The sequence below is a fragment of the Bradyrhizobium sp. S3.12.5 genome, from assembly GCF_040548225.1.
In the GTDB taxonomy this organism is placed as follows: domain Bacteria; phylum Pseudomonadota; class Alphaproteobacteria; order Rhizobiales; family Xanthobacteraceae; genus Bradyrhizobium; species Bradyrhizobium cytisi.
In genome coordinates, this window is the sequence record NZ_JBEPRF010000015.1 from 1 (window position 1) to 57,671 (window position 57,671).

General features: G+C 62.5%; 43 protein-coding genes and 5 pseudogenes (1 of these 48 running past the window's edge). 19 read left to right on the forward strand and 29 right to left on the reverse strand.

Translation table 11 applies throughout. From position 1 onward, the window contains the following. Together tnpC and ABIC09_RS22535 are read left to right on the forward strand one after the other, a co-directional pair. On the forward strand, positions 1–933 hold a 933-nt coding region (gene tnpC / locus ABIC09_RS22530), incomplete at its 5' end, for an IS66 family transposase (RefSeq protein WP_354110582.1). Positions 934–940: 7 nt separating this feature from the next. Continuing rightward, positions 941–1,606: pseudogene (locus ABIC09_RS22535) on the forward strand (transposase family protein); the annotation flags it as partial. Positions 1,607–1,663: 57 nt separating this feature from the next. Here the strand turns inward: ABIC09_RS22535 and ABIC09_RS22540 are convergent. The 7 genes and pseudogenes from ABIC09_RS22540 to ABIC09_RS22570 form a co-directional block, all read right to left on the reverse strand. Then, complete coding sequence (locus tag ABIC09_RS22540; RefSeq protein ID WP_354110583.1) at positions 1,664–3,610, reverse strand: glycosyltransferase; 1,947 nt, start codon at positions 3,608–3,610, stop codon at positions 1,664–1,666. Further along, positions 3,610–5,397, reverse strand: a complete 1,788-nt coding sequence (locus ABIC09_RS22545) for a glycosyltransferase family 2 protein (RefSeq protein WP_354110584.1) — start codon at positions 5,395–5,397, stop codon at positions 3,610–3,612. Before ABIC09_RS22545 ends, ABIC09_RS22540 begins: the two co-directional genes overlap by 1 nt. Positions 5,398–5,898: 501 nt before the next feature. Then, a pseudogene (locus tag ABIC09_RS22550) lies at positions 5,899–6,071 on the reverse strand (transposase); the annotation flags it as partial. A gap of 182 nt (positions 6,072–6,253) precedes the next feature. Beyond that, entirely contained in the window at positions 6,254–7,333 is a 1,080-nt protein-coding gene (locus ABIC09_RS22555) for a class I SAM-dependent methyltransferase (RefSeq protein ID WP_354110585.1), read from the reverse strand. A gap of 236 nt (positions 7,334–7,569) precedes the next feature. Continuing rightward, positions 7,570–8,940, reverse strand: a complete 1,371-nt coding sequence (locus ABIC09_RS22560) for an ABC transporter ATP-binding protein (protein WP_354110586.1) — start codon at positions 8,938–8,940, stop codon at positions 7,570–7,572. Beyond that, a complete protein-coding gene (locus ABIC09_RS22565) occupies positions 8,930–9,700 on the reverse strand; it encodes an ABC transporter permease (RefSeq protein ID WP_354110587.1) in 771 nt (256 codons plus the stop codon). The genes ABIC09_RS22560 and ABIC09_RS22565 overlap by 11 nt, the downstream gene beginning before the upstream one ends. Positions 9,701–9,781: 81 nt before the next feature. Further along, positions 9,782–10,141, reverse strand: a complete 360-nt coding sequence (locus ABIC09_RS22570) for a hypothetical protein (protein ID WP_354110588.1) — start codon at positions 10,139–10,141, stop codon at positions 9,782–9,784. 639 nt (positions 10,142–10,780) lie between these two features. Here ABIC09_RS22570 and istA point away from each other — a divergent pair. Both istA and ABIC09_RS22580 read left to right on the forward strand, forming a co-directional pair. After that, positions 10,781–12,262, forward strand: coding sequence for an IS21 family transposase (gene istA, locus ABIC09_RS22575; RefSeq protein ID WP_354110705.1), 1,482 nt, complete (start codon positions 10,781–10,783; stop codon positions 12,260–12,262). A gap of 11 nt (positions 12,263–12,273) precedes the next feature. Further along, positions 12,274–12,882: pseudogene (locus tag ABIC09_RS22580) on the forward strand (ATP-binding protein); the annotation flags it as partial. A 76-nt stretch (positions 12,883–12,958) separates the two neighbouring features. On the opposite strand, the gene ABIC09_RS22585 reads toward ABIC09_RS22580, so the two are convergent. Further along, a complete protein-coding gene (locus ABIC09_RS22585) occupies positions 12,959–14,800 on the reverse strand; it encodes an NF038122 family metalloprotease (protein ID WP_354110589.1) in 1,842 nt (613 codons plus the stop codon). A gap of 773 nt (positions 14,801–15,573) precedes the next feature. Between ABIC09_RS22585 and ABIC09_RS22590 the strand changes: the two are divergent. Then, a pseudogene (locus ABIC09_RS22590) lies at positions 15,574–15,788 on the forward strand (transposase domain-containing protein); the annotation flags it as partial. 347 nt (positions 15,789–16,135) lie between these two features. After that, positions 16,136–16,252 (forward strand): annotated as a pseudogene (locus tag ABIC09_RS22595) (IS110 family transposase); the annotation flags it as partial. 108 nt (positions 16,253–16,360) lie between these two features. On the opposite strand, the gene ABIC09_RS22600 reads toward ABIC09_RS22595, so the two are convergent. Then, positions 16,361–17,350 (reverse strand): glycosyltransferase family 2 protein, encoded by a 990-nt coding sequence (locus tag ABIC09_RS22600; protein WP_354110590.1) that lies wholly within the window; start codon positions 17,348–17,350, stop codon positions 16,361–16,363. A gap of 192 nt (positions 17,351–17,542) precedes the next feature. Between ABIC09_RS22600 and ABIC09_RS22605 the strand changes: the two genes are divergently transcribed. The 6 genes from ABIC09_RS22605 to ABIC09_RS22630 all read left to right on the forward strand — a co-directional run bounded on the left by ABIC09_RS22605 (position 17,543) and on the right by ABIC09_RS22630 (position 24,048). Then, positions 17,543–18,913 carry a hypothetical protein gene (locus tag ABIC09_RS22605; protein ID WP_354110591.1) on the forward strand — a complete coding sequence of 457 codons (1,371 nt, stop codon included), beginning with the start codon at positions 17,543–17,545 and terminating at the stop codon, positions 18,911–18,913. A 317-nt stretch (positions 18,914–19,230) separates the two neighbouring features. Then, the gene (locus ABIC09_RS22610; RefSeq protein WP_354110592.1) at positions 19,231–20,415 is read left to right on the forward strand and encodes a CgeB family protein; all 1,185 of its coding nucleotides are present in this window, start codon (positions 19,231–19,233) and stop codon (positions 20,413–20,415) included. Between the two features lie 99 nt (positions 20,416–20,514). Further along, positions 20,515–20,961 carry a cupin domain-containing protein gene (locus tag ABIC09_RS22615; RefSeq protein ID WP_354110593.1) on the forward strand — a complete coding sequence of 149 codons (447 nt, stop codon included), beginning with the start codon at positions 20,515–20,517 and terminating at the stop codon, positions 20,959–20,961. Beyond that, positions 20,958–22,079 carry a DegT/DnrJ/EryC1/StrS family aminotransferase gene (locus ABIC09_RS22620; RefSeq protein ID WP_354110594.1) on the forward strand — a complete coding sequence of 374 codons (1,122 nt, stop codon included), beginning with the start codon at positions 20,958–20,960 and terminating at the stop codon, positions 22,077–22,079. Before ABIC09_RS22615 ends, ABIC09_RS22620 begins: the two co-directional genes overlap by 4 nt. Next, entirely contained in the window at positions 22,076–22,843 is a 768-nt protein-coding gene (locus ABIC09_RS22625) for a class I SAM-dependent DNA methyltransferase (protein ID WP_354110595.1), read from the forward strand. The genes ABIC09_RS22620 and ABIC09_RS22625 overlap by 4 nt, the downstream gene beginning before the upstream one ends. Beyond that, positions 22,840–24,048, forward strand: coding sequence for a glycosyltransferase (locus ABIC09_RS22630; protein ID WP_354110596.1), 1,209 nt, complete (start codon positions 22,840–22,842; stop codon positions 24,046–24,048). Before ABIC09_RS22625 ends, ABIC09_RS22630 begins: the two co-directional genes overlap by 4 nt. 9 nt (positions 24,049–24,057) lie before the next feature. On the opposite strand, the gene ABIC09_RS22635 is transcribed toward ABIC09_RS22630, so the two are convergent. Further along, the gene (locus ABIC09_RS22635) at positions 24,058–25,629 is read right to left on the reverse strand and encodes an MATE family efflux transporter (RefSeq protein ID WP_354110597.1); all 1,572 of its coding nucleotides are present in this window, start codon (positions 25,627–25,629) and stop codon (positions 24,058–24,060) included. 20 nt (positions 25,630–25,649) lie between these two features. Then, positions 25,650–26,351, reverse strand: coding sequence for a hypothetical protein (locus tag ABIC09_RS22640; protein WP_354110598.1), 702 nt, complete (start codon positions 26,349–26,351; stop codon positions 25,650–25,652). Positions 26,352–26,700: 349 nt separating this feature from the next. On the opposite strand from ABIC09_RS22640, the gene ABIC09_RS22645 reads away from it, so the two are divergent. Then, positions 26,701–30,279 carry an autotransporter domain-containing protein gene (locus ABIC09_RS22645; protein ID WP_354110599.1) on the forward strand — a complete coding sequence of 1,193 codons (3,579 nt, stop codon included), beginning with the start codon at positions 26,701–26,703 and terminating at the stop codon, positions 30,277–30,279. A 9-nt stretch (positions 30,280–30,288) separates the two neighbouring features. Here ABIC09_RS22645 and gspM read toward each other — a convergent pair whose 3' ends face one another. From gspM to ABIC09_RS22690, 9 genes are read right to left on the reverse strand one after another with little or no spacing between them, the layout of a single operon-like run. Beyond that, positions 30,289–30,894 (reverse strand): type II secretion system protein GspM, encoded by a 606-nt coding sequence (gene gspM / locus ABIC09_RS22650; RefSeq protein WP_246229856.1) that lies wholly within the window; start codon positions 30,892–30,894, stop codon positions 30,289–30,291. Beyond that, on the reverse strand, positions 30,891–31,928 hold the full coding sequence (locus tag ABIC09_RS22655; RefSeq protein ID WP_354110600.1) for a PilN domain-containing protein: 1,038 nt from the start codon (positions 31,926–31,928) through the stop codon (positions 30,891–30,893). The genes gspM and ABIC09_RS22655 overlap by 4 nt, the downstream gene beginning before the upstream one ends. A gap of 1 nt (position 31,929) precedes the next feature. After that, positions 31,930–32,874: a type II secretion system minor pseudopilin gene (locus ABIC09_RS22660; RefSeq protein WP_354110601.1), complete on the reverse strand. Its 945-nt coding sequence runs from the start codon at positions 32,872–32,874 to the stop codon at positions 31,930–31,932. Next, positions 32,871–33,587 carry a hypothetical protein gene (locus ABIC09_RS22665; protein ID WP_354110602.1) on the reverse strand — a complete coding sequence of 239 codons (717 nt, stop codon included), beginning with the start codon at positions 33,585–33,587 and terminating at the stop codon, positions 32,871–32,873. Before ABIC09_RS22665 ends, ABIC09_RS22660 begins: the two co-directional genes overlap by 4 nt. A 32-nt stretch (positions 33,588–33,619) precedes the next feature. Beyond that, the gene (locus tag ABIC09_RS22670; protein ID WP_354110603.1) at positions 33,620–34,018 is read right to left on the reverse strand and encodes a type IV pilus modification PilV family protein; all 399 of its coding nucleotides are present in this window, start codon (positions 34,016–34,018) and stop codon (positions 33,620–33,622) included. Then, a complete protein-coding gene (locus ABIC09_RS22675; protein WP_354110604.1) occupies positions 33,996–34,505 on the reverse strand; it encodes a prepilin-type N-terminal cleavage/methylation domain-containing protein in 510 nt (169 codons plus the stop codon). The genes ABIC09_RS22670 and ABIC09_RS22675 overlap by 23 nt, the downstream gene beginning before the upstream one ends. Further along, positions 34,468–34,923 (reverse strand): type II secretion system major pseudopilin GspG, encoded by a 456-nt coding sequence (gene gspG / locus ABIC09_RS22680; protein WP_354110605.1) that lies wholly within the window; start codon positions 34,921–34,923, stop codon positions 34,468–34,470. Before gspG ends, ABIC09_RS22675 begins: the two co-directional genes overlap by 38 nt. Before the next feature lie 25 nt (positions 34,924–34,948). Beyond that, a complete protein-coding gene (locus ABIC09_RS22685) occupies positions 34,949–36,160 on the reverse strand; it encodes a type II secretion system F family protein (RefSeq protein WP_354110606.1) in 1,212 nt (403 codons plus the stop codon). Positions 36,161–36,164: 4 nt separating this feature from the next. Next, positions 36,165–37,850: a GspE/PulE family protein gene (locus ABIC09_RS22690; RefSeq protein ID WP_502917692.1), complete on the reverse strand. Its 1,686-nt coding sequence runs from the start codon at positions 37,848–37,850 to the stop codon at positions 36,165–36,167. A 138-nt stretch (positions 37,851–37,988) separates the two neighbouring features. Between ABIC09_RS22690 and gspD the strand changes: the two genes are divergently transcribed. Together gspD and ABIC09_RS22700 are read left to right on the forward strand one after the other, a co-directional pair. Further along, positions 37,989–40,373 (forward strand): type II secretion system secretin GspD, encoded by a 2,385-nt coding sequence (gene gspD / locus ABIC09_RS22695; RefSeq protein WP_354110608.1) that lies wholly within the window; start codon positions 37,989–37,991, stop codon positions 40,371–40,373. A gap of 4 nt (positions 40,374–40,377) precedes the next feature. Then, entirely contained in the window at positions 40,378–40,974 is a 597-nt protein-coding gene (locus tag ABIC09_RS22700) for a prepilin peptidase (RefSeq protein ID WP_354110609.1), read from the forward strand. 113 nt (positions 40,975–41,087) lie between these two features. Here the strand turns inward: ABIC09_RS22700 and ABIC09_RS22705 are convergent, their stop codons facing one another. Beyond that, entirely contained in the window at positions 41,088–41,627 is a 540-nt protein-coding gene (locus ABIC09_RS22705; RefSeq protein WP_354110610.1) for a tetratricopeptide repeat protein, read from the reverse strand. A gap of 203 nt (positions 41,628–41,830) precedes the next feature. On the opposite strand from ABIC09_RS22705, the gene ABIC09_RS22710 reads away from it, so the two are divergent. Further along, a complete protein-coding gene (locus tag ABIC09_RS22710; RefSeq protein WP_354110611.1) occupies positions 41,831–43,024 on the forward strand; it encodes a CaiB/BaiF CoA transferase family protein in 1,194 nt (397 codons plus the stop codon). A 31-nt stretch (positions 43,025–43,055) separates the two neighbouring features. Here ABIC09_RS22710 and ABIC09_RS22715 read toward each other — a convergent pair whose 3' ends face one another. The 7 genes from ABIC09_RS22715 to ABIC09_RS22745 form a co-directional block, all read right to left on the reverse strand. Beyond that, positions 43,056–44,573: a tripartite tricarboxylate transporter permease gene (locus ABIC09_RS22715; RefSeq protein WP_354110612.1), complete on the reverse strand. Its 1,518-nt coding sequence runs from the start codon at positions 44,571–44,573 to the stop codon at positions 43,056–43,058. An 11-nt stretch (positions 44,574–44,584) separates the two neighbouring features. Beyond that, positions 44,585–45,127, reverse strand: coding sequence for a tripartite tricarboxylate transporter TctB family protein (locus ABIC09_RS22720; protein ID WP_354110613.1), 543 nt, complete (start codon positions 45,125–45,127; stop codon positions 44,585–44,587). Between the two features lie 134 nt (positions 45,128–45,261). Beyond that, positions 45,262–46,236: a Bug family tripartite tricarboxylate transporter substrate binding protein gene (locus tag ABIC09_RS22725; protein ID WP_456678224.1), complete on the reverse strand. Its 975-nt coding sequence runs from the start codon at positions 46,234–46,236 to the stop codon at positions 45,262–45,264. Positions 46,237–46,390: 154 nt separating this feature from the next. After that, positions 46,391–47,188 (reverse strand): enoyl-CoA hydratase/isomerase family protein, encoded by a 798-nt coding sequence (locus ABIC09_RS22730; RefSeq protein ID WP_354110614.1) that lies wholly within the window; start codon positions 47,186–47,188, stop codon positions 46,391–46,393. 24 nt (positions 47,189–47,212) lie between these two features. Beyond that, positions 47,213–48,412 (reverse strand): pyridoxal-phosphate-dependent aminotransferase family protein, encoded by a 1,200-nt coding sequence (locus tag ABIC09_RS22735; protein ID WP_354110615.1) that lies wholly within the window; start codon positions 48,410–48,412, stop codon positions 47,213–47,215. Positions 48,413–48,527: 115 nt separating this feature from the next. Beyond that, a complete protein-coding gene (locus ABIC09_RS22740) occupies positions 48,528–49,811 on the reverse strand; it encodes an MFS transporter (protein ID WP_354110616.1) in 1,284 nt (427 codons plus the stop codon). Positions 49,812–49,863: 52 nt separating this feature from the next. Then, positions 49,864–51,066: a pyridoxal-phosphate-dependent aminotransferase family protein gene (locus tag ABIC09_RS22745; protein WP_502917693.1), complete on the reverse strand. Its 1,203-nt coding sequence runs from the start codon at positions 51,064–51,066 to the stop codon at positions 49,864–49,866. A gap of 133 nt (positions 51,067–51,199) precedes the next feature. Between ABIC09_RS22745 and ABIC09_RS22750 the strand changes: the two genes are divergently transcribed. The 3 genes from ABIC09_RS22750 to ABIC09_RS22760 all read left to right on the forward strand — a co-directional run bounded on the left by ABIC09_RS22750 (position 51,200) and on the right by ABIC09_RS22760 (position 55,448). Beyond that, on the forward strand, positions 51,200–51,949 hold the full coding sequence (locus ABIC09_RS22750; RefSeq protein WP_354034909.1) for a GntR family transcriptional regulator: 750 nt from the start codon (positions 51,200–51,202) through the stop codon (positions 51,947–51,949). Between the two features lie 105 nt (positions 51,950–52,054). Further along, positions 52,055–55,027: an FAD-binding and (Fe-S)-binding domain-containing protein gene (locus ABIC09_RS22755; protein ID WP_354110618.1), complete on the forward strand. Its 2,973-nt coding sequence runs from the start codon at positions 52,055–52,057 to the stop codon at positions 55,025–55,027. Beyond that, the gene (locus ABIC09_RS22760) at positions 55,020–55,448 is read left to right on the forward strand and encodes a GlcG/HbpS family heme-binding protein (protein ID WP_354110619.1); all 429 of its coding nucleotides are present in this window, start codon (positions 55,020–55,022) and stop codon (positions 55,446–55,448) included. Before ABIC09_RS22755 ends, ABIC09_RS22760 begins: the two co-directional genes overlap by 8 nt. Positions 55,449–56,392: 944 nt before the next feature. On the opposite strand, the gene ABIC09_RS22765 is transcribed toward ABIC09_RS22760, so the two are convergent. Further along, positions 56,393–57,671 carry the 3' portion of an MFS transporter gene (locus ABIC09_RS22765; RefSeq protein WP_354110620.1) on the reverse strand. Its footprint extends 35 nt past the window's final position, so 1,279 of the gene's 1,314 nt are visible here — the last part of the coding sequence; the start codon falls outside the window, past its right edge; its stop codon occupies positions 56,393–56,395.

Consider the following 57,671-nt stretch of genomic DNA (forward strand, 5'->3'; position numbering starts at 1 on the left):
CTGGGCAACTGGTCCGGCCGCGCCTGCTTCCATCTTCAGCCGATCGCGGACCACATGCGCCGCCGCCTGGCCATGGCGGATCGTCTGTTCATGGACGAAACCACGGCGCCGGTGCTCGACCCCGGGCGAGGCCAAACGAACAAGGGCTACTTCTGGGCGATCGTCTCCGACGACCGCGGCCACAGCGGCCCAAGTCCTCCGATCGTGCTGTTCCGATATGCCCCCGGTCGCAGCGGTGTCTTCGCGGAGCAGTTCCTAGATGGCTTTGGCGGACGCTTCCTGCAATGCGATGCCTATGACGGTTATGACCGGCTGACCGAAGTCGTTCGACCGCAGGGGCCGTGGACGCTCGTGCATTGCTGCAGCCATTTGCGCCGCCGCTTCGTCAAATTGGCCCGCAACAGCAAATCGCCGATCGCCGAGGCCGCCGTTCGGCACATCGCACAGCTTTACGCCATCGAAGCCATGGTACGCGGTGCATCGCCGGACATCCGGCTGGCCGGGCGCAGGGAACACTCGCTGCCCATGGTCGCCGCGTTAAAGCCGTGGTTCGAGAAACAGCTGTCGATGATCTCCAGCGGTTCGACGCTCGCCGAGGACATCCGCTACGCGCTCAATCACTGGCAAGGGCTGACCCGCTTCCTCGAAGACGGGCGGCTTGAGCTCGACACCAACCCGGTCGAGAACGCCATCCGGCCAGTCTGCCTGACTAGAAAAAATGCTCTCTTCGCCGGTCATGAGGTCGGAGCCGAAAACTGGGCCTTGCTCGCGTCGCTCGTCGCCACCTGCAAGCTCAACGACGTCAACCCGGCTGCCTACATCGCCGAAACACTCGAGGCCATTATCGACGGCCATCCCCATAGCAGAATCGAAGACCTCATGCCGTGGCGATTCCGCAAAGCGTCAAGCCTGCGTCCATACAGTGGCGGCTAAGCGCTTACGCAAGATCGAAGATCGGCCAGCTCTCGCGGAGGCGTGCGCGCTTCCGCTTGGCCGGGCCACGCAGATCCGTTCGCAGCAGCAACGCCAGCGCGGCTGGAAGCTTTATTCCTTCCATGCCCGGAGGTGGAGTGCATCGGCAAGGGCAAGGCCGCCGCGCCTTACGAGTTCGGGGTCAAGGGTCAAGGCCTCCATCGTCACCAACAACCGGCCTGCTCCAGGCAGCCAGTTCGTGCTGCACGCCAGGGCGCTGTCCGATAACCCATACGACGGTCACACGCTGCGGGACGTTATCGTGGACACCGAGACGCTCACCGGCTGTGCGATCGAGCGCGCTTATGTCGACAAGGGATATCGCGGCCACGACGCGCAAAATCCCCGTCGCGTCTTCATCTCCGCCCAGAAGCGCGGCGTCTTCGGGATCATCAAGCGCGAGTTGCGCCGCCGCTCCGCCATCGAGCCCGTGATCGGACACCTGAAGGCCGAAGGTCACCTCGGCCGCTGCTACCGCAAAGGCCGTGCAGGCGATGCCGCCAACGTTATCCTCTCCGCCGTCGGCTACAACTTCCGCCGAATCCTCGCCTGGCTGAGAGCCCTTTGCTGCCTCTTCCTGATCGCCTTAATCAAGACCATCAACGACCAGCCGGAGATCAAATCGGCTTCTTAACGAACGACTCTTTAAGACTCTGGGCCCGCGCCCATGGTGGCAAATGGTCGACGTCAGTCATAATTTTCCCTCGAATCGAGCCGGTGCGCAAAGTTGGATGGAGACGCAGCGGCGCATCGGAAATTCACTGTAGGGAATTCGACCTCGCCAGCGATTGTGCGCTTCAGCCGAGAGAAAGTACGCGTCCGGATCGTCACGGAGCTTTTCGAGCACGTCAAGTAGATCACGCTCTGTGAAACCGAGACACTCCACCATCTTTTTCAAACGAGTGAAATGCTCGTCCGCGCCACTTCCCAGCAGGACGTGGTCAACGGCGTGGATCGTTGGCGAATTCTTCGTCCGGCTGTGCTTGGCGATGCCAGCGAAGACCGGTTCGACAGCTTCGATCGGTAGATGCTCCAGCACCGAGATAGAGTAGATGCAGTCGAATTCAGCATTGCCCAGCTCGGACAGGGCTTCGGGGAATAGGCCCCTGAGAAAGGTGATGTGAGGGAATTGCCTTTTGATCCGTTCGAATTCAGCTGGCCCCCGATCTCGGCCGTCGTAGGGATCGACGACCACTACCTCATAGCCAAGGCGCACAAGCAAGTCCGCGACCCAAGGGTCGCCGGCGCCGATCTCCAACAACCTGCTACCCTTCGGAAACGACCCTAGAACGGCCTTGAGAACCCAGGGCCGCTGCGCGTCCTTTAGGTCCTGATTGAGTGTCGCAAGCGCGGGTAAGTGATCCGCACTATCAGAATAATCTCGAACGCTTGCGTAGCCTAACTCATTTGGAACGTGATAACCGCTGTAGTGCCTTGCCACACGCATCAAAGCGATCTCGTTCCCGAGATCGTCAAGCCGTGGTACTAGATTCAGATCACGGTAGAAGTTCATTAGGGCGGCGGCACTCTTACTCCACGAAAACATGCGCTCGTAGAAATCACGCGCCCCTTTGGCCAACATCTCTGAAAGATCCTTGTCGGAAGTAACATCCATAATCTTCTCTGCTAGCTCGATTGCATCACCTCGATAAGCCAAGAGGGCGTCTTTGCCATCTTCAACCCTGAGACCAATATTTGTCGCCGGAAGAATAACCGGCCGTCCCATGGCAAAGAATTCAGGCAACTTGGAGGGGAATCGGTACACATTAAAGTCGTTCACCCGACCTGGCTGCACGAGCACGTCCGCGAGCGCAAGATAGGCAGCCACGCGTTCGCGAGGCTGGAAAGGTAGTGACACAACTGGGCACGCGCTTTCAGCCAATCCCTCCGGCAAGACGGCAACTCCGTCCCGTCCAAGTCGCACCAAAACGATGTCCATGTTTCTTCGTGCCAAAGCGGCGACAGCCAAATAGAGAGAACGAACCTCACTAACATTTGCGGGATGGACGTTGCCGTTATAGACGACCGTTGTCGTATTAGGTGCAATGCCCAACTCGTCGCGCAGATGTCGATCCTTAGCTACTGGACGGAACAATTCTTCTTCTGCTGCCGGCCATATTTCCAATCCGGGAAGGTGTTCGGGCTTGAATTCAAGCAGCCGGTCAATCAATGCGGTCACGCCCACCGATTCCCCAAGGAACGTCTGCATGTCCCGAGGGTCTGCCAAATACTTTGGTATTGGTGGTAATTGATCCGCTGCGGAACGTGCCCGCAATTCTGACGCACTTAAACCAATGTGGGCTGCCGTGATTGCGTACTCGTTGTCTTCGAGGTGGACGACATAGCGACAGCCGTGACATTTGGCCAGCTCTCTGGTGACTTCCGCCACGTGCTGCCTTGGAGTCCATGCATGGATGAGATCGGCTCCCATGCCATCCTTAAAGCGGAACTGAGACGCGCCGCTATAGGACGTGCTAGCGTATCGGTGATTTCGCGGCACTGCTCTATCAAGTCCGTTAGGAACCGCGACAACTACGTCGGCTCCCATTTCACTGATTCCGTGAGCAAGATTGGATACGTGGATGCCGCTATTGCTCGAAAGCTGATTGTGACAAACAAAAAGAACGTTCATCGGCATCAGGCCGCCGCGCTAGATTTAGATTCCCAACGGCTGTAGGGATCGCCAGCGCTAATTTCAGCACCCCAACAATCCAGAAGTAGAGCTCTATCCAAGCTGTCGTACGCTGATCCCCTTGTCGCGCTCTCGTAGTGAATAAGCCTAGTGCGGGGCGTATAAAGAATTTTTCGGCCTATCGCGGTCAAACGCATGCAGAAGTCCACATCCTGATAGTGTGTCTGATAGAATTCACTGAGGCCACCGACGGCGTCAAAGTCTTCTCTCCTGAGCATCACGCATGCGAAGGTCACACAAGATACTTCCCTGGTGCATGACAGCGACCCAAAATAACCGTCCGAATCCTCCGGGAGCCCCCGCAACACATGGTCGGCTGTACCGCGAATTCCAAGGGCAACGCCCGCATGCTGAACGCTTCGGTCGGGATAAATCAAAAGTGGGCCAACGGCACCGACGTTTGGATCGTCCAGAAAAAACAGCATCTGTTCGAGCCAATCGCCTTCGACTACCTCCGTGTCGTTGTTCAAGAGCACTAGGACGTCTCCGGTCGATGCGGCCGCAGCAAGGTTATTTGCACGAGAATAATTGAAGGGCTCCGAATACGGCACCCGAATGATCGGGAAACGATCAAGTACAGCGAGCGCCTCAACGTCCGTCGTGCCATTGTCAACCACTACCACCTCAAAATTGGGATAGGTCGACCTTTCGAATATGGACGCGAGGCATCGCGAAATAAATTCTGGCGCATCCTTCGTCGGAATGATGATAGAAACGCGCGGAAACCGATCCCGAGCGTTGGGCACAAGAACCGCGCGATGAGGCAATATAGGGTGGATTTTGGCTATGGCATTGATCCCCATGCGAACGAGGTGCGCGTTCACTGCAGCGACCTGCTTACGACCGATATTCGGCTTAGAGTCGGGGCGATCGGCAATGCTTCCTGGAATACGTCGCCAATGGTAAAGCACCTCGTGTACGTGATGTATTGCAGAAGTATTCTCTGACAAGCGAAGCATCAACTCATAGTCCTGGACGCCATCGTAAGTTGAATCGAAACCACCGATCTGCTCGATGCGATTTCGTCGAACTAACAAAAGGTGGCCGACATACATTACCTCACGGAACATACTGGGAGACCAGTCAGGCTTTAGGAACGGTTCTTCTCGTATCCCGCGTTCAGACAGTTTGTCCTCGTCGCTATAAATGACATCAATGCGCGCGTCGTTATTGAGAACCGCGACGTAGCACTCGAGAGCGTGTGGTTCTAACTCGTCATCATTGTCAAGGAAGGCGACAAAATCTCCCGTCGCAAATGCGAGAGCTTCGTTGGATGCTTTCGAGATCCCGCCATTTTCCGGCAGCCGCTTCACGCGCAGCCGAGTCCCTTCGCTCTCCAAATCGACGAGAGCACGAATTGTGTCTGGAGCGGTCGATCCATCGTCGCAAATGCAGAGTTCCCAATTTGGATAGGTCTGAGCCTGAACCGAGCTGATGGCTCGCTGGAGCCACTTTTCCTCTATGTTAAACACCGGCATAATAATGGAGACGAGCGGTTGATAAGCAAACTGGGTTGCGGAACCCGGTAGGTTAACCTGAGTGTGTTCCCGGATGGGCGCGCCGATCCCGCTTCTCAAATAATGAGCGAGCGTATTCAGCACGTTGAGGGTCCTGCCACGTACGCCGCGATTTTGCAAAAAGCGCAGCGTTCGTGACGCAGTCACGCGCATGCCACTCGAACGAACGCTGTTCAAACCTTTTTTCAAAAGAAAGCGATAGTTGTCTTTCAGCATCACCCGAAAATCCAATTTCCTCTTAATTGAGCGACCTACTCAGTTCACTGGATTGTGTAAGTTCTGCGCCAACTCTCGCATATACCGTCTCACGCCCCGACTCTCGCATACACCGTCTGCCTCCATTGCGCCATGGGATCCAGAAGGTCGTTATCGTAGAATAGGCCTGCAACTGCCCAACTCGCCCTCGGGTTGAGTGACCTTTCCACGATTGTTTCGGCTTTCCCGATTGCGCGATCCGAAACTTACGACATCATAGCGTTGGAAACTCTCGACGCCATAAGCAACGATCGGCCATCAATAGTGGACTATCGGCCCGAGGCAACCTGTTTATGGAACCGCACTTTTCTGCGCTCCGAAGGGCAGATGCAGTTGCATTGAATTTACCCCGTTGTGGTTGTTAGGTACGCCGCGCACCGTCGCCCCCCGTCACGCCAACCGGGAAGCACGTTGTGCTCGCGGAAGAAGGCTGCCTCGAGCAGCTGCCCGGCCAGGAACTTCTTCGAGTGACTTCAGGACGCCGAAAACATCCATCCCCGCCGTGCCGGCCTTCCAGATACACAGTATCGCTTCGGAGATCCCGTGCTTCCAAGCCAGGTCAGCCGTCTTGGCCCCGTCTCGTGCTCATTCAGGACCGAGATGATCTGTTCTTCCGCGAACCTTGCTCGCTTCATCCGTTCGTAATTAGTCAAGGCTGGGCCATAACTCCTCCCGGGGGAAAAACTCGGTGCCAGTTCATACCTTGGGCGCCCTCTAGCTGGACGCTGCGTCTTCATCGGACCTTCTTTCCCCTTGGAATAAATTTACGCTCCGTTTCGCGGCGACCCGCCGGCCTTCCACATAAATAAACTGGCTCTCAATCAGGGGAATGCTCGGTTCGGACCGATTCGGCAGAGTCCTCGCCCGCAATATTGGGCTTCTTAGGCAAGCGGCCCTCGGCACGGCCGAAGGTAACGTAGTGAAACAACATGTTTAAACCCGCACGTGCCACATCAGGGTATTTGTCACTATAAAAACGCGGGTCGAAATGGCGGGAGGGCGCCAGCTGTGCAGCCTCGCCAACATCTAAATAATGCTGCGCGAGAGAAAGATCGTGCACATCCGGCACGCCGGCATTTTTACGATATGCCTCAGGATCAAAGAAACCCGAACTGAGAATACGCTTGGCCGAATCGAACGGCGACGCGAGCGCCGTCGCCAGTTGCTGCTTGCGGCGCCCCATGTTCTCAAGCTCGACTTCCAACTGTTTCGCTAGTTCCTCAAAATAGTATCGGTCGACGAGCGAGTTGCCCAAGCGCTCAAAGTAAAGGCGGGGGTCGATGCCGCGCGAGTCAGGCTCCCCTCGCAGCAGACTAGCGAGCGGCTCTGGCGGAACGGCGGTTCCGGTTTGCACGACGCCAAGGCCGTGGGAGTGGACAAACTGAAAGGTGGGGTAGCGCTCTGCGAGCTCCGCAAACAGTTGGTAGACGCCGAAATCCCGCTCGCGCACAGCCGTGTCATGGAGCAGCACGACGCCGCGTTCGCTCATCTTTGGTAGCCAGGCGTCGAAATCGTGCCGCACGGCCGCGTAGGTGTGGAGGCCGTCAATGTGCAGGAGGTCGATTGAGCCGTCCGCGAAACCAGCAAGCGCCCGGTCGAATGTCATGCGCAATAGAGCGGACGAACGGTGATAACGCGTCTCCGTGTAGCGCCTGAGGTCTTCATAGATGCCGTTGTCATAGCCGCCCGCGTGGTCGTCACCTCGCCAATCATCAACGGCGAAGTATTCCCCTGGCGTCACGGCGGTGGCCGCCGCCTGCAGGAAAGCGCAGAACGAATTCCCGCTGTGCGTCCCGAGCTCCACGAAACGCCGCGGCCTCATTACATCAATGATCCAAAAGGCGAACGGAATGTGCCCCACCCAAGGTGGTGGCGCCACGATCCGCTCAGGTAACATGAGGGATATCGGTCTCGCGTAATCTGCGTCGGAGCGGTCGAAAATAGGCCCAAGGGACATACCAACTCCATGAAAGGGCTTGAGCGTCTCGATTGTCCGGCCACACGTCGTACCGAATGTCAATGGCTTAGCAATGAGCCATCATCGCATCAAACTTTCGCAATGCCCAATTGCCGCCATTTGCCTAAAGGACCGAACTGCGCCGGTGATGCCGATCTTGTTATTTCGAGCTCGTCTCAACCAGATCTACCCAATACTGCTGCTTCTATCCCGCCTTCCTGGTTGTCACCTGCAGTGCGCCTAAATTGGATGTCGTGCATTGGAACTCCAAGCAGACCTTGCCGCACATGACCGCCTTCGCAGCGAAATATCAGCGCCTCGTCGAGCCAATGGTGCTGTATGTGGTCATCCTGTGTGCCTTCGGCCAATGCCACCGTTACAGCATAGTCACCTTGCGGCAGATAGGGCATGCGAAAGCTGAAGAGCGCTTGAAACTTTTCGTCCTGCAAGATCTCGGTAGTACCCGCTGGATAGGCCAGAAAGGTATTGTCTCCGAAGAGGTTTTGGCCGAGCTTGTCCCTGACATAAAATCCGACGATCGGTTTTCCTATCGCACTGTAGGCTTGGCAGCTAACCTCCAAAACCACATCTTCTCCGCCCTCAACGACTGGCAAATGGCTCCCATTTGCACCGAGGAATCGGACGTTCGTCACCTCTCCGCCTCGCTTGCCAAACGACGGGGCGCTTGGATCGAACTCGAACACCTCGATCACATTGCGCTTGTCTGAGTTCTGGATCAGTTCATGACGGAAATCTCGCTTTGGCGTCTGGACCTCTCGGTGCCTCCCAGAAATCGAAAAACCATCCCCATCGTTTTGCTCATACAAGGAAGCTTGGTATAGGAAACTGACCTCCTTGGCTGGCCCTTCGGCACGGACCTGACCTTTGTCCAGCCAAATTGCGCGGTCGCAGAGACTGTTGACTGCAGCTGTGTCGTGGGAAACGAAGAGTAGCGTTCCGCGCTCCTTGAATTTGCGGATAAAACGCATGCACTTCTGCGTGAACGCGGCGTCGCCAACCGCGAGAATTTCATCGACTATGAGGATATCAGCATCGACATGGGCAGCAACCGCGAACGCGAGCCGGGCATACATGCCGGACGAGTAAGTCTTCACGGGCTGGCCGATGAAATCGCCGATCCCTGCAAAATCCAAAATGGCCTCATACCGCTCATCCACCTGTTTGGTGCTGAGACCGAGAATAGTCGCCGCCAACCGAACATTCTCACCGCCCGTAAATTCTGGATTGAAGCCTGCGCCGAGCTCGAGAAGCGGCGCCACCCGTCCTTCGACCGTAAGCGTGCCAGCATTGGGGTGGAGTGTTCCCGCTATCATCTGGAGCAGTGTGGATTTGCCAGACCCGTTGCGCCCGATGATGCCGACCGTCTCACCACGCCTAATCGTGATGTCGACATTCTGCACCGCCCAGTAGGTCTGGTAGTACTTTCGCCAACGCAGGATCATCTGTTTTAGCCGGTCCTGCGGTTTGCCGTAGATCAGATAGGCTTTCCCCAATCCACGGGCTGCGATTGCGGCTTCAGATGACATCAGCGAAGGCCTTTTTTGTACGCATGAACCAAAAGGCTCCAGCCGTAGCAATAAACAGAGACAGTATGAGAGACATGCCCCATACGAGAATATTTGGTAGCTGCGCCGAAAACACTACTTCCCGAGCGCCAACCACGGCCGAGGTTGCGGGGTTCGCATAGAGGAGCCAGCGATATCGCTCCGGCAGGGCATCAGGCGAATAGAACACTGGCGAAAGAAAAAGCATCGCAGTCGTTATCGGCGGCATCACATGCTTCAAGTCACGTAGAAACACTCCAAGCGAAGCAAGGAAATAAACGCCGCCGAGAATAAAGAGCATGAAGGGGAGCAGAACGATCGGTAACAGAATAATGGTGGCCGGCGGGGCGCCGTACGCGACCAAAAATACGAATAAAAACACTGCAAACGAGATCAGGGCAGTTACCAGCCCGCTGATCAGCGCGACGAGCGGCAGGATTTCGAGAGGAAAGACAACCTTCTTTACATAGGAGACGTTCTCCATGACCAACCCAGGAGCCCTGTTTAGCGGATCAGAAAGGATACCGAAGGTGATTAAGCCGACGAAAAGAATCATCGGAAAGGCGAATCCATCGATTCGAGCACCGTTCTCAGCCCCTGCCCAGCGCGATTGAAAGATACCGCCGAAGACGAGGCTGTACACGGCGAGCATAATGAGCGGCACGATGATGGCCCAGAAAACCCCGAGGAAGGAGCCACGGAACCGCGCTTCGATCTCGCGCCTGACAAGACGCCAGATCAAATTTCTGTGACTCCAAATGCCTGCGGTAAAGCTCAACATAGCGGTCCCTCAACAGAGCTATCCATGGCGCGGCTTATGCATTTATGTACCAAAATACAAGCGCTTGGGCGAACCCAATCGCAACAAGGGCTTAACCCGCGTAATAGGCGCCCAACCGACGTTGTATCGCTCGCAAGTGGCGATCAGCCGCCGTTCCCCCTCCGCAAGCCGCTGCAGCAGTTCGCACTCCGACGCGATCTTGGTGACGATGCAGGTGGAGGTGAAGGCGACGACGCGCTTTAGGGCCGCCGCATAGATGTGCGGCAGCGCGTCCGCCAGCAGGCCAATCTCCACCGCGCAATGAAAGGTCTCGAACGAAGGCGGCTTCAAGGTTTCGCGCGTGGCGAGATCGCCCTGGAGCCACGCTACTGTGTCACTGCGTTGCTTCGCCCGGGACAGCACCAGCGGCGTTTCGCCGGACCTGATCAGATGCTCGACGATATTGCCCCACGATCCCGGTGGCGCCTACAACGAAACTGATCATCTCGATCAACTCACTACGGCGACCCGTGTCGGCGGCCTTCAAACGAACATCGCAATCAGGATGTTCTATATCGGTCTATCTGCCCTACACCAATCGCCTCCCGCATCAGTTCGGCCAATTTCGCCTCAGCCTGATTTCCCTGTGCAAGTCGCGAGAGGCGCCATCATAACCGACCATCGGCCGACCTGCGATTTCTCTCAGGCAAATGAGTTGGGCACGGTACTAGGCCAATCGGAAACACACAGTACCCTAGTACCTCTGTACCGCCCGCGATTATGACTCTTTGGAAGTGTCGGGATAGGTTCGGCTAATTTTGGCGCGGGCGTTGTCTGTAGTGAACATCCATTTGATGCGGGTGCTGATTCCGCTCGATGTCGCCCACCATTCCGGAATGATCTCGCCCACCGTTCCGATTTGATCTCGCCCGCCATTCCGAGATGATCTCGCCCACGATTCCGGGATGATGTCGCCCGGGGTGACGAGGCCTCTTCTGGCTCCGCTACGGTCCCGCTTTCGGCTTTGCGAAGGGGACCTGGATGCCGACGGAGAGGCTTGCGATGCGCCATGTGCGCGATGTGATCAGATTGAAGTCGGCCGGGATGCCGACCCGTGAGATTGCGCGGCGGTTGGGGACGGCGCCGTCGACGGTGCGATTGACGATCCGCCGGTTTGAGGCGGCGGGCTTGACCTGGCCGTTGAGCGATGACCTGACGGATCCTGTCCTGGAGGCCCGGCTGTTCGCGGGGGTCGGCGCCGGTTCTGGCACCCGGCGGGGCCATCGCCGGCAGGCCGAGCCAGACTGGGCAGCCGTGCACCGCGAGCTGCGGCGCAAGCACGTGACGTTGTCGATCCTGTGGGAGGAATACATCGCGGGCGAGCCCGGCAGGTATCGCTATTCGCGTTTCTGCGAGCTCTACCGCGCCTGGGAAGGCCGGCTGTCGGTCACGATGCGCCAGTCGCATGCAGCCGGCGACAAGCTGTTCGTCGACTATGCCGGCGACGGCGTGCCGGTCGTGATCGACCGGCTGACCGGCGAGCGGCGCATCGCGCAAATTTTCGTCGCGGTGCTCGGCGCATCGAGCTTCACCTACGCGCAGGCGACCTGGACGCAGGGGCTCGCCGACTGGATCGGCGGCCACGTCGGCGCCTTCGAGGCGATCGGTGGCGTGCCGGCGCTGCTGGTGCCGGACAACACCAAAACCGCAGTGATCAAGGCCTGCCTCTACGATCCGCAGATCAACCGCAGCTACGCCGACATGGCGGCGCATTACGGCATCGCCATTCTGCCGGCCAGACCGCGACGGCCACGGGACAAGGCGAAGGTCGAGCAGGCGGTCCTCATGGTTGAGCGCTGGCTGCTCGGGCGGCTGCGCCACCGCATCTTCCATAGCCTCGCCGAGGTCAACGCCGCGATCGCCGAGCTTCTGGTCCGGCTCAACGAGGAACGGCCGATCCGGCGGCTCGGCGTGACCCGACGCAAGCTGTTGGAGGAGATCGACCGGCCGGCACTCAAGGCCTTGCCGGAGAACCCTTACGTGTTTGCTGAGTGGCGGATCTGCCGGGTCAGCATCGATTATCACGTCGAGGTCGAGGCGCATTACTACAGCGTCCCGCATCGCTTCGTCCGCGCCGAGGTCGAGGTGCGCTTCACTGCCCGCACCGTCGAGATTTTCCACAGGGGTGAGCGGATCGCCGCGCATCAGCGCATGAGCGGCAACCACAAGCACACCACCGTGCCGGAGCACATGGCCTCCAGTCATCGGCGCTACGCCGGCTGGACCATCGAGCGCATCCGCAAGGACGCCGCCTCGATCGGGCCGGCCACCGCTGCGCTATGCGACCTGATCCTCGACGAACGTGCGCACCCCGAGCAGGGCTTCCGCGCCTGTCTGCGGGCGATCGATATCGGCGCGCGCACCTACGGCTCGGTCAAATCGATCCTTGCCAACAACCTCGATCGGCGTCCTTCACCGAAGCGCCCCGCGGACGACGCGCCGATCCTCCATCCCAACATCCGCGGGCCGCGCTACTATAATTAGGAGATCACGTCTTGCTCACGCATCCGACCCTCGATCAACTCCATCAACTCGGCCTTCACGGCATGGCTAAGGCCTTCGCCGACATCGAAGCCGGCGGCGAGGCCGCAAGCCTCGGCCGCGCCGAATGGCTTGCGCTCCTGCTCGAACGCGAAGCGTCATTGCGGCGCGACAAGCGACTGTCCAAGCGGCTGCAATATGCCAAGCTGCGCCAGCAGGCCTGTGTCGAGGACATCGACTATCGCACCCCGCGCGGCCTCGACCGCAGCCTGCTGACGATGCTGGTCGAAGGCCAATGGATCGACGACCACGCCAACCTTTTGATCTGCGGCCCCTCCGGCGTCGGCAAGAGCTGGCTCGCCTCGGCGCTCGGCAACAAGGCCTGCCGCGACAATCGCTCCGTGCTCTACCAGCGCGTTCCGCGGCTGTTCACCGATCTCGCCCTCGGACGCGGCGACGGCCGCCACCCCCGTCTGCTGCGCGCGCTCGGCCGCGTCGATCTGCTCATCCTCGACGACTGGGGTCTGGATCCGCTCGACGCCGCGGCCCGTCACGACCTCCTGGAGATCCTCGAGGACCGCTACGGCCGCCGCTCCACCATCGTCACCAGCCAGCTTCCCGTCGATCAACACGATTAGACCTCGTTGGAATGAGCTGGATTTAAGAGGCCATCCGTCTTTCCAACCATCCAACTGCTTTCTACACGAGATACTGGCCAGTTGAAACAAAGTGGTTAATGTAGGCAGCGAGGAACTGGTCAGTTGTCGCGTACGCGCCAACTAGGTCAGGATGAGCTTGCTCGTATGCGGCAACCTTGAAGGCGGTGCTGCGACCTTCCGCAAAACCGTTGTCGATGTAGTGAACCGCACCTGCATCATTGTTAGCGCCGAAGCTCTTCATTAAATCTGGATACTGGGCAATGTACGACAAGCCATCGAAGGTTGTTGCTCGACCTTCGGCCGCTCCATGGCCAATGAAGTGAGCCGCCCCCGCTTGTTCGTTGGCTCCGAAGGCCTTAATCAGATCAGGATAGCTTGCAATGTAGTTTAATCCATCAAAAGTGACCGTCCGGCCTTCCTGAGAACCGTACTCAATGAAGTGGAAAGCACCGGCGTCACTATTCACGCCATAGGCTTTGATGAGATCGGAATAACTCGCAACGTAGTCCAAACCGTTGAACGTAGTCGCCCGGCCTTCGTTAAAACCGAAGCTGATGTAGTGCGAGGCGCCAGTGTGTTCGATCCCCTGCATTGACCCGACTTGGAACGCGCTGATCAGGTCTCCGTAGCTAGCGATGTAATCCAAGCCATCGAATGTCTCCACGCGCTGCTCAGTCGGTTCATAAGTATTATACCAATTTTGCATCGCCGGCGTGTTCGAGCCAAAGCCGTGAACCAAATCCGGAAAACTTGCTTCGAAGTTTTGAAGGTCAATGAAATGATTAGCGCCCGACGCGGTGCTTGCGTACGTGAGGTCGTTGGCGTGCACGTTAGCCACGGTCGCTGGAGCCGAGCTCGTTGAACTCTGAACAAGATGAAACCCAAGTGCGTCCAGCTGTTTCAGATCAATAGCCGAGAGCTGCTGGGAAGTTTTGCTGGTGTAGTATTCGTTAAAGGGATCGTTTGGTCCCTGTACCCCCGAATTCAGGAAGTCGCTGGGGTCGGATTGCTGGCCGTAGTCCGCAAGCTTGGTGTTGCCCCCGTCGACGGAGAAGTAAGCCGCTGGCGCCGTGGCTCCGCCTTGGAATAGGTGGACACCGGGGCTGGTGAAACGAAAGAGATCGAACACATCAGGAGCCGAACCATATGGCACTCTGCCCATGGCATGCGTCAGTTCATGAAGCGCGACACCGACCAGCAGGTTAGGATTGATGTCAGTCGCAAAGGTCGCGCTGCCATCGTCAGTCGTTGTGTCGTTGGCCCCGAGCACGCCCCAGAGCTTAAGCTGGGCGTTCCAGACCGCAACGCTGGACTGCCCCTGGAGGGATGAAACGTTGGCTAGGCTGTTGAAGGTCGTGTCGCCCGCACTCGAATGGGTGAGCAGGTTTGAGCGAACCCAAGAATAGCTCTCGTAATATCCGTTATCGGGGCCTGCGGCAGCGCCCCCACCGATCCCGCTGTAATCAATCTTGAGGTTGAGGGTGATCTTGTCCGTGATGTTCGCAGCGAGGATCGCTGCCGCCTCCTGAACACCAGACCTAAAGCTTGTCGGCGCAGCCATCGCGGCAGCGTCAAAGATCAAGTTAATCGTTGCGCCCCCCGATGTTGCCGCCAAGACCGAACCCGGATTCGTGGGATCGGTCGTGGTCCCGGTCGAACTGGCTGGAAAGTAGCTACCTTGAATCGTATTCCCAATGACGGTGTAGAACGGGTCGTCAGAAGGCACGGGGGCTTCCCAATGGAATCCGCCCAAATTCAGATCGGGTTGGATCAAAACGGAAGCCGATCGGCTTCCGGACCACGTTGCATCGCGGAGCGGCTCAAAAAAATCAAACAGTGCGTCCGATAAGATTCCATGACGAATTCCCACACGTGAGTCCATGGTAGCTCCATCGTGGACGCCCAGAAACAACTGCAGCTGGTGAGACGAGGCTATGTGGCGGAGCCCGACGCCGCACTCATTCCCAATCATCGCTACGGCCCGTTAACTTACAGTTTCGGGCCTAACAGAATTTGCTAACCGTCTGCGGCTTAGCGCGGAGGCCGAGTTGTCGGCTCGATTCGAGATAAGCCCGATTTTTTTCGGCGTCGAGCGATATTGCAATAGGCAAACGCGGCGCAAGCGCGGATTTTTCCGGAACGGTTCCATTTCATACGATCGTAAGGCAGATACGAGCTTTCGGTGGACGGGTTTTGTCGTAGCCGGGGCTCCTCACGGCTTAAGCAATCGGCGGGCATTCGTTCAATTGCTCGGGCGATATCGTCGAACCGAACTACGACAACATGCCCTCGGGGCCATACGGGGCCCAGCGAGATAGGTCGGCCGTCCTATGGCATAGGACGTCTCAACCTCGGCTCCGGGCAGAAGCTGTACCTGGCCGTAATTACCGCAATCCATGGTGAAACGGGAGTCCGCGTACGCTCAACGAGTCCGCGGCCCAGATCAGTCAGCCTGCGAGGCGAAGCCGCCTCGGCCCTAACCCGTGCCATCTATACGCGGGCCTGAACGCGCGCAGCCGACCTGCCTTTACGGCAAGTCATTGGGGCAGCACAATCTGCCCGACTGAGACTTCCAAATCTTTAGTATCCACCCGCGCAACTTCAAATGACACCCCTCCGCCTATCAAAACCCGGGTTCCAGCACCTGGCGGCCTTGCCGCCGAAACAGCGCTGCGCGGCATCGCATTGGGCAGAAAGTCGTGGTTATTCTGCGGGTCCGACCGCCGAGGGCGTCGAGCCGCCCCGTGTATAGCCTCATCGTCTCTGCCAAGATGAACGACGTCGACCCTCAGGCCTGGCTCGCCGATGTACTCGCTCGCATCGCCACCCACCCCGCCCACAGGCTCGATGAGCTGCTGCCCTGGGACTAGAAGACTGCGCAACAGCAAGGCCTTGCGGCGCAGGCGGCTTGAGGGGGCACGTCAACAACGTCAGCCACGTGTTCACTCTCAGCCAGTCGCTGAGATGCTCGGTGAACACGAGGAATGGCTGTTCAAGGTCGCCGAAGAAATGGACACCGAGGATGGCCAGCTATAAGTCGTCGACGTCGGTGAAGACGGGGTGATGGCGTTCACCGATGACGGGATCGAGATCCTCAAAGAGCTGATCGCAATCCACAAGCCCCCCCGCATCATCGCCGAAGACCAAAGAGTCCGACGAGATCTAACCGCTAACCGGATAGATCAAGCGCGCTTGCGGCCTACAGCGCATGAATGCCATGGACCATTATGCCGGAATCGACGTGTCCTTGGAATGCTCCAGTGTATGCGTTGTTGATGCGACCGGGAAGATCGTTCGGGAGGCCAAGCTAGCAAGCGAGCCGGCGGGTCGGATTGCGGAAGGGATCGACGCAAATGTCCGCACCTCCGATGAGATGCCCCAATGGGAGCGGAACGCATTTACCTCGATTACGTGGGGTGAAGACCATTCGGCTGAGCTGTCATCATAACTTGCCAAACAACGCACCAAGATAGAGGCCCAGGGTCTCAACTCCACGCTGACGATACACGCGCGATCGCCACACTAACCAGGGCCGCCGCGGCCACGCCGCTTGACGCGCGCTTGCGTAGAAATCCAGCGTGGCGATACTTTCTCGGGTTAACATAGACCGCATACGATTGAGCAATTTCAAGTTGACTTCGTTCCACATTACAACACGACCACCGGCAAAAGCATGTAGCCGGATCAGACGTGCGCGGAGGCCGACATTGGCGCCGATCAGATTCTCTCCATGCTGACGATACTGCAGGCTCGGTCGCGGATCATAGTGCGCGACACCGCCCGCGCCGGTGGTGACCTGGTAGGTCCACCAATCATGAGCCACAATCGACGCATCAACCGGTGTGGCGCGAAGCGAATGCCGTGCGGCGGCATTGAAAACCATCGTGTTGCCGCCGCCGATATTCTGTACCAGTGCATTCTGGAACCCTGGCAACCGGGAGAAGAGTGGCGAATATCCTCTTGAAGTACCGTCGGCCTCGATCAGTTCGGTCCTAGTGAAATATAACGCGGGCTGACTGAGATCGCGCGTTTCGAACCAGGCCACGGCCCTCGCAAGCTTATCCGAAAACCAAATGTCATCCTGATCACTATAGGCAAACAGATCGCCATCGATCTCACCGTTTCGAACCAGCGACATAAAATTCTGCCAAAAGCCCTGCCTCGGCCCTTGTCGAATTGTAACAGGTTGAGGGATGCTTTCAGCAAAGGCCTTGAGAACATCGATCGTGCTGTCCGTTGAGCCGTCGTCAGAGACCTGCAATTCCCAGTTGGAATAGCTTTGGGCGCGAAAGGAATCCAGTTGCTGCTGCAAATACTCAGCACCATTTCTGCTCGCGAGCAGAATGACAATTTTAGGTTGCGCAACGGGCACGATCGAACAGCCTTGGATATCGCCGCGATCTATTTTTAAGGTAGTGAGGACAAGCGGCATCGCGGACGGCCCCGCTCATAATCCTTTGCGCGCCAAAACCTCCGCCATCGTCACATTGTGGCTCGACAGGGCCATGTTCCGACAATACAAGATCTCGCCTGAAAGTAGCTGATCCGGAAACCCAAAGATTAGCCGGCGCGGGCCCCTCGCACTGACAGACGTATAGCGGAGTAGGACGTGCGCCTTTTTCGGTTGAGCTATCTCACTGGTAGGAGTTCCCAGCCGACTAACGAACAACGGCATATAGCCGACAACGATCGGCGCACTCAAGAACGTTTTTGGCTCGGGATTCTTATCGGCCTTCACATCGTACTTTGCTGCGTCTCGCTGGTCTATCTCGCGAACGATCGCATCCCCCACCTCTTCGACGCAGCCATGTTTCATATCAGGTATGACCCGTCACGACTATACGTCGCCATTCTCGTTGCCGCGGTTTTTACCCTTTTTGCGCCCCTGTTTGCTCTCGCCAGATTCAGCTTCGGTTACTTTATCGGGTTTTATTTCTACACGATGGTTCTCGGTTATCTCTGGATCGCGTGCTTTTCTGATTTGAACTATAACCACCCCCTGGCGCAGTTGTCTGCCGTTGCGTCAGCCGCCGCATTTCTTTTGCCCGCCTTGTTTATCGTGTCACCGATCCGGCAGACTTATGCGTTGTCGGAGAGGGCATTTGATTGGCTGCTGGCATCGTTTTTTTTATTGGGCATTGTGACGGTTGCAATAAGCTCCACCTATAGCTTTCAATTTGTTGGCATCGAGCACATCTATGAATATCGCAATAAAATGGAATCTCCGGCGTTATTGCGATATCTAGTCGGTATAACGTCCAGCACGTTGTTGCCGTTTGCCTTCGCAGGCTTCGTTGCGCGCAGGGCCTATTGGCGTTCGGCTGCCGTGATCGTTCTCCTGGTCTTCTTTTATCCAATTACCTACAGCAAGCTCGCGCTCTTTGCTCCCTGCTGGATTGTCGCGCTGCTGATACTCTTGAAATGGGTCAAAGCGAGAGCAGCGGTTATCCTGTCACTGCTTGTTCCCCTTTTAACAGGTATCCTATTGATCAGCTTGTTCGGGCAACATGCCGCGTCGTATTTTTCCCTCGTCAATTTTCGGATGATAGCAATCCCATCGGTCGCGATGGACGTGTACCATGATTTTTTTGCCACTCATGACCTCACATATTTTTGCCAAATGTCGCCGTTGAAGCGAGTGATGGGTTGTCCCTATCAAGATCAGCTATCCATAGTAATGCAAAACGCTTACAAGCTCGGTTATTTTAACGCATCGCTATTCGCGACGGAAGGTATTGCGTCCGTTGGTACGTTCTACGCACCGTTTGCCGTCTTCATATGCGGGCTGGTCATAGCCCTCGGCAATCGTTTGTCTGCCGACCTGCCGCCAAATTTCATCCTGTTATCCGGGGCAATCATCCCTCAGATTGTTCTCAACGTCCCGCTTGCGACCACATTACTCACGCACGGCCTCGGGCTCCTGTTTTTATTGTGGTACGTTACCCCACGCACAATTTTCGAACTTCAACCACGCGAAGCTGCGCTCGTTGGTTAGCGATCGGGATTTGTCATAAGCCTTGCGGCCGGCCATTGCGGCGGCGCGTTTGAGTCTCGTCGGATGAGTGATGAACCCACCCCAAACTAATCGCTCAAGCCATGCTGAAAGCCTGCGAAAGCGCCGACGGAAGTTTTGAGCTAACCCCCGAATGCAGAGTAACGTTAAATCGCCCTCAGGAGCGGTTATCCAAGCTGCCTCCGGCATGAGACCAATGCAATCGGGTTGGGCCAGCAGATCGGTTACAGTTTTCGTTTTCCGCGCGCTCACTGCTCTGCTATGTGCACGAAAGGAACTTCGAAGGAAAGCCCTGAGCGATGCGTGTCCTCGTCTTGAACGCGGACTATCCGCGTTTCATGTCCTGGCTTTATCGGCGCGAGCCGGGCTTGGAAAATGCGTCATATGCCTCGCAGATGGCGGCGCGGAACGCCAGCCTGTTCGGCGTTGCCGATTTCTACTCGCGCAATTTTGCAGGCCTCGGACACGTCGCCGCCGACATCCATGTCAACAACCCATGGATGCGCGCGGCCTGGGCGCGTGAACATGGCCTCGCGGTCACACCCCCGCCGCCGCCCAATGCGCCTTCCGCGCGCGACGCCATTCCCGGTTGGCTGCAGCGCGCCGTAGCACCGTTCAAGCCGGTGCTGAGGCCGCTGGCGCGCAAGGTTGGCCTCAGCCCACGCCTCGACGCGGAAGCGGAAAAGGTCCTGCTGGCGCAGATCGAGGACTTCAGGCCGGACCTGATCCTCAACCAGGATCTTTTCCACGTCGACACGCGCCTGGTGCGCCGGATCAAGCAGATCTGCCGCTCCACCATGGTCGGCCAGGTCGGAATCGTGCCCTCGCGCGGCGAAGATTGGTCGGTCTACGATCTCCTGATCTCGCAAATTGCCGCGGTGGTGGATTTCTTTCGCCAACAAGGCGCCTGCTCAGAGGTCATCCATCTGGGATTCGAACCGGCGATCCTCGACGTTCTTCCGCCTGCACCGGCGCGCAGCATCGACGTCTCGTTCGTCGGCGCCGTATCGGCCGATCACCAGCAGCGCGTGGCGCAGCTAGAAGCTGTCGCGCGGCGCTACGATCTGAAGTTGTTCGGCAGCGGCCTGCATACACTGCCCGCCTCGTCACCACTTCACCGCTGTTACCAGGGCGAGGTGTGGGGCGTGGACATGTATCAGGCGCTGCGAGCCTCGCGTGTGACGCTCAACTCGCATATCGACATGGCCGGCCCAGAAGCCGGCAATGCGCGCCTGTTCGAAGCAACCGGTATCGGCGCCTTCCTGCTCACGGACTTCAAGGACAATCTTCACACGCTGTTCGAGCCCGGCCGCGAGGTCGCGACCTGGCGTTCGGCCGACGACTGTATCGCGCTGATCAATCGCTATCTCAACGATGAGCCCGCGCGAATGGCGATCGCTGCGGCTGGACAGGCACGTACGCTTTCGACCCACACGTTCCGCCAACGCGTGAGCACGATCTTGCAGCTCGCCGGCTGCAAATAACCGCCGTCGGCGCGCCCTTGACGGTGTGGGCCAAAATGGCCAAAGTGCTCCTGCGTGGCGCTATATCACTATAATTGCAGCGTTTTTGTCGAGGCTCAGATGGAACACGTCGAACATGTTCGATTCGGCGACCAGCTCTATGCGATCATCGTGCGCGCCTCGTTTCGCGAGCCGGGTATCCACTTCTTTTCGTCGCCTGAACTGTCGCAGCAGCTCGCCTATATGAGCCATCCGAAGGGCAAGAGCATCGAGCCGCATCGCCACAACAAGGTGACGCGGGAGGTGCACTACACCCAGGAAGTGCTGCTGATCCAGAAGGGCAAGCTCCAGGTCGACTTCTACACGGTCGAAGAAAAATATCTGGAAAGCCGTGTGCTCGGCGCCGGCGACATCATATTGTTGTGCAGCGGCGCCCACGGCTTCCACGTGCTCGAGCCGCTCGAGATGTTCGAGATCAAGCAAGGCCCCTATTCCGGCGAGAACGACAAGACCCGCTTTCCCGAAGTCGCCCAGTCCGAAATCCGGATCAAGGGTCCGAGCCAGTGACCGCGCCGTATATTCCCGTCAACACGCCGCTGCTCGACGGCAACGAGGCCGACTATCTCGCCGAATGCATCCGCACCGGCTGGATCTCGTCGGAAGGGCCGTTCATCAAGCGCTTCGAGCTGGCGATGGCGGAGGCGGCCGGGCGGCGCCACGGCATCGCGGTGACTAACGGGTCGGTCGCGCTCGACATCGCCGTCCATGCGCTCGGCCTCGAGCAAGGCTCCGAAGTCATCATCCCGACCTTCACCATCATCAGCTGCGCCGCAGCCGTCGTGCGCGCGGGCCTCATCCCGGTCGGGGTCGACTGCGATGAAGCAACCTGGAACATGACGGTCGAGGGCGTGGAGGCCGCGATCACGCCACGCACGCGCGCGATCATGCTGGTGCACATCTATGGCCTCCCGGTCGACCTCGAACCGATCATGGCGCTTGCCCGCAAGCATGATCTGAAGGTGATCGAGGACGCCGCGGAGATGCACGGGCAGACCTATCGCGGTGCGCCCTGCGGCAGTTTTGGTGACGTCTCGACCTTCAGCTTCTATCCGAACAAGCACGTCACCACCGGCGAAGGCGGCATGATCCTCACCGACGACGACGCGCTCGCCGACAAGCTGCAAGGCTATCGCAATCTCTGCTTCCAGCCGCAGCAGCGCTTCGTCCACGAGGAATTCGGCTGGAACGCGCGCATGACCAACCTCCAGGCCGCGCTCGGCGTCGCCCAGGTCGAGCGCCTGGCGCGCACAGTCGAGCTCAAGCGCCGGATCGGCCGACTGTACGACGAGCATCTGGTCGGCGTCGACCGAATCCGCTGTCCGGTCGCCCGCACCGACTATGCCGACAACATCTACTGGGTCTATGGCATCGTCCTGAACGACGACGTGCCGTTCGACGCCAAGGAGGCGATGCGCCGCCTCGGCGAAAAAGGCATCGGCACGCGACCGTTCTTCTGGTGCATGCATGAGCAGCCGGTGCTTCGCCGGATGGGCCTGATGCTCGATGAATCCCATCCGAACGCGGAATACGTCGCCCGTCGCGGTTTTTACCTGCCGAGCGGCCTTGCCTTGACTGATGACGAGATCGCGCGATCCGCACGGGCGCTCAAGGAGATTTTGGCGTGACGGTGTTCGCCGACTACGCGCCCTGGTATGACCTGCTCTATCAGGACAAGGATTACGCGGCGGAGACATCGTTCGTCGAAGCACGCCTCAGCAACCACGGCGTTTCCTCCGGCAAGCTGCTCGATCTCGGCTGCGGCACCGGACTGCATGCACTCGCGTTCGCCCGCAATAGGTGGAACGTTGCCGGCATCGATCTGAGCCATGAGATGATCGCGAGCGCCAAGGCGCGCGCCGCGCAGGCCGGGCTCTCGATTCCGTTCCGGCAGGGTAACGTCTGCGAGACCGGACCGGAACGCGACTACGATGCGGTGGTGTCGCTGTTCCACGTCGCCAGTTACCAGACCAGCCGCGATGCGCTCGCCGCCATGTTCCGCACCGCTTATTCCGCGCTGAAGCCGGGCGGCCTGTTCTTCTTAGATTATTGGTATGGCGGCGCCGTGCTCGCGCAGGGCGTCGAGACGCGGGTCAAGGTGATCGAGCAGAAGCCGCTGCGCCTCACCCGCATCGCGCAATCCGACCATGACGAGCAGGCAGCGACCGTCACCGTGAACTATACGCTGTTCTGTGAGGACACCGATCGCGCCACAATCCGGCGTGTCGATGAAGCGCATCACATGCGCTACTGGTTTCCGTTCGAGATCGACGCGGCACTCACGGCGAGCGGCTTTCAGCCGGCCGATCACGCCGCATGGCTGACGCAGGACGCGCCAAACTCGAAGATCTGGGCGGCCTACGCCGTCACCAGAAAGGCCGGCAAGCCGTGAGACCGCTGCGCCTTGCCGTGATGCTGGAGCAGGCCCTGGAGGTGGGCGGCGGCTTTCAGCAACCGCTCAACGATCTGCTCTGGCTGCGCGAATGGGCGACCCAATCCGGCAACGAGATCGTGGTGTACTCGCCCTATCCGAGGACGATCGAGATTCTGATGGAGTTCGGTGTCGAGGGGCGCTTACGCAAATTCGGCGTGTCCGATTATCTCTTTCTGTTCCTCAAATATTGCGGTCCGTTCGACCTCGTCCAGATCGCGCTTGAGCTCAAATCACCGTTCGAGCGCGTCTTGATCCGCGACGGCATCGACGTCGTACATTTCACCTCGACCTCGAAGCGACACCTGCTGCTCCACCAACTGCCGTTCATCATCACGATTTTCGACGGCTGCCATCGCGACGCGCCGGAGTTTCCGGAAGTGCGCACCTTCGGCGAATTCGAGCGCCGCGAGATCCTGTTCGGCCTTGCGAGCACCAAGGCGGCTGTGGTGATCGTCAACGCGCCCGAGCTGATCGACAATCTCTGCCGTCGCTACGCGATGGAACGAAATCGCGCGGTCTGCATCCCGTTCTCGCCCTCGGCCTATGTCAGCCAGTCTGCGCCCGATGCCGCGGCCGATGCGGCGGTCCTGGCAAAATACCGGCTCGAGCCCGGCTATCTATTCTATCCGGCGCAGTTCTGGCCACACAAGAACCACATCACGCTGCTCGCCGCGCTCGCCCTGTTGCGCGAACGCGGCATCATCGAGCGACTGGTGCTGTGCGGCTCCAACCGCAGCGGTCGCGACAAGATTGACCTGGCGATCCGCACCTACGGATTGTCCGACCAGATCTCCATCATCGGCTTCGTCGAATCCGCCGAACTCGGCGCGCTCTACCGCGGCGCTTCTGCGCTGGTGATGCCGACCTATTTCGGCCCGACCAATCTGCCGCCGCTGGAAGCCTGGGCGGTCGGCACGCCTGTGATCTATCCCGAAGCCTTCAAGGCGCAGGCCGGCGACGCCGCAATCCTGTTCGACTATGACGACCAGCGCTCACTCGCAGACGCCATCGTCAGTCTCCGCGCCGAGGGCACACGCGAGCGCATGAGCGCGGCCGGACATCTTCGGCTCGCGCAGTTTGCCGAGGAGACCAAGGCCGGCCACCAGGAATTCGCCCGTCATTTAGAACGGTTGAAGCACCGGCTGGCGCTGACTGCACGCTGAGATCATCGGCTACGCAGGAACCAGCGCCCGCAGTCGCTCGCGCAGCGCCGTGTTCAATAGCGGGCTTGCGAGCCCGCCGACCACCGTCATCCAGATCGCGCACTCCAGGACGAAATGCACGAGCCCGCGCCCCGGCAGGAGTGTGGTGATTGCGAGCCCGATCAGCCAGCCCGGCGCCACGATCCCCGCGGCCGTGAGCATCAGGAACGCGACGTGCCTGAGCGGGTTGCGCAGGATCTGCCATATGATTACCAGCGTGAGCAGCCCGAACTGAACGAGAATGTCGCTCGCGACCACGGCAAGCGCCGCGCCGAGTGGTCCGAGCCTCGGTATCAGGACGAAGGCCAGCAGCAGGAATACGACGAACTGGAGCCCCTTGGTCCGGATCAGAAGCGCGCCGCGATTGCTGTGATTGGCAAAGACCAGCGCCATCAGCGAGGGCGCGCCTGCGGCCGAGCCGAGCAGCAGCGTCACCGCAAGCAGCCCGTCATAGGGTATGCTGCCATGGGTCCACAGTGCGAAGAAATCGGGCCAGAACGGCAGAAATCCGGCGACGGCCAGGCAAGCGAGCCCGGTGACGAGCACCGATCCGTGAGCGTAAAGACGGCGGAGCCGCTCTTTGTCGCCGATTGCATGATCGTGCCCGAGCTCGGCACCGAGCGGCAAGGCGGTCTGGAGGCATAGCCCGCGCACCAGGCTCGCGATCACGCGCGTCAGCCCCCATTGCACCACCGCGACGCGATCGGTGACGAGCGCGGAGACGAGCAGGACCGGAATGTTGACGAGCGCAAGCTCGGTGATGTTGGCGATCGCGAAGGGCAGCGCGCGGCCGAACTGGCCGATGCTCCAGCGCCAGGATGGCGAGATGAACGGCGGCCTTGCGGCACGGCGCAGAAACGGAAAACGGCGCGGCGCGTCGAAGCCAACGATGAAGATCGTGAAGAGGAGCTGCGTGGACACGAAGGCGATCGCCACCGCAAGCAGGCTTCCGAACATGGCGAGCGCGACAAGCTGCGCGATCTGGCCGAGCAGCAGCGCGGCGTTTTGCAGCCACACGGCCCGGCCATACAGGCCGCGGGCGCGGTAGAGGCCGGAGCAGAGATTGGCGGGCAAACTCAGGAGCGTTCCCAGCGTCATAACCAGCATTGCCGCGTCCAATGTCGGCATCACGTGAAAACCGAGCACGGCCGACGGCGGCGCGAGATATTCGGCCACGCAGAGCAGGACGCCGAGCCCGGCGACGATGGCAAGATAGATCCGCTGCATCCCGTGGTAGACGCTCGCCGTGCGCCCATCGCAATCGGCACAGGACTTGAAGGCGAGAAACCGATTGATGGCGCGAAACTGCAATCCGGCATCGGCCACGACGACGAGGTTTCCGGCGGCATAGATCGCAAGCCAAGCGGCGAGCACGTCGCCGCTCCAGACGTGCAGGAATGCGGGAATCAGCAGCAACTGCTGGGTCAGGCCCAATACCATCTGGACCAGATTCGCCGACCAGCCACGAATGAGCCGGCGGGCCCGCCCGGCACCGCCCGGCACCTCGGCCTTGCCGGGCGCATCAGTCTGCGTGTCGGTCAAACCGCATCCTTCCCGGCAGCTCAGAGCCCGTCCGGCTGGCCGTTCTTGGGCGTGGACCGCGGCAGGAAAGGCGCGAACGACGGGCCGCCCGGGGTCGGCATCGTCAGTTGGCCACTGCCATCCGCGGAAGCGGCTGCCATCGCGGGCGCGCTTGCAGGAGCGGACGCGGCTTCCGGCCGCTGCAGCGCCAGCACCTCGCTGCGATCGCCCTGCTTGAGTGTCACCTCGCGCGGCTGGACCGAGGCCAGCGACCAGCCGTCCAGCGATTCGCCCTGCCGCAGCCGAACGATCTTCTGGTCGGTGCGGTTGACGAGGATCGCGATCGCATCACCCTCGCCCACCACGGCCCCGACCAGCATCAGCGGTGGCGGGGCCTCGACCGGCTTCTGCGGAGGCGGCGTTTGGGCCTCTTCGGCCGGGGCGGCTGCAACCGCGCGCGGCGGCGGCCGCCGCGTCGCCGAGAAAATCGGGCGCTCCTGGGTCCCAGTCAGCGCCGACAGCGGCACCGACCAGAGCGGATTGCCGCGAGGCGCAGGCTTGCTCGTGGCCGGCGCGGGCCGGGCAATCGGTCTGACCGCGCCGACATCGACGCTCTCGGCAGGGCTGCCGGCGGCATCGTCAGGCAGGATGTCCATCCGCGACGAGGTCGCCGCTACGCTTTCGGTGATGCCGAGGACCGCGCACAATGCAGCCAATCCGACCGATCTCAGCCACCCCGACATCGAACTCCCCTGCGATCGGCCAGCGCGCGGCAAGCCAGAGGCAGCAAACTAGTTCTGATAGGCCTCACGATCAACCCGCCGCCATCCCGTTAGACCTGCCTTTGGACTTGGCTGGAACGGCTGCGCCGTCTGGCATGTTGCGATGCATGACATTGTTGCCCAATGGCCACGATCACTGAAATTGCAAACGAAACGACCGGGAACTCTATACAAATTGATGGCCGTTCATTGCGGCCGGTTGCGACGCCATGAGATCATGGCGCCGGGGCACGCTGTTTGCTCGATTGTGTTGATTTATTTTGGCGGTTTGTGAAGGCCGATGGCAGGATCGATCATAGCGCGCGGAAGGATGGATCGCCGGCTGCGCGCCATCGTCCGGCACTCGCTGGCGACCCTGCTCGCGACCACGGCGCTCGGCATTGTCGCCGCGCACGCCGTGGACGCCACCTGGAGCGGCGTCAGCAGCGACTGGACAGATCCCGCCAACTGGTCGTTCCCCCCGAGCGTGCCGGACGTGACCGCGACGTTCACCAGCACCGGCGCCACTTCGATCGACAACTTCAACGGCATCGTCACCGTCGGCACGCTCCAGTTCACGAACACCGCGCAAGCCTACGCCTTCACGCTGTTCAACCCGTTCATCATCAACGCAGCGGGTGTCATCAACAATTCGGGCAACACGCAGACTTTCGAAGTCACCTCCGGCAACAATCTGGTCTTTCAGAACAGCAGCACTGCGAGCGGCGGCACCGGGGCTGTGACTATCACGAACGATGCCGGCGGCACCGTCAACTTCATCCAGAACAGCACGGCCGGAAACGTAACCGTCACCAACAACAGCTTCGTCACGTTCGAGGATTTCAGCTCGGCCGGCGGCGCCTTCATCACCAACAATCTCAACGGCCAGATCGATTTCTTCACCAGCGCCTCGGCCGGCACCGCGACGATCAGCAATGCCGCGGGAGCGTCGCTGAACTTCCACAGCAACACCACCGCCGCCAGCTCGGCCATCACCAACAACGGCACGGTGACCTTCGATGGCTCCGCCACCGCTGGCAATGCCACGATCACCACCAACAACGCCGCAACCACGAATTTCACCGGCACGAGCACCGGCGGCAACGCCCGCTTCATCACCAACGCCAGCGGCACCGTCGATATCTCCGGCCTGACCAGCGGCGGCTTGACGTCCGGGTCGATCGAAGGCGCGGGCAATTACGTGCTCGGCGCCAACACGCTCACCACCGGCAGCCTCAACACCTCGACCCAGGTCGACGGCGTGATCTCCGGCAGCGGCGGCGGACTGACCAAGGTCGGCACCGGCACGCTGACGCTGACCGGCGTCAACACCTACACGGGCGCGACGACGGTCTCGGCCGGAACGCTGGCATTGTCGGGCTCCTCTAGCATCCAGAGCTCCAGCCTCGTGACCGTGAACGCGACGCTCGACATCTCCGCGGTCCCCTTTAGTTTTGCCGCCGTCTCGACGCTGGCCGGCAATTCCAGCGGCGTCGTGAACCTCGGCAGCAACGCGCTCGTCGTCCTCAACGCCTCGACCGAGTTCGCGGGCGTCATTCAAGGCACTGGCGGATTCGACGTCTCCAACGGAATTCAGACGCTGTCGGGCGTGAACACCTATACGAACGCCACCCAGATCGACGCGGGCGCGACGCTGGCGCTAAAGGGTAGCGGATCGATCGCGAGCTCCGCGTTCGTCGGCTTCGCCAATGTTGGAGCAACGCTCGATATTTCCCAGACCACGTCCGGTACATCGGTTACAGGGCTGTTCTCCTTGGCGCGTGTGGGCATCGTCGCGTTGGGATCGAAGACGCTGACGATCACCAACGGCAGCTTTTTCGGTGGCGTGATCCAGGATGGCGGCATCGCCGGCGGCACCGGCGGCAACCTTGCAATCGCCAACGGCGCCACGCAACAGCTTTACGGCACGAACACCTATACCGGCACCACGACGATCGCGAGCGGCGGCGAGCTGGATCTCATCAATTTCGGCGGCAACGGCAGCATCGCGACCTCGACAAACGTCATCGCCAACGGCATCTTCGACATCTCGGGCCTGAGCGGCGGCACCTCGATCAAGTCGCTGTCGGGCTCCGGCAACGTCAATCTCGGCGCCAACACGCTGACCATCACCAACGGCAACGGCAGCTTCGCCGGCGTCATTGGCGACGGCGGCGCCGGCGGCGGCCTCACCATGGCCGGCGGCACGCAGACGCTGTCCGGTGCCAATACCTATATCGGCGCGACCACCGTGAACGGCGGCAAGCTTGTCGTCAACGGCTCGATCGTGAGTGCGACGACCGTCAACGCCGGCGGCACGCTTGCAGGCTCCGGAACCGTCGGCAATGTCGCCGTCAGCGGCGGCACGCTGGCGCCGGGCAGCGCGGCAAACCCGTTCGCTCCGCTGACGGTCAACGGACCCCTCAGCTTCACCGCGGCCTCGACTTATCTGGTGCAGGTCTCCTCCACCACTGCCAGCCTCGCCAACGTCCTTGGCACAGCCACGCTCGGCGGCGCGACGGTGAGTGCGAACTTCATCTCGGGTACGGTCCAGAAGCAGTACAAGATCCTGTCCGCGACCGGCGGCTTCGGCGGCACCAGCTTCAATTCGGCCGTCGTCTCCAACATGCCGACGATCAACGCGACGCTGAGCTACGGCAGCAACGACGTGTTCCTCAACATCGGCGTCAACTTCACGCCGAGCGGCGGCGGTCTCACCGTCAACCAGCAGAACGTCGCCAACACGCTGACTAATTTCTTCAACGCGACCGGCGGCATTCCCGCCGCCTTCGCCGCGCTGACGCCCGCGGGGCTGACCACGGCCGCCGGCGAGCTCGGCACCGGCATCATCCAGTCCGCGATCAACGCCGACGGCCAGTTCCTCAATTTGATGCTCGATCCAACGATCGCGGGCCGCAGCGGCGGCTTCGCCAAGGCCGGCAGCGTCGCGCAGTACGCCGAGAGCGATGACCCGGCCGCCTATGCGTCGATGCGCTTGGCCACCGCGCGCGAGCGCGAGGCCTTTGCGATGGCGACCAAGGCGCCGCTGCTGTCGTCGCAGCCGATCAATCGCTGGAGCGTCTGGGCGGCCGGCTATGGCGGCTCGGCGCAGGTCGGCGGGAATGCCGCGGTCGCCTCGCAGGACCTCACCGCGCGGGTCTGGGGCGGCGCGGCCGGCGCCGACTACCGGATTTCGCTGGACACGCTCGTTGGCTTCTCGCTCGGCGGCGGCGGGCTGAACTACTCGCTTGCCAACGCGATGGGCGCAGGCTCCGCGGACCTGTTCCAGGCCGGCGTCTATGGCCGGCACAATTTCGGCCCGGCCTATATCGCCGCCGCGCTGGCCTATGGCTGGCACGACGTCACCACCAATCGCACCGTAGCGCTGGCCGGCGCCGACCAGCTCCAGGGCCGGTTCAAGGCCGACACCTTCTCGGCCCGCTTCGAGGGCGGCTATCGCTTCACGACCCCGCTGATCGGCATCACACCCTACGCAGCCGCGCAGGTGACAAACTTCAACCTGCCGAACTATTCCGAAGTCAGCCTCAATGGCGGTGGCCTGTTCGCGCTGAACTATGCCGCGCAGTCGCTGACCGACACCCGCTCCGAGCTCGGCCTGCGCACCGACAAATCCTATGCGATGCAGAACGGCGTGCTGACCCTGCGCGGCCGCGCCGCCTGGGCGCACGACTACAATCCGAGCCGCGCCGTCACCGCGCTATTCCAGACCCTGCCAGGCGCGAGCTTCGCCGTGAACGGCGCCAGGGTCGACGCCGATTCCGCCCTTGTCAGCGCCAGCGCGGAAATGAAATGGCTGAGCGGCTTCTCGATCGCCGGCACCTTCGACGGAGAGTTCTCCGGCAACGTCACCAGCTATTCCGGCAAGGGCGTGCTCAAGTACAGCTGGTGAGCCGGTGCCCTACTTCCCCGCCTGCCACTGGCCGGAAACACCCAAAATCATCCTGACGCGGCCGGTGCTGGCCTCGTTCAGGGCCGTGGCTTGGGGCACCTGGACGTCGAGTTGATCGACGAACAGGAACGGCATGCCGGCCTCGAGATCGTACAGCACCTTCTGCAGCGCGGGCTGCTCCAGCTCACAGCTGACGACGAGGCCGACAAAGCCATCCTTCAGTTGCGCGCCCGAGACGTCGACCTGAGAGGACTGCACCGAGCCGCCGACATTGGCGACCGCGGCCGCAACCCGCTGCAGCAGGTTGGCGCCTGCGACCGTCACCGTCGGTCCCTCCAGGAACGGCGTGCCGGGATGTTCGGCCGAGATCGCCGCGGCATTCTTGGCGGCGCCCTTGCGGCCGCGCAGCTGGTCGAGCAGGTCGGAGGTCTGCGCCAGGGCTTGGCGGTGGGCGATGACGTCGGCGATCGACAGGCCCGCCGTCAGCAACAGCCCGGCCGTCACCGCGACATAGAGCGTGACCGCGATCAGCGGCGAGGCGGCGAGCCACCGCGCGACCGCGTTTCCGCTTGCCATCCCGCCGCTGCTCATGCCGCTTTTCATGCCGTTTTTCATGGCGCATTCCTCGGCTCGATCTGCGCCTCGATGTGAAAGCGCTCGCCGGGATCGGTGGAGCTGCGCGTGGTCGGGGCGTAGAAGGTCGCGCGGGTAAAATGCTGGGACTGCTCGATCAGCGGGATCAGCGAGGGCGCATCGCGGGTGATGCCGGCAATCTGGAGCTTGTTGCCGGCCAGATGCATCTCGGTGACGTAGGTGTGGTCGGGCAGCAGACGGCTCAGCGATTCCAGCACGATCACGCTCGCCGGCGTGTCGTACTTGCGCCGCTCCAGCAGCGCCAGCGGCGATCGCTCGCCGCCGTCGGCACCGCGGATCGCGGCGCGGCGTTGGGTGATCTGTCGCTCGAGCTCGCTCTCCTGCGCGCTCAAACTGTCGGCCAGATAGCCCGCGAAGATCGAACCGAGTACGGCGGCGATCGCGGCGATGGCCAGCACCGCCTGCAGCGTCCGGCTCAACCGCGCCGGGTCGATCGCGCCGCGCGACTTCTGCTCGAACACCTTGATGCGCCCGCCCTCGGCCGGCTCGGTCAGAACCGCGATCGCGGACGGATGAAATCCGGACACCGCCTCGACATAGCCCATCGCAAGCCGGCGCGGTGCGGCCGCGATCATCGTGGTGATGCCCTCGCTGCCCTGCGCCACCGGCGCGCTGCAACCGAACACGGCGTCGCCCGCGCTCCACGGCGTCAGCCGATCGATCTGCGCGCGCACGATGCCGTCGAGGAAATCGGCCGCGCGCGCCGGCAGCTCCAGCGGACGGAACAGGAAGCGCGCCGGCCGCAGCACGATCTCGACGCGGCTGCCGCGGACGATCTGCGCCAGATTGGCGGCCGCAAACTTGCCGTCCTCGAACGCGATCTCCTTCGCCGCGTTCTCCAGCTTCGCAGCCTCCAGCGCGAAGGTGCCGCTCTCGTCCTCGATCAGCCGTACCAGGCGCGGCGACACCATCCGCTCCAGTCCGGCGACGATGGCACCGGCCACCGTGCCGGTCCAGGCGTCGACAATGGTACGAATGGAACTGAGCGAGCTCATCTCACAGAGGCTTTCCGGCGGAGCCGTCGAAGGCATTGTGCCACGACAATACACGATAAGGCTCATCGCCGCTTTCGAGAAGCAGGATGACGATCTCGGCCGAGCTCTGCCGGTGCGATGGCGCCTCGGCGGCAACCGTCACGCGGTAGGCCTTCGAGCCCTCGATCGTCGCGCTGGCGCTGCCGGCGAGCCCAATCAGGGACCGCGGGTCCAGGTTGGGATCGGCACGGTCGCGCAGCAGGCGTTGCAGGGTCTCCGGCGTCATATTCGGCAGCGCCGCCACCACCTGCGGCGCGGCATCCAGCACGTTCACGCTGCGCATGTTGCTGAACACGGTGACGAAGGGCAGCACGTGCTCGATCACCGCCGGCGGAATGCCGCGCACCAGCCACAGCTCATCGCTGTGCGGAAACGGCGCATGGCGCGGCAGGTAGGGCGCGCCGAGCGTGCGGTAGTAGGAATCTTCCGGATTGTCCTGGCCGGTCTCCGTCGACGACCGCCACGCCAGGATCCGGTCGGCGTAGTCAGGCGCGTCCGACGCCGAGACGCCGAGCCCCATCATCAGGCCTGCGAGGACGGCTTTCGGCGCCATGTTGAGATCGATGCGTGCCGCCTCCGAGCGGAACGTCACGGCCACCCGGCCCGCCCCGACGCGGGCATTGAAGGTGCCGCTGGTCGGGCGCGTTGCCTCGCCTTGCGCGGTCAGCCGGTAGGCCGCGAGCTCGAGGCCCGCATTCATCAATGCATCGGCCTGCAAGCGGTCGGTGTTAACGGCGACCGTGACCGCGGTGTTGGTGACATAGGTCAGATAGATCAGCGCGAGCGTGGCCAGCGCAGCCAGCATCCAGAGCACCACGATGACGATGAAGCCGCGCTCTTCGCCAAGTATTCCCTGGCCAAGTATTTCCTGGCCAAGTGTTCCCCGACCCTGCGCCGCGCCATTCACAGCTGCTGATCCTCTTTTTTCTCCGCCTGTTGCGGCCTTGTGCCCGCCACACAGGTCGTCGGATTCTTGGCCCGCGCGCATTCGGCCGGCGCCGTGATATGCAGCAGCACGGCGGCCGAGACCGCCAGCACCTGACCAGTGGCGCCGTCGCGCACCGTGATGCGGATGCGATCCGGCAGTTGCGACTGCCCCTGCCAGGTCGGCTGCCACTGCCTATCGGGCCCGGCATAGGCAAAACTGACGCGGAACGGCGCGCGGATCAGCACCACCTGGTCGACGAAACGGATCCGTCCGTCGGTCGGCATCGGCTGAAACGGCGCGCGCTCACGCACCAATGCCAACCCCCGCGCGTCGGCCTTCTCGATCAGGCGGATGAATTCCAGGCCCGGGCGCGCGCTCGGGCCGAGCGCGGTGCGCAGGAAGGTCACCGATAATTCGGCACCGTCGAACAGCGGCACCCTGGCGTCGCCGTTCACGGTCATCTGCTCCGCGACGGAGAGATCGGCGACGATGCGGTCGAGCCCGGTGGCGAGGCGCTCCGCGCGCTGCACCCGCGCAATACCGCGATTCCAGTTCGGCAGCCACTGTGCCGTCACCGTCGCGAGCGCGGCCAGGATCACGGTCATCAGCAGCGTCGCCAGCAGCACTTCGAGCAGAGTGAAGCCCGCCTCGGAAGCGCAGGCGCGGCGCAGGCGTTTCATGACACGTTTCATGACGCGTTTCTTGGCGCGTTTCTTGGCGCGGATCATTGCGTCGACCTCGGCACCAGCTTCACCGTCGTAACCAGGATCGCGCTACCGTCGGCGCGCTGGAGCCGCAAATTGACTGCAAGTGGCACGAAGCGATCGGTGGCGGGATTGCCGCCGGCAACATTCATCGGCGCAATATCGACGCGCCAGCGGCTGCCGGCGAGCTGCCCGCTCTGCCGGCCGGGTTTCAGCAGTCCACGCGCCGGCAAATCCGCAAGCAGGGTCTCGGCCGTGCTGGCCAGCGCCAGGTGCTGGTCGATCGAGCGCGTGCCCTTGGTCGTGACTGATATGACCGAGCCGATGGTTCCGAGCACGATGGCGATGATCGCGAGCGCGACCAGTGCCTCGATCAACGTGAAGCCGGCGGCGCCGTCAGAGCAGCTTCTGCGGGACAATCTCGACGCCTCCGGTCAGCCAGTTGACGCGCACCTCATAACCCATGCCGGGCCGCGCCAGCGCGATCGTCCCGCCGCACGACATGCCCGACGGAAAGAAATCGATCGACCGCCCCGTGGCGCGATCGGCGCAGCGCGAAGCCAGCGTCGCCTCCACGACCACGTCGCGCGGCAGGCGGATGGTCTGCCCAGTGACACCGGAGCGGATCGCGCGCGCCTCCGCATCGACCTGGGTTGCGACCCTGACCTGACGGCGCAGCGCGCTGTTGCGATCGGATTTCAGCAAAGCCGCGGTCTCGACCGCGTAACTCTCGAGCTTCGCCCGCGTCGTCGAGCGCGGGATCGCCGGCAGAATGATCGCCGCAAGCAGTCCGATGATCGCGAGCACGCACAGGATCTCGATCAGCGCGAAGCCTTGTGCATCGAAGGCTTGCACATCGCGAACTGGCTTAGCGTGCACCGCTGACAATGTCGGCTGCCGTTCCACTGCCGCCTTCCTGACCGTCTGATCCGAGCGAGATAATGTCATAGGGACCGCTGGCGCCCGGCGACCGATAGACATAGACGTGGCCCCAGGGATCGTTAGGCACCACGCCGCCGCGCAAGTAAGGCCCGTTCCAGCCGGTCTGGTTGTTGCTGCGCGTCAGCCCGGTGAGGCCCTCATTCGACGTCGGGTAGCGGCCGAGATCGAGATAGTAGAGGTCGAGCGCGCTGGAGAAGCTCTCGATCTGGATTTTCGCCGCCTTGGCCTTGGACTCGCTGAGATAGTTCAGCACCCGCGGGCCGACCAGCGCCATGATCATGCCGATGATGGTGATGACGACGAGCATCTCGACCAGGGTGAAGCCGGCCTCTCCGCAGGGGGCGCGCCGCAGGCGTCGCCTTGACGATGGATATCTGGTCACTTCATGCCCCTCCCATTACACCCGTCTAACCGACAATCTGGCTCACCGACATCAGCGCCGTCATCACCGATGTGATCAGGCCGCCGACAACGAGCGAGATCGCGATGATCGCCGCAGGCCCCGCAATACCGACCGCGCGGTCGAGCGTACGCTGCAGCTTCACCTCATAAAACTCGGCGACCCGGCCGGACAGCATCGGCAACTGCCCCGTCTCGTCGCCGAGCCTCAGCATGCGCACCGCCATCGCCGGCAGCGCGTCCGTTTCGGCGAGCGCGTCGGAGAGCTTTGAGCCATGGCGGACTCGGTCGGCAGCATCGCTCCAGACCGCGGACGGGCCCGTCGTTGCCATCATGTCGATTAGGATGCGCAGCGTTGTGGTGAGGTTGACGCCGCTACCGAGCAGCAAGCCGAGATTGCGGCAGAACAGCGCCGTGCGGTACGAGCGCATCACGTTGCGGATCGCCGGCAGCCGCGTGATCGCATTGGTCATGCCGCTGCGGACGCGCTCCTGACGCAACAGCAACCAAGCGGCGAGGATCGTGGCAGCAAGCCCGGCCAGCACCGCCTCTGAATTGCCGCGCAAAAACGTCGAGATGTTCAGAAACACGCCGACGATCGGATCGACCTTGGCGCCGAAATCCTGCAAGACGCTGGCAAATTGCGGCAGCACAAAAGTAAGGAAGAACAGCAGCACGCAGCCAGCCGCGCCGAGCACGAAGATGGGATAGCGGATCGCATCCGTCAGGCGCCGCTTCAGCGCCTCGCCGCGCGCGCGTTCGCCGGCCAGTACCTCCAGCACCTGATCCAGCGATCCCGATGCTTCGCCGACCCGCACCAGCGCGATGTACATCGGTGGAAACAGCCCCTCATGTCGCGCCAGCGCCTCGCCAAAGCTCTCGCCGGAGACGACGTGCGCGCGGATGTCGGCGACGACGGACCTCAGCCGTCCGAAATCCGGATCGGCGGCGAGCAGCTCCAGCCCGTCATTGATGCGGGCGCCGGCGCGCAGCAGCAGCGCGAGGTCGCGGGTGAAGATGGTGACGTCCTCGGCCTTCGGCCTGTTAAAGAGGCTGAGCGCGCCACGCGTCGCGCCGCCCTCTTCCGGCGTGACGTTGTCGACCAGCACCAGGCCAAGCCGCTCGATCCGCTGCGCCACGTCGCCAGACGCGGGCGCAGCGATGGCCCCGGAGACCAGTTCGCCATTGGCATTGAGCGCGCGATAGCGATAGTTCGGCATGGTTCTACCGCACCGTCGTGACGCGGAAGACCTCAGGCACCGTCGTCAACCCGGCCCGGCATTTGGCGACAGCATCCTCGAGCATCGTCGTCATGCCGCTCCGCATCGCGGCGGCGTCGATGGAGTGGGAGTCAGTCTGCGGCCCGATCAGCGTACGGACCTCGTCGGACATTTCGAGGATCTCGAACACGCCGTTGCGGCCGCGATAGCCGGTGCCGCCGCAGCGTTCGCAGCCGCCGGCCTCGTGCACGACCTCGCCGCACTTGAAGCCGATCACGGCAAAGCGCGGGTCCTTGGCGAAATCGGCCTCGGTCAGCGCGTGCGGCACCTTGCAACGATCGCACAGCATTCGCACCAGCCGCTGCGCCACCACGGCGCGCAGCGTCGACTTGAGCAGGAAACCCTCGATGCCGAGATCGATCAGGCGCGGCACGGCCGCAGCCGCGGTCTCGGTGTGCAGCGTCGTCAGCACGAGATGGCCAGTGAGCGCGGCATGGATCGCGATATGCGCGGTCTCGGCGTCGCGGACCTCGCCGACCATGATCACGTCGGGGTCCTGGCGCACGAAAGAGCGCATGGCGGACGCGAAGGTCAGGCCGATCGACGGCTTGACCTGGGACTGGTTGATGCCGGGGATCTCGTACTCGACGGGATCCTCGATGGTGAGGATCTTGCGGGTCGGCTCGTTGAGGATCGACAGCATGGTGGCAAGCGTCGTGGTCTTGCCGCTGCCGGTCGGACCCGTGATCACGATCATGCCGTGCGGCATCGCGAGCAGCCGCGTCATCACGTTCTCGTCGCGCGCGCCGAGCCCGAGCTTGCTCATCTCCAGCAAGCCGCGGTCTCGTGGCAACAGGCGGATCACGGCGCTCTCGCCATGCTGCGTCGGCATGGTGGCGACACGGACGTCGAGCTCGCTGCGTCCAACGCGGACACGCGCCGCGCCGTCCTGCGGCAATCGCCGTTCGGCGATATTGAGGCTGGCGAGAATCTTGATGCGCGAGATCAGCGCCTGCGGCGGGATGCCGTGCGGCGACGGTAGTGCGCGCAACAGGCCGTCGACGCGCATGCGCACTACCAGACCAGCGCGGAACGGCTCGACATGGATGTCGCTGGCGCGCAGATCGACCGCGCGCTCCAGGAGATCGTTGAGCGCGCGCACCACCGGCGCACCGCTGGCGAGATCGCGCAGGCTCTCGATGTCGTCGTCGGACTGCGCCGTGCGGCCGTTGCTTTGGTCTGCATTCGCATCGTCGGCATCGGCTCGCTGATCCAGGACCGTCGTAATGTCCTCATATGACGCTACGACGACATCGACCGGCGTTCCGAACACGATTTCCGCTGCACGAATGGCCGCCGTGTCGGAGGGATCGGCAACAGCCAGGCGAAATCCTCCATCCGGCGCGCCAAAGGGAAAGATGGTGGATTCTCGCAAAAATCGCCGCGAAAAACCTTCGAGTCGAGGCGTGGTCGTGAGCAGTTGCGGAAGGCTCATGCGCGGCAGAGCAAAATAATCGGACAGCTCGTCGGCGAACTCCGCCGCCGACAGATCAGTAGCCTCCCAAAATTCACGCAGCGGACGCGTCAGTGCCGGATTGGCCGACCGTTCCACACGGGCATGCGCTCGCGGCGGCAGCGAATATTTTTCCAGGAGGTGCTGCCTGAAGCTATCGGCGGAACGGTCGCGCATCGCATTCACAGCGTTGACCTTGTTACTTGAATACAACAGCTTTGGCGGAGCACGGAAGGTCCTTTGCCCTTGACTTATTTCTTAGCAAAAACATAATCGTGCGGCAAATTATTGCGCGTCCGAGCCAAGGGGGATCGGATGCTTTATTCTCGCAGCGTTGGTAGGCGTATCTTGTTTGAAGTGGTCCAGCCGCTTTTGCGCCTGCGCTCAGCGTTGACTGGTACGCTTGTCCTTTTGTCGTCCGCGTTCCTGCTCACCGCCTGCATCGTCACAGCCGACCAATCCGTCGAAGCGGACCCCAAGGATCCGCGCGCCCAGGATCTTGTCGACAAAATCCGCGCCCTCGATCTCCAGCCGCGGCAACCTGCGGATGCAGGGGCAAGCGGCATCGGTCAGGCGAAATCGTCCAAACCTGCGATCTATCTCAGCGATGGTGCATCGCCGCAGGGCGGCGGTCTTGTCGAGCGCGACGATGGCGGCGGCAGTGGCTATGATCTCAATTTCGAGAACGCCCCAGTGGCGACCGTCGCAAAGGTCATCCTCGGTGACGTACTCAACGTTGGCTACACCATCGATCCCCGCGTGCAGGGGACCGTGACGCTCGCCTCGGTGCGTCCGGTGCCCAAGGCGGATGCGGTCTATGTGCTGGAGAATGCGCTGCGCATGTCCGGCGTGGCGCTGGTGCGCGACCGCACCGGTTATCGCCTGCTACCGGCGCCGGAGGCCGGGCCCGGCGGCATCGACCGCTCGGCAAGCACCGAAGCCGGCCAGGGCATCACCGTTGTGCCGCTGCGCTACACGTCGGCACAGAACATCTTCAAGCTGCTCGATGCTTTCGGCGTGAAAGCCTCGACCATGCGCCCCGACAATTCCCGCAACACCCTGATCGTCAGCGGCAGCGGAACGGACCGGGCGACTGCGGTCGACACAATTCTGTCATTCGACGCCGACTGGATGCGTGGACAATCGGTCGGCATCTTCCCTGTGCGCAATTCCTCGCCCGAGCCTGTCATCGCCGAGATCGAGAAGATCATGGACTCCGGCGAAGGCGGCATGGGCCAGAACGTCATCAAGCTCCAGCCGATCGCACGGCTCAACTCGATCCTCGTGGTGAGCCAGAAGCCGGAATATCTGAAGCGCGCGCAGACCTGGATTGCGCGGCTCGACCGTTCCGATACCGACGGCGTGAACCTGAAATCCTATCCGTTGCGCTACGGCAATTCCAAGCTCGTCGTGGCGATGCTCAACGACATGCTGTTCAACCAGAGCGCGACGAGCAGCTCGACGCTCGACAGCGGGTCGAGCCAGGTCGCGCCCGGTGCGGGCATCGCGACGTCGACCTCAACTAATCCTGTCGCCTCACTGAGCGCACTGCCGACGGCTGCGTCCGGCGCCGCGACCCCGGTCACCGGAGCTCCGGGATCATCATTCAGCGCCCGCCCCGCGCCTGCCGCGGCCACAACACCTGCGCTGGACAACAGCGCCGGTGGATTGTCGGGCAACGGCAATGGCGCGAAGTCCGGCATCAACGGCATCCTGCAGAACGTGCGGATCACCGCCGACGTCACCAACAATGCCGTTCTCGTCTATGCCAACCAGGACGCACAGCGCGTCGTCGAGCAGACGATACGCCAGATCGACCGGCCGCAGCGCCAGATCGCGATCGAGGCGACGATCGCCGAGGTGACGCTGAACGACCAGTTGAACTACGGCGTGCAGTTCTTCCTGGCGAGCCAGAAGGGCTCGATCTCCAACACCATCTCCGGCGTCAGCAATGCCGCGACTGTTGGCAGCGGTGCCGTCGAAGCGGCGTCCAACGCCGTCAACGCCGCGTCCGGCGCGCTGCTCGGACGTGTCTTGCCGGGCTTCAACTTCCTGATCGGCTCGGAAAACTCGCCGCGGGTCATTCTCGACGCGCTGCACGGCGTCACCAATGTCAAGGTGTTGTCGAACCCGTCGCTGGTGGTGCTCGACAACCAGCCGGCGACGTTGCAAGTCGGCGACCAGGTGCCGTTCTCGACCGGCACCGCAACGGTGCTGACCGCCAACAACACCGTGGTCAACACCATCGACTACAAGAACACCGGCATCATCCTGCGCGTGCTGCCGCGCGCCAATGCCAACGGCAATGTCGTGCTCGATATCGAGCAGGAAATCTCGAGCGTGGCCGCCGGCAGTGCCAACTCGCTGACCCCAACGATCTCGCAGCGCCGGGTCAAGAGCTCGATCGCGGTAACGAGCGGACAGACCGTGCTGCTCGCCGGCCTGATCAGCGAGACCGAAAACAAGCAGCGCCAGGGCCTGCCGATCCTGGATTCCATTCCAGGCATGGGGGACGCCTTCTCGCACCAGACCACCGCACGCGCACGGACCGAGCTGATCCTGTTCATCCGCCCGACCGTCATCAAGGACGGGGTCGATGCGCACGTCATCGCCGAGGAGATGCGCAGCAAGATGAACAGTCGCCTGGTCGGGACCAGCAATCCCGTGGTCACCGTCAGCCCCCCCAAGACTGCGCGCTGACGGCGTGACCGGGGAAGACGCGCATGATGGGATACGTACCCCGCTCGTCCTCAGCCTCGCGCTGCTCGTCGCCGTGTTCGCAAGCCTCGTCACGGCCCCCGCCGCGGAAGGCCTCTATGGCGCGTTTCTGGCCGCTCTCATGCTCGCCATCGCCGCAAACGATGCCCGCCATTATCTGATCCCGAATGAGCTGACCGGGGCCGCTTTCGCGCTCGCCCTGCTCCGCGCCGCCGCCTTCGTGCCCGATATGGGCGCCGAGGCGCTGCTCTGGCCGGTCGCGCGCGCCGTGACCGTGGCGCTTCCGCTGCTGCTCCTGATGGTGGCCTATCGGTATTGGCGCGGCCGCAACGGACTCGGGCTCGGCGACGTCAAGCTCGCCGCCATCAGCGGGGCCTGGCTCGACCTTGCGACGGTGGCCGCGGTGATCGAACTCGCGGCGCTGCTCGCGATCGGGGCCTATGTCGCCAATACGGCATTGCAAAGGAAACCGTTGCGCGGGACCGCCTTCCTGCCGTTCGGCCTGTTCCTGGCGCCGTCGATCTGGATCGGCTGGCTGGGCGAAACCTGGTATCTGAACCGGCTCGGCGGTTGGCCCGGCTAAGGCTTGACACGATGACGATAAATCTTCGTAAGGGCGCAATTTGCCTGCGGCCGTCCCCTACTGTGCATGGGCTTGTTTTCGGCTTTTTGCCGGACGGACCGTGGGCAAGCCCGTCAGTGCTCGCGGCTCGGCGCCCATTCCAGTGCCCGCAGGCGAGCCTGGGCGATCTCTCCGCGCGTCATTTTGGTGGTGACCGCATCACGGATCCGCGCCCGGGCCTCGCGCACCCGCGGCGGCGATGCGGCAGTCGCCAAGTTCAGCCATTTCGAGGCTTCGACGATATCCTGCGGCACGCCAAAGCCGCGATCGTAGAGCAGCCCGAGCGAATATTGCGCGCGGCTATCACCCTGCTCCGCCGCGCGGCGGTACCACATCGCCGCTTCCGTATAGCTCTGCGGCACGCCACGGCCGGTCTCGAACAGCAAGCCGAGATAGGACTGCGCCCCCGCATTGCCGCGCTCGGCGAGCGGGATGAACACGCGAGATGCCGTCACATAGTCCTGCCGCTGAAAGGCGGACAAGCCCTGGCCGAGCGACTGGGCCTGGAGCGGGATCGCGCGCAGAAACAGCAGCAGCGCGACAGCCCACCCGGCCCACCGAAGCAGCCCGCCCCGGCGCCGGAATCCACAATCGCATATGCTGAAAAATGTCATGCCGTTCCACATGCGCACAAGCCTAGTCCCGCGATGTGACGGAATCCAGAGCGGCGGTTGAACGGGGAGCGCAGATGGCCCGCGCAGAGGCTCGTTCCACGAGATTTTCTCAAAGTGGCGCATGGCTGGCTGCGACAGTCGGCGCTTGCCGCATGACCTTTAGACACTATGGTGGGCTCGCAGTTTATCCCCGGAGCGCCAATATGCCCTCTCCTCACGCTTCCGAAGCCCTGTCGCGCTTCACCGTGCTCGATCTGACCCGCGTCCGGTCGGGGCCGACCTGTGTGCGGCAGCTCGCTGACTGGGGCGCCACGGTGATCAAGATCGACGCGCTGACCGAGGATTCCGGCGGCGAACAGCCGGGCGGCCCGCGTCGGGGCTCCGATTTCCAAAATTTGCATCGCAACAAGCGGGCCATGACGCTGAACTTGAAGGACGAGCGGGGGCTTGCCGTGTTCAAGCGCCTCGCCGCCAAGGCCGACGTCGTGGTCGAGAATTTCCGCCCCGACGTGAAGAAGAAGCTCGGCATCGACTATGAGACGCTGCGCGAGATCAACCCGCGCATCGTCTATGGCAGCATCTCCGGCTTCGGCCAGGACGGCCCCTATCACAAGCGCCCGGGCTTCGATCAGATCGCGCAGGGCATGGGCGGGCTGATGTCGATCACGGGCGCGCCGGGGGAAGGCCCGATGCGAGTTGGCATTCCCGTCGCGGACCTGACGGCCGGCCTGTTCTGCGCCATGGGCATCCTCACCGCGCTGCTCGAGCGCGAGATTTCGGGCAAGGGCCAATGGGTGCAGACATCGCTGCTCCAGGCCCAGATCTTCATGCTCGACTTCCAGGCCGCGCGCTGGCTGATGGAGAAGGAAGTCGCCGAGCAGGCCGGCAACAACCATCCGACCAGCATCCCGACCGGCGTGTTCAAGACCTCGGACGGCTACATCAACATCGCCACGACAGGCGGGCGGATCTGGGAGCGCTGTGCCCAGGCGATCGGCGCGCCGGAACTCTACAGCCATCCCGATTATGCGACAGCCTCTGCCCGTTCCAAAAACCGCGATGCGCTCAACGCCGAGATCGAGAAGCGCACAGTGACGAAGTCGACCGAGACCTGGGTACGCGAATTCAACGAGGCCGGTGTGCCCTGCGGGCCGATCTACGCCATCGACCAGGTGTTCGAGGACGCCCAGGTCAGGCATCTCGGCATCGCCCAGAACGTGCCGAACGAAGAAGACCGCCATATCCGCCTGGTCGGCCAGCCCGTCACGCTGTCGCGTACGCCAAGCAAGATGGTGGCGCGGCCGCCGGAATTCGGCGAGCACACCGAGGAGGTGCTCAACGAGTTCGGTTTCAGCGACAGCGAAATCGCCGGACTTCGACAAGCCAAGGTTGTCTAGGCGATTGACCTTAGACCAGGTTCCGGACGTCTCAGCCCGAGGCGGCCTTAGTCCGCCTGGTCAAACCGAGACGTCCGAGTGCGGCATCGATCAGCGGCCAGAAAAACAGCACGATCGCCAGCGTCGTGATCGAGCCGACCAGACCGTTCGACCAGAACACTTTGAGGTCGCCGCCCGAACCGATCATCGACAGGCGGAAGGCATCCTCGGCGCGGTTGCCGAGCACGAGCGCCAGCGTGAACGGCGCCAGCGGAATGCCGATCTTCTTGAAGACATAACCGACGACACCGAAGCCGAGCATCAGCCAGATGTCGAACATCGCATTCTGGATCGCATAGGCGCCGATCGCGCAGGACACCACGATCATCGGCGCCACCGCCGCGAACGGCACGCGCAGGATCGAGGCGAAGATCGGCACCGTCGTCAGCACCAGCACGAGTCCGACGACATTGCCGAGATACATCGAGGCGATCAGGCCCCAGACGAAATCCTTGTGCTCGATGAACAGCAGCGGTCCGGGATTGAGCCCCCACACCATCAACCCGCCGAGCAGGATCGCAGCCGTGCCGGAGCCGGGAATGCCGAGCGCCAGCATCGGCAGCAGCGCCGAGGTGCCGGAGGCATGCGCAGCCGTCTCCGGCGCGAACACGCCCTCGATACGGCCCTTGCCAAAGCTCTCTGGATCCTTGGAAAAGCGCTTGGCGAGATTGTAGCCCATGAAGGACGCCGCGATCGCGCCGCCCGGCGTGATGCCGAGCCAGCAGCCGATGAAGGAAGAGCGCAGCAGCGTCACCCAGTATTTCGGCAGGTCTTTCCACACGCTCAGCACGACGCGCAGCGAGATGCTCGCCGCGTGCCCGCGCAGAGCCAGCCGCTCCTCCATCGTCAGCAGGATCTCGCTAATGCCGAACAGGCCGATGACGGCCACGAGAAAGTTGATGCCGCGCAAGAGCTCGGACGAGCCGAAAGTCATGCGCAGCTGGCCCGACACCGTGTCCATGCCTATGCCTGCGAGCAACAGCCCGAGCGACATCGAGATGAGCGTCTTGTGCTTGGCCTCACGCCCGAGGCCGACGAAGGAGCAGAAGGTCAAGAGATACACCACGAAGAACTCGGGCGGGCCGAACTTCAGCGCAAAGGACGAGATCATCGGCGCGAGGAAGGTGATGAGCAGCACCGCGACCAGCGAGCCGATGAAGGACGACGTGAACGCCGCGGTCAGCGCCTCTGCCGCCCTGCCCTGCTGCGCCATCGGATAGCCGTCGAAGGTGGTGGCGACCGACCAGGCTTCGCCGGGGATGTTGAACAGGATCGAGGTGATCGCGCCGCCGAACAGCGCGCCCCAGTAGATGCAGGACAGCATCACGATCGCCGAGGTCGGATCCATCGTGAAGGTGAGCGGCAGCAGGATCGCAACGCCGTTGGGGCCGCCGAGACCCGGCAGCACGCCGACGAAGATGCCAAGCACGAGCCCGACCATCATCAGCACGAGCGTCTTCCACGTGAGCAGGACGGCGAAGCCGTGAAGCAGGAGACCGAAAGCTTCCATCGCGGGTCCGCCTAGTAGCCGAAGGCCGCTTCGAGCGGGCCCTTCGGCATGATGACGTCGAAGGCGATGTCGAAGGTGACGAACATGATCGCCGTGAACAGGAAGGCGGTGACCAGCGACTTCCACAGCGCGATCTTGCCGATCGCCCGCATGAAGCCCGCGATCAGCAGGAAGCTCGCGACGTAGAGACCGAGGAACTGCGTCACCAGGCAGAACAGCAGCGTCGGCACGAACACCGCCATCACCCGGCGCGCCTGCGCGCGCGTGACGAAGGTTTCGGCGGCCCCGCGGCGCGTGAGGAGCGCGGCGATCAGGCCATAGAGGCTGCCGCCGCCGAGGACGAGGCAGAGATAGAACGGGAAATAGCCGGGCTCAGGCCCGGTCGAATCCCAGGATGCCCCGGTCCGCCAATTGTCGTAGCCGAGGATCGCTGCCAGCGCGAGCAGCAGCAGGCAGACGATCATTTCGACCGTGCCCGAGCTAGTGACGGAAGGCGAGTTTTCCTCAGGCGCGGTCGGATCGTCGACGACGATTTCGAGATCGGTTTGGGACATGCTCTGCCAAATCAAAATGCGCGGTCATCATCCGCGAAGGCGGATGATCCAGTATTCCAGCTGCGGCGAGGAGTACGGATAAGCTTCGGCGTACTGGATGCCCCGCCTTCGCGGGGCATGACGTGGAGGTGGGATCACTTCGCGACGAATCCGGCTTCCGTCATCAGCGACTTGTTGGTGGCATCGTCCTCCTCGAGGAATTGCACCATGTCCTTGCCGGTGAGGAAGATCGGCTTCAATGCCTGCTTTTCCATGTAGTCCTTGTATTCGGCGGTCTGAGTCACCTTGTGGAACAGCTCGACATAGAACGCCTGCTGCTCCGGCGTGACCTTGCCGGGCAGGAACATCGCGCGCAGCATCAGATACTGGACGTCGATGCCCTCCTCCTTGCAGGTCGGGATGTCGGCCCAGGACTGCGTGTCGGTCACCTTGCTGGTGTAGGCGATGCGCTCCTTGTCGAACACGCAGAGCGGTCGCACCTGGCCGGCGCGCCAGACTTCGAGATTTTCGCTAGGGTTATTGACGTTGGATTCGGTGTGGTTGCCGACGAGCTGGGTCGCGGCCTCGCCGCCGGACTTGTAGGGCAGGTAGGAGAATTTCGCACCGGTCTTCTGCTCGAGGAAAACGGTCAGCACGTGATCCTCGCGCTTGGAGCCGGTGCCGCCCATCTTGAACGGGGCGCTCGCCGCCTTCGCGGCGTCGACGAATTCCTTCACCGTCTTCGGGCCGGCGCTGTTGTCCCACAGCACGAACTGGTCGAGCGCGATCACCGAGACCGGGGTCAGTTCGCGCCAGTTGAACGGGATCTTGGCCGACAGCGGCAGCATGTAGATCAGCGAATAGGCGATCAGCACCTTATTCGGATCGCCCTCGCTGGACTTCATGTACATCAGCGCTTCCGCACCCGACGCGCCGCCCTTGAGCGAGACCACCATCGGCTGCTTCATCAGATTGTTCTTCTGGATCGCGGCCTGCATCATCCGCGCCATCTGGTCGGAGGCGCCGCCCGCGCCCGCGGCCACGACGATCTCGACCGGCTTGGTGGGCTCCCAGCCGGCAAAGGCTGGCGCGCTCAACAACAAGGCCGTCGCAGCTCCGACGGCTTTCACTGGAATTCGCACGAGTTTCGTCCCCTGGTTCTTATTGGCTTTGTGACGCCGGGAAATCTATCGATGCATTGTGCGGACTAAAGATCGCGAGTTCAAGCAGGCGGACATTCGGCCGCATATGACTTTCGGCTGACGAAGCGCGCGCTATTTGCCCCTACTTGCCCTTCCAGTTCGGCGTGCGCTTGTTGAGGAAGGCGTCCATGCCTTCGCGGAAATCTTCGCTCATATAGGCCTTGAGGATCAGGTCCTCGCCCTGTTCGCGCGACAGCGTGGGGCGGATGCGGCGCACCGCTTCCTTGGTCGTTTCGAGGGTTAGCGGAGCGTGGCTCGCGACGAGCTTTGCGGTCTCGTCGGCGCGGCGCTGCAGCGTCTCGACATCAGGGACGATTTCGGTGAGCAGCCCGAGCGACAGCGCTTCCTGCGCCTCGACCAGTCGCGCCCTGAAGATCAGATCCTTGGTGCGGGCCGGCCCCACCAGCGAAACGACGCGGCTGATATTGGACATCGACAGGCAGTTGCCGAGCGTGCGCGCGATCGGGAAACCCATGCGCGTCGTCTCGGTGCCGATCCGGAGATCGCAGCAGGCGGCGATGCCGGCGCCGCCACCGGTGCAGGCCCCCGCAATGGCCGCGATCACGGGCACGCGGCACTGCTCGAGCGTGCCGAGCACCCGGTCGATCCGCGCCTCGTAGTCGAGCGCATCCTGCGCCGTCTTGAACGCGCGGAATTGCGAGATGTCGGTGCCGGAGGCAAACGCCTTGTCGCCGGCGCCGGTGAGGATCAGCGCCTTGATCGAGCGGTCGGCGTTGATGTTCAGGCAGATCTCCGCCATGCGATCATACATGGCGAAGGTCATTGCGTTGCGCGCCTGCGGGCGGTTGAAGGTGATCCGCGCGATGCCGTCCGTGACGGAGTAGAGCAGGTCTTCGTTGGTCGTCGTCGGGGCGTTCATCGCGCGCTCACTTTCCAAGTTAGTTCAGGCCACCTGAGCTTTGGCCATAGGCACTGCGTCGCGCCCCTTCAGGACGTCCATGGCCGCCAGCACGCCGCCGCTCCGGTGCGGAATCTTCGCTAGATCCAGGCCCATCTCGACGCCGGCGAGCGTACCCATCAGCATCAGATCGTTGAAATGACCGATATGGCCGATGCGGAACACCTTGCCCTTGACCTTGTTCAGGCCGGTGCCGAGCGACATGTCGAAGTTTTCCAGCACCACCTTGCGGAAGGCGTCAGCGTCGTGGCCGTCAGGCACGCGCACGCCGGTCAGCGCCGGCGAATGCGCGGCGGGATCGGCGCACTGCGTCTCGAGACCCCAGACCTCGGCCGCCGCGCGCGTCGCCGCGCTGTGACGCTTGTGGCGGGACCAGACGTTCTCCAGCCCCTCCTCTTCCAGCATCTTGACCGCTTCGCGTAGGCCATAGAGCAGATTGGTCGCAGGCGTGTAGGGGAAGGTGCCGAGCTTATTGAAGGAGATCACTTCCTGCCAGTCCCAATAGGAGCGCATGCCGGGATTGGCTTTGGCAACGTTGAGCGCCTTCTCCGAGACGGCGTTGAAGCCGAGACCGGGCGGCAGCATCAGGCCCTTCTGCGAGCCGGCGACCGAGACGTCGATGCCCCAGGCATCGTGCTCGTATTCCATCGAGCCGAGACCGGAGATGGTGTCGACCATCAGCAGCGCCGGATGTTTTGTGCGGTCGAGCAGCTTGCGCACTTCGAGCGGCGGCGTCACGCAGCCGGTCGAGGTCTCGTTGTGGACGACGCAGACCGCCTTGATCGCGTGCTGCTTGTCGGCGACGAGGCTCTTCTCGATCTCGGCGAGGTCGGCGCCATGGCGCCAGTCGCTCGGGATGAAGTCGACGTCGAGCTTGAACTTGTCGGCGATGCCGCGCCACAACACGGCGAACTGGCCGGTCTCGCACATCAAAACCTTGTCGCCGGGCGCGAGCACGTTCACCATCGCCGCTTCCCAGGCGCCGGTGCCGGACGACGGGAAGATGATCACGGGCTGCTTGGTGCGGAACACGCGCTGCATCGCCGCAAGCGCGGCAAAACCAAGCTCGGCGAACTCCGCACCGCGATGGTCCAGCGTCGGCATGTCCATCGCCCGCAGCACGCGGTCGGGCACGTTGGTCGGTCCTGGAATCTGGAGAAAATGCCTTCCAGTATGCACGGTCATAGGCGTCCTTCCCGGTCTAGCCTTGTTTTGATGGCCGCCGAATAGCACCATTTGACCGGCTTGTCCCCTCTCCAAAGGGAGACTCCCATGCCTAACCGGGGACCCTCCGCCGCTCCTACTCCGCGGCCACCACCTTGCCGGACGGCAGGCGCCCCTCGGCCTCCGTAAACGGGCGTTCCGGGTGCATCAGGAAGGCCGAGAGGCCGCCGAGCAGCAACAGCCCCATCGACATCAGGAACGGCAGGTACCAGTTTCCGGTCGCATCGATCACGAAGCCGGCGACCAGCGGGGAGACGATGGCTGCAAAGGCTGAGCCGGTGTTCATGAGTCCGGACGCGGTCCCCGAATATTTTGGGGCAATGTCCATCGGGATCGACCACATCGGGCCGATCACGAGCTCGGCGCAGAAGAAGCCGGCCGACAGGCACAGCGCGACGATCGTGATGTCGTGGACGAACAGGATGGGGAACAGCGAGAGCAGCGCCCCCGCAAATCCCGTGACGGTGACGCTGAGCCGCGCCAGGCGGACATTGCCGGTGCGGTCGAGGATCTTGTCCGAGATCACGCCGCCGACGCTGTCGCCGATCACACCGGCGAAGAAGACGCCGGAGGCGAACAACGCCGAGTTCTTGATGTCGAGATTGTAGTTGTTCTTGAAGAACAGCGGCAGCCAGTTGAGATAGAGCCACAGGCACCAGCCGTAGCAGAAATAGGTCAGCGTCACCGGCCACATCCGCCCCAACAGCGGGCTCCAGGGCACGCGCGGACGCTCGCCGGTCGGGCGCGGCGGCAGCACGGCGAGCTCTGCTTCCGTGATGGCAGCGTGGTCTTTCGGCTCGTTGCGGAAGTACCAGACCCAGATCACGCCCCAGACGAGGCTGACGAAGCCGAGCACGACGAACGCGCCGCGCCAGGTCAGCCACAGGATCAGGAGCGCCACCACCGGCGGCGTCACGGCATTGCCGAGCCGGGCGAAGGAATGGGTCAGGCCTTGCGCAAAACCACGGCGGTTTGCCGGTGTCCAGTACTGCATCGCGCGCGTCGCGGTCGGGAACGTCGCGCCCTCGCCGAAGCCGAGCGCGAAGCGCGCGACGAACAGTGCGGCAAGTCCGTTGACGAAGCCGGTCGAGATGGTGGCAACCGCCCAGATCATGCCGCACCAGAACAGCGTCTTGCGCGGCCCGAAACGGTCACCGACCCAGCCGCCGATCACTTGAAACAAGAGATAAGGATAGGCGAAGGCGGAGAAGACCAGGCCGAGCTGCGTGTTGGAGAGAGCGAGCTCCTTCTGGATCTCGCTCGCCGCGGTGCCGATGTTCACCCGGTCGACATAGGTGATGAAATACATCGCGCAGAGCATCGCCAGCACGACATGCGTGGCCTTGAACCGAATTCCCATCTCCACCCCTCCTGATCGCTTTTTATGATTGGCCTTGCGTGTCCCTGCGCAATTAGGTGCCGACCACTTTCAGATGCGGCGATGCATTGCCCTGCGGGCGCTGCTCCAGGAGCTTCATCGCGACGTCGACGCCGCCGGAGCGGTGCGGCACGCCGGCAACCGACAGGCCCATCTCCACGCCGGTGAGCGCGCCGAGCAGCGTCAGCGCATTGCATTCACCGAGATGGCCGATGCGGAAGACCTTTCCGGCAACCTTCGACAGGCCCGAGCCGAGCGACATGTTGTAACTCTCGAGCACGATCTTGCGGAGCTGGTCAGCGTCATGGCCGGGCGGCATCAGCACCGCGGTCAGCACCGGCGAGAATTCCGACGGCTCCTGGCACAGCACTTCGAGTCCCCAATGATTGACGGCGGCGCGCGTTGCGGCGGCGAGCCGCTGATGACGCGCGAACACGTTGTCGAGCCCCTCTTCGAGCAGCATCGCGATCGCCTCGCGCAGGCCGTAAAGCAGGTTGGTCGCGGGCGTGTAGGGGAAGAAGCCGTTGGCGTTCGGCTTGAGCATCTCCTCCCAGTCGAAATAGGAGCGCGGCATCTTGTTGGTCTTCGCAGCCGCGCGCGCCTTCTCCGAGATCGCGTTGAAGCCAAGGCCGGGCGGCAGCATGAACCCCTTCTGCGAGCAGCTGACGCTGACATCGACCTTCCACTCGTCGTGGCGGTAGTCGACCGAGCCGAGCGAGGAGATGGTGTCGACCATCAGCAGCGCCGGATGGCCCGTGCGGTCGATCGCGGCACGGATCTCGGCGATGCGGCTGGTCGCACCGGTCGAGGTCTCGTTGTGCACGACCATCACCGCTTTGATCGCGCGCGCCTTGTCCTCGGTGAGTTTGGCTTCGATCACGGCCGGATCGGCGCCGCGGCGCCAGTCGCCGGGCACGAAATCGACCTCGATGCCGAAGCGGCCCGCCATCTGCCGCCACAGCGTGGCGAAATGGCCGGTCTCGACCATCAGCACCTTGTCGCCCGGCGACAGCGTGTTGACGATCGCGGCCTCCCAGGCGCCGGTCCCCGAGGAAGGGAAGATCACGACGGGGCCCGCGGTTTGGAAAATCTTTTGGCTGCCTTCGAGCACGGTGCGGCCGAGCTCGCCGAATTCCGCGCTCCGGTGGTCGATGACAGGCATGTCCATGGCGCGAAGAACGCGCTCGGGGACCGGGCTCGGGCCCGGAATTTGAAGGAAATGGCGTCCCTGATGCATGAAAACCTCCCTGGCGGCGGATTCTGGCCGGCTCTGTTGGCCATTTTGCATTCATTTTTTGTCACTTCAATCGAAATTTGGTATTCGATTGCGGCCGTCGACGCGACCCAACGAGCAAACTACTGTGCTGCAAATGAAATCCACGATTCCCGACACCGGGGTTCCGATCACCCCGCCCGCCACAAATGGCGGCGACCGCCAAGAAAACCGTCACGAGGCCTCGCTCCATGGCGAGATCCTGCTGCGGCTGCGCGACTACGTCGTGGAAGGCAACATTCCCGACGGTGCCCGCGTTCCCGAGCGCCAGCTCTGCGAGATGTTCGGCATCTCCCGCACGCCCCTGCGCGAGGCACTGAAGGTGCTCGCGGCCGAGGGCCTGATCGAGCTGCTACCCAACCGCGGCGCCCGCATCCGCCAGCTCAGCCAGCGCGACCTCGAAGAGCTGTTCGACGTCATGGCGGGACTGGAGAGCCTCGCCGGGCGCCTCGCCTGCGAGGCCATTACGGATGCGGAAATCACTGCAATCGAGCAGCTGCATTACGAGATGTACGGCCATTATCTGCATCGCGACATGCACGGCTATTTCCAGGCCAACCAGCGCATCCACGAGAGCATCGTCGCAGCCGCGCGCAACGAGACGCTGAAGACCGCCTACGCCAACTTTGCCGGACGAATCCGCCGGGTCCGCTACTCCGCCAATTTCGCCCGCAAGCGGCAGCGCTGGGCGGAGGCGATGCGCGAGCACGAGGCGATCCTGGACGCGCTGCGCCGCCGCGCCGCGAGCGAGCTCAGCGACATCCTGTTCCAGCACCTGCGCAACAAGCGGACGGCCGCGATCGAGCACCTGGCCGAATCCGAAGACGACGCACCGGCGGCACCCTAAGGGGTAGCCGGCTTGCTCATTTTGAATTCATAATATAATCGGTCAGAAACAAGAATGAATAATCCGACGGGGCCGGGGCCTTGTAGGATCAATCCGGGACCAGGGATGACCAACGCCTCCTCGCTCGAACCGCGCCTGCGCGCGGACATGACTGGCGACGTCCTGTTCGATCACTTCAGCCGCGGCCGCTACGCCACCGACGCCTCGTTCTACCAGATCGTGCCGTCCGGCGTCGTGGTCCCCAAGACCATGAACGAGGCGCTGCGGGCCCTGGCGGTCGCCCGCGACGAGGGCGTGAAGGTCACCCCGCGCGGTGGCGGCACCTCGCAATGCGGCCAGACCGTCAACGATGGCCTCGTCGTCGATCTCTCAAAACACCTCAACCGCATCCTGTCGCTCGACGTCGAAGGCCGGACCTGCGTGGTCGAGCCCGGCATCGTGCTCGACGACCTCAACCGGCAGCTCAAAAAGCATGGCCTGTGGTTTCCGGTCGACGTCTCGACCGCGTCCCGCGCCACCATCGGCGGCATGGCCGGCAACAATTCCTGCGGCGGCCGCTCGCTTCGCTACGGCACCATGCGCGACAACACGCTGTCGCTGGAGGCCTCGCTCGCCGACGGCACGCTGAGCCGTTTCGGCGAGGTCTCGCGCGATCTCTCCGATCTCGACGCCGACGACAGCATGCGCGCCCTGTTCCGCGACATGCTCGACCTCGGCACGCGCGAGGCCGACGAGATCGCTGCGCGCTTCCCAAAAGTGCAGCGCCGCGTCGGCGGCTACAATCTCGATGCGCTCATCCCGCGCAATGCGCGCAACAACATGGCGCATCTCCTGGTCGGCTCCGAAGGCACGCTCGCCTTCACCACCAAGGTCGAGCTGAAGCTGTGGCCTGTCATCCGCAACAAGGCGCTGGGCGTCTGCCATTTCGGCAGTTTTTACGAGGCGATGGACGCGGCCCAGCACCTGGTCAAGCTGAAGCCGATCGCGGTTGAGCTGGTCGACCGCACCATGATCGCGCTCGGCCGCGACATCGCGATGTTCAAGCCGATCATCAATGCGGCGATCAAGGGCGATCCAGACGCCGTGCTGGTGGTCGAGTTCGCCGAGGAGGACCAGGCCGACAATCTATTGCGCCTCAAGCAGCTCGGCGAGCTGATGGGCGATCTCGGCTTCGGCTGGAATAACGACACGCGCAAATGGGGCGGCGTGGTCGAGATCACCGAGCCCGCGCTCCAAAGCGGCATCGCCGATTTCCGCGCCGCCGGCCTCAACGTCATGATGTCGATGAAGCAGGAGGGCAAGCCGGTCTCCTTCGTCGAGGACTGTGCCGTGCCGCTGCCGTATCTCGCCGACTACACCGCGCGGCTGAACGAGGTGTTTGCCAGGCATGGCACCAGCGGCACGATGTACGCGCACGCCTCCGAAGGCTGCCTGCATGTGCGCCCCGTGCTGAACCTCAAGCTCGACAAAGACGTCAAGGCGATGCGCGCCATCGCCGAAGAGGCTTTTGCGCTGGTGCGCGAATACAAGGGCTCGCATTCCGGTGAGCATGGCGACGGCCTGGTCCGCTCCGAATTCCACGAGACCATGTTCGGCGAGCGCCTCGTCACCGACTTCAAGGAAGTAAAGCACCGCTTCGATCCCGACGGCGTGCTCAACCCCGGCAAGATCGTCGACGCGCCGAAGATGGACGACCGCTCGCTGTTCCGTTTCAAGCCGGACTATCGCGTCGTTGACCTCAAGACCAAGCTCGACTGGTCGGCCTATCCCGGCGCCGGCGGCGGCTTCCAGGGCGCGGTCGAGATGTGCAACAACAACGGCGCCTGCCGCAAGCTCGAGGGCGGCGTGATGTGCCCGTCCTATCGCGCCGCGCGAAACGAGAAGGATGTCACGCGAGGCCGCGCCAACACCTTGCGGCTCGCGATCTCCGGGCAGCTCGGCCCCGACGCGCTGTCCTCCGACGAAATGATGGAGACCCTGAAACTTTGCGTCTCCTGCAAGGCCTGCCGCCACGAATGCCCGACCGGGGTCGACATGGCCAAGATGAAGATCGAGGTGCTGGCCGCGCGCACGGCCTCGCACGGCCTGACGCTGCGCGACCGCCTGGTCGGCTACCTCCCGCGTTACGCCGGCCTCGCGTCGCGCTTTGCGCCGCTAGCGAACTTGCGCAACCGAAGCCCGCTGCTGCGAAAGCTGTTCGAGCGCTTCGCCGGCATCAGCGCGCGCCGCGCCCTGCCCGCCTTCCGCAGCGATGTGTTCGTGGCGCCTGCCGACAGCGTCGGTCCGGAGGCCGGCCGCGAAGTCGTTCTCTTCGCCGACACTTTTAATCGCATCTACGAGCGCGAAAATCTCGAGGCCGCGTTGCGTGTGCTCGCCGCTGGCGGCTATCGCGTGCATATGCCGAAGCCCCCCAGCGGCAACCGGCCGCTCTGCTGCGGTCGCACCTTCCTGTCCGCCGGGCTGGTCGATGAAGCCAGGTCCGAGCTCGATCGTCTCGTCGCCGCCTTCGCGCCCTTTGCCACGCGCGGGGTGCCGATCATAGGCCTCGAGCCGAGCTGCCTGCTGACGCTCCGCGACGAGCTCGCCTCGCTGCGCAAGGACGATGACGCCAAGGCTGTCGGCGCCCACGCGCTGACCTTCGAGGAGTTTCTGGTGCGCGAGGCCGAGGCCGGCCGGCTGCAACTGCCGCTCGGCACCGTCGCTGAGAAGGCCCTCGTCCACGGCCATTGCCATCAAAAATCCTTTGGCGCCTTCAAGCCGGTCGAGCAGGTGCTGCGGCTCGTCCCCGGCCTTGAGGTCAAGACCATCGAGTCGAGCTGCTGCGGCATGGCGGGTGCTTTTGGTTACGGCGCGGACACCTATGATGCCTCGATCGAGATGGCCGAGCTGTCGCTGCTGCCGGCGGTGCGCCGCGCAGACCAGAGCACGCTCGTCGTCGCCGACGGCACCTCCTGCCGCCACCAGATCCACGACGGCGCGCAGCGCGAGGCGCTTCACGTCGCCCGCGTGCTGGCGATGAGCCTCGATAGCGCCGAGACCAATTCCACTCCTATTGCAAAGGAACCCAGTTATGGCTGACCTCACGCTCGACACCGCCCGCAAGATACTCGACGCCGCATTGGCGAAGGCGACTGAGCTGAAGCTCAAGCCGCTCGTCGTCACCGTCCTCGACGCCCGCGGCGTGCTCAAGCTCGCAGCCGCGCAGGACGGCACCAGCCTGATGCGCGCCGAGATCGCCCACGGCAAAGCCTTTGGCGCGCTCGCCATGGGCATGGGTTCGCGCGCTTTGTACCAGCGGGCACAGGAGCAGGCCTATTTCATCGACGCCGTGAACACGATTGCAAAAGGCGCGTTGGTGCCGGTCCCCGGCGGCGTGCTGATCATGGACGGCACGACCCTTCTCGGCGCCGTCGGCGTCTCCGGCGACACGTCGGACAATGACGAGGCGTGTGCCGTGGCGGGCATCCAGGCGGCGGGGTGGAAGGCGAACGCGGGGTAGCCTTGTCCATGCTACTGGAGCGTTGCGCATTCTAAGATGCCAAGAGATAGTGTGCCGCTGGATCGTCGGGGTTCGAATCCCTGGAGCGCTAACCGCCTTTCCCATACCAGCCCAAGCTACGATACCTCATCCAATCTTATCCATAGGGCGGTGCGTGAGCCTCAGGACGACCGCAGCTCTACGCTTAGACGAATATCGAAGCCCTGGGCTGCCGGTCAGGTGAAAGCGACCTCCGCCGCCCAAAATCGAAGACGCGCATTTTCGATGCCCGCTTTCGTCGGCACAGCACGGTGTCTCTTCGGAACTACACCCAGCTCGCATTGTAGCTCAAATCCAGGAGGCGCAACCACCGATACCGACATTCGGTCCAAGTTGCGATCTGACTGAGGGATGCCTGCGTCCCGAACGCAGTGAACAACTTCTAAGTCGTTGATTTTTCTTGATCTGGATGGCCTTTTCGACCCGTTTTGTTCACGCTCGTTTCGTCCAATTCATTGCGATTTCGTTGCGGCGGCAGCCAGGGAGAACGGCGCTTGGCGCGTCATTGGGATCTTGGACTGGCGGCCGAGCAGCCGAGGCCTCCGAGGGTAAGCGCATTAGACTATGCCGTGATCTGTCGGGGATTCGAGTCACTAGACCGCCACATTGCTAAACCCACCGCCCTGGAGGCGCTGTTCTCCTACCGGGGGCAGCTTAACTCCGGACCCCGGTGTTTGGATAAGAGGGGCATTGGCCGGGTCTCGAATGCTGCCCGCTTCTGCAGGCTCGAACTTTCGCGCTACAGAGCCGTCGTTTCGCATTGAGACCTTCCGTTTGCTCCACGCTCACTTAATTGCTTCGACCAGTCCACGGTCGATCGGCAGCGAGGCGAAGGGCATGTAGAAGAAGGGCGCAGCCTGAACATTGCATGACAATGCCTGTTTGGTGCACCTGGCGAAATGCGATCAGGTGCCCCGCTTCCCTGCGGAAACATCCCAAAGCTCACTGCCTTGAACCGATCGCGGGAGGAGCAACAGCACGAGGATCGCGGCCAGGATCGGCACGGCCGCCGCCAAGACGATGGATTTCGGAGACCAGCCAAGCGAGAACAGCAGACCAACGAAAGCAGGCCCGACGATCGAACCGATCCGCCCCGCTGCCGCAGAGAAGCCGACGCCGTTGGTTCGCAATGGCGCGGGATAGATTGAGACGGCCAGCGCCGACTGGCCGACCGAACAGGCGATAAGCCCGGCGCCGGCACCTAGAATCAGCGCCCAGACCCACGACGTCGTCGCCCAAAGCGCGATTCCGGTCACGCATACCGCAGCTGTCGACGCGGCAATCCTCATCACGCTGGTGACGGCGAAGCGGCCCACCAGCGGCACGACAATCAAATTGGCGATGAGGCCGCCGGCGCTGAAGAAGCCGACCGCGAACTGGCCGTCCGCAGCCGGAAAGCCGAACCCGATCAGCAGCGGGGGCAGCCAGAAGATGAGTGCATAGGCGTCGGCGAAGATGAGAAATGAAAAGATCCAGAGACATGTGGTTCGACTGCCGAGCGAACCGGCAAATAGGCTTGAGATGAGCTTCAGATTTCCCGCCATACGCTTGTCGCCCGCCACCGTTGCCGCAGCATCGGCTTCATCTGGCGCAGGCAGCCAGCGCAACAGTACAAATGACAGCAACAATGGAAGCGCGCCTCCGAAGTAGAATAGTGACTCCCAGCCATACTTCCTGGTCAGAAGGCCGCCAAGCGCACCGCTTAGGGCCCCACCCGCAGCAAGTCCCGTTCCGACCACGATCGTGGCGGCAGCTCGCAGCGTGACGGGTGCCTGCAAGACTGCGATCGCCACGGCCGAGGGAAGTGCAGCGCCAAGTCCTATGGCCGTGACAAGACGGAGGATGGACAGGACAATAATCGAACTCGCAAAGGGTGTTGCCAAGGTGAGCACCCCGAATCCAATCACGCTGAAAATCAACACACGTCGAGCCCGCCATCGGGCCACCAGATAGCCGGAAGCCAGATATCCTAACACGGCTCCGATGCTTGTCATGATAAATGGCAGTGTCAAGGAAGCTGTCGACACGCCGAAGTGAGCCGCGATTGCCGGACCGGCGACTCCGATGGAGCCCGTATCAAGGCCGTCGAGCAATATCGCTAGGAAACACAACAGCAAGGTTTTGGGAAAGGACGGCTGAAGACTTTCAGAAACAGCCGGAGAGGCGCTTGCGACGCTTGCGGCA

Excerpts from the sequence above, each read along its gene's own strand:
- ABIC09_RS22540 (WP_354110583.1), bottom strand. The coding sequence starts at position 3,610 with ATGCCGATGAACGTTCTTTTTGTTTGTCACAATCAGCTTTCGAGCAAT.
- ABIC09_RS22545 (WP_354110584.1), bottom strand. The coding sequence starts at position 5,397 with ATGCTGAAAGACAACTATCGCTTTCTTTTGAAAAAAGGTTTGAACAGC.
- ABIC09_RS22555 (WP_354110585.1), bottom strand. The coding sequence starts at position 7,333 with ATGTTACCTGAGCGGATCGTGGCGCCACCACCTTGGGTGGGGCACATT.
- ABIC09_RS22560 (WP_354110586.1), bottom strand. The coding sequence starts at position 8,940 with ATGTCATCTGAAGCCGCAATCGCAGCCCGTGGATTGGGGAAAGCCTAT.
- istA (WP_354110705.1), top strand. The coding sequence starts at position 10,781 with ATGCGCCATGTGCGCGATGTGATCAGATTGAAGTCGGCCGGGATGCCG.
- ABIC09_RS22585 (WP_354110589.1), bottom strand. The coding sequence starts at position 14,800 with ATGGACTCACGTGTGGGAATTCGTCATGGAATCTTATCGGACGCACTG.
- ABIC09_RS22600 (WP_354110590.1), bottom strand. The coding sequence starts at position 17,350 with ATGCCGCTTGTCCTCACTACCTTAAAAATAGATCGCGGCGATATCCAA.
- ABIC09_RS22610 (WP_354110592.1), top strand. The coding sequence starts at position 19,231 with ATGCGTGTCCTCGTCTTGAACGCGGACTATCCGCGTTTCATGTCCTGG.
- ABIC09_RS22615 (WP_354110593.1), top strand. The coding sequence starts at position 20,515 with ATGGAACACGTCGAACATGTTCGATTCGGCGACCAGCTCTATGCGATC.
- ABIC09_RS22640 (WP_354110598.1), bottom strand. The coding sequence starts at position 26,351 with ATGTCGGGGTGGCTGAGATCGGTCGGATTGGCTGCATTGTGCGCGGTC.
- ABIC09_RS22645 (WP_354110599.1), top strand. The coding sequence starts at position 26,701 with ATGGATCGCCGGCTGCGCGCCATCGTCCGGCACTCGCTGGCGACCCTG.
- gspM (WP_246229856.1), bottom strand. The coding sequence starts at position 30,894 with ATGAAAAACGGCATGAAAAGCGGCATGAGCAGCGGCGGGATGGCAAGC.
- ABIC09_RS22655 (WP_354110600.1), bottom strand. The coding sequence starts at position 31,928 with ATGAGCTCGCTCAGTTCCATTCGTACCATTGTCGACGCCTGGACCGGC.
- ABIC09_RS22665 (WP_354110602.1), bottom strand. The coding sequence starts at position 33,587 with ATGAAACGTGTCATGAAACGCCTGCGCCGCGCCTGCGCTTCCGAGGCG.
- ABIC09_RS22685 (WP_354110606.1), bottom strand. The coding sequence starts at position 36,160 with ATGCCGAACTATCGCTATCGCGCGCTCAATGCCAATGGCGAACTGGTC.
- ABIC09_RS22690 (WP_502917692.1), bottom strand. The coding sequence starts at position 37,850 with ATGCGCGACCGTTCCGCCGATAGCTTCAGGCAGCACCTCCTGGAAAAA.
- gspD (WP_354110608.1), top strand. The coding sequence starts at position 37,989 with ATGCTTTATTCTCGCAGCGTTGGTAGGCGTATCTTGTTTGAAGTGGTC.
- ABIC09_RS22705 (WP_354110610.1), bottom strand. The coding sequence starts at position 41,627 with ATGACATTTTTCAGCATATGCGATTGTGGATTCCGGCGCCGGGGCGGG.
- ABIC09_RS22710 (WP_354110611.1), top strand. The coding sequence starts at position 41,831 with ATGCCCTCTCCTCACGCTTCCGAAGCCCTGTCGCGCTTCACCGTGCTC.
- ABIC09_RS22715 (WP_354110612.1), bottom strand. The coding sequence starts at position 44,573 with ATGGAAGCTTTCGGTCTCCTGCTTCACGGCTTCGCCGTCCTGCTCACG.
- ABIC09_RS22720 (WP_354110613.1), bottom strand. The coding sequence starts at position 45,127 with ATGTCCCAAACCGATCTCGAAATCGTCGTCGACGATCCGACCGCGCCT.
- ABIC09_RS22730 (WP_354110614.1), bottom strand. The coding sequence starts at position 47,188 with ATGAACGCCCCGACGACGACCAACGAAGACCTGCTCTACTCCGTCACG.
- ABIC09_RS22735 (WP_354110615.1), bottom strand. The coding sequence starts at position 48,412 with ATGACCGTGCATACTGGAAGGCATTTTCTCCAGATTCCAGGACCGACC.
- ABIC09_RS22740 (WP_354110616.1), bottom strand. The coding sequence starts at position 49,811 with ATGGGAATTCGGTTCAAGGCCACGCATGTCGTGCTGGCGATGCTCTGC.
- ABIC09_RS22745 (WP_502917693.1), bottom strand. The coding sequence starts at position 51,066 with ATGCATCAGGGACGCCATTTCCTTCAAATTCCGGGCCCGAGCCCGGTC.
- ABIC09_RS22750 (WP_354034909.1), top strand. The coding sequence starts at position 51,200 with ATGAAATCCACGATTCCCGACACCGGGGTTCCGATCACCCCGCCCGCC.
- ABIC09_RS22755 (WP_354110618.1), top strand. The coding sequence starts at position 52,055 with ATGACCAACGCCTCCTCGCTCGAACCGCGCCTGCGCGCGGACATGACT.
- ABIC09_RS22760 (WP_354110619.1), top strand. The coding sequence starts at position 55,020 with ATGGCTGACCTCACGCTCGACACCGCCCGCAAGATACTCGACGCCGCA.